This window comes from Pseudomonas sp. HY7a-MNA-CIBAN-0227, assembly GCF_040310325.1.
Lineage (GTDB): Bacteria > Pseudomonadota > Gammaproteobacteria > Pseudomonadales > Pseudomonadaceae > Aquipseudomonas.
Genome location: NZ_JBEOPT010000022.1, coordinates 1 through 57,671 on the forward strand (window position 1 = coordinate 1; position 57,671 = coordinate 57,671).

A 57,671-nucleotide genomic window follows, 5' to 3' on the forward strand; every position below is an offset into this window, starting at 1 on the left:
GGCAGGAGCGCTTTGCTTACTTTCGTCTGGGCCGGCATTCCGGCTTTTCGAAAGTGAGTCGCTGTAAGAGCGAAACCACCAGCAGCCGTTACCGTAACAACGGATATGTACTCAATAGCCCCCCTAGAACCCAGCCATCAGCAACCTCAAGAAATGTGTAGATACCTATTAAAAATTTTGTCCTACAAAAATACCCACACAGCCCACAGGCTCTGGGATCTGGCCTAGACTCATGACCGATGGGTCGCAACCAAAAGAAAAGCCCCCGCAAAAAATCGAAACTTTCTAACTCTGCCGTAGGTCAGGTTTAAGGTAAGGCGAGCGCTGAAGGTTCACGCCGAACGCCCGTCCATCCACTCTATTTACGACTCCAGCGCAACTGGCATAAGGCTTGCCAGTCTGTGTAGCGCTTGTGCGCCTGGCCGCAGGATGCGGTCAATCATCGCCGATGGCTCAAAGCTATCAGCCGACCAACCATGGGAGAGAACTATGATCAGTGCCGATTTAGATACTCAGGGAGAGCGTTTTAGTCAGCCAATTGGCGGGCCTACCTCATTGGTGGACCTTCCCAACACGGTACGGCCGGTCTCGTCTCAAAACCCCAATCGCAAGAAAGTGCTGTTTGTCACCTCGGAGCTCGCCGATCTGGTGAAAACCGGTGGCCTGGGCGACGTCTCCGCCGCCCTGCCCAGGGCCATGGCCCACCTGCACGATGTACGCGTGTTGATTCCCGGCTACCCGCAGGTGCTGGAGAGCGACAACCCCATTCATATCATCGGCGAGCTGGGCGGCCATGCTGCGCTACCGCCTTGCAAGATCGGGCGCATGGACCTCAAGGACGGCCTGGTCATCTATGTGCTGATCTGCCCCGAACTCTATGAGCGTGAAGGCACGCCCTACGGCGCCAACAATGGTCGCGACTGGCCAGACAACCATATCCGCTTCGCCCGCCTGGGCCTGGCCGCCGCCGATATTGCCGCCAACCTGGCGCAAATCCACTGGTGCCCTGACCTGGTGCACGCCCATGACTGGCCAGCAGGCCTGGCTCCGGCTTATATGCACTGGCGTGGTTCACGCACACCCACGCTGTTCACCATCCATAACCTCGCCTACCAGGGGGTGGTCAGCCTGGCCTCGTGCCCGGAGCTGGGGATTCCCGAGCATGCCTTGCAACAGGAGGGGATGGAGTTCTACGGCAAACTGTCGTTTTTAAAAGCTGGCATGGCCTATTCCAGCCACATCACCACGGTCAGCGCCACGTACGCCCAGGAAATCACCACCCCGGAGTTCGGCTGCGGTCTAGATGGCTTCCTTGCAAGCAAGACCCAGCAAGGCCTGCTCAGCGGCATTCCCAATGGCATCGATGAAAGCTGGGAATCGTCCACCGACCCGCACCTGACCCACCCGTTCAATATCGGTGATTGGGAAGGCAAGGCCGTAAACGCGGCCCATGTACGTAACCTGTTCGGCTTGCACGACTCCACCGGCCCGCTGTTTGCCGTAGTTTCTCGGTTGGTCTACCAGAAAGGCCTGGACCTGACCGAAGCAGTGGCCAGTTTTATCGTCGAATCCGGTGGACAGATTGCAATCATCGGTCGCGGCGAACCCGAGGAAGAACAGGCCATGCGTGCCCTCGCCCTGCGCTTTCCCGGTCAGATCGGCGTACGTATCGGCTTCAACGAAACCGACGCGCGACGCATGTTTGCCGGCAGCGACTTTCTGCTGATGCCCTCGCGCTATGAACCCTGCGGCCTGAGCCAGATGTACGCCCAGCGTTTCGGCTCGTTGCCCGTGGCTCGCAACACCGGCGGCCTGGCGGACACCATCGAGGATGGCGTCACTGGTTTCCTGTTCAACGAATCCACTGTGCCAAGCTACGAAGCTGCCTTGAGCCGTGCGTTCAAGGTCTTTGCCTACCCCGGCCTGCTCAACGCCATGCGTTGCCGGGCCATGGCCGCGCCGTTCAACTGGTGCCAGTCAGTGGAGCCCTACGCCGAACTTTACGAACAACTGGTGGCGAAAACCCTGGGAATATCGGGGAAACAGTAAAGAGGTCTTTATAGATGCCGTTACGGACTCTGGAAACATGGCCCCACGGCGCAATCATGCTCGACGCGCAACACACCCGTTTCGCTTTGTGGGCGCCTGATGCGTTTTATGTCAGCGTTGAGTTGGAAGAAGGCACATCTGTTCCCATGCTGCCCCTGGCAGATGGCTGGTTTGTAGTGCAAGTGCAATGTCCGGCGGGAACTCGCTACCGCTACAACATCGACGGTGAGCGGGAGGTCCCTGACCCGGCTTCGCGACTTCAGCACTCGGACGTGCATGGCCACAGTGTCGTGGTCGATCCGCTGGCCTACCGCTGGCGCCACAGCGCCTGGCAGGGCCGGCCCTGGCATGAGGCGGTTATCTACGAGCTGCACGTGGGCGTGCTGGGGGGCTACGCCGAGGTTGAGAAACAACTGCCGCGCCTGGCCGAGTTGGGTGTCACGGCCATTGAACTGATGCCCCTGGCGCAGTTCCCCGGCGAGCGTAATTGGGGCTACGACGGGGTCTTGCCCTACGCCCCGCAATCCTCCTACGGCTCCCCCGACCAGTTGAAACAGCTGATCGACAGCGCCCACCAACATGGGTTGGCGGTGATCCTCGACGTGGTCTACAACCACTTCGGCCCCGACGGTAATTACCTGGGGCAGTACGCCAAGGGTTTTTTTCGCGAAGACACTCACACGCCCTGGGGCGCCGGCATCGACTTTCGCCGCCGTGAAGTGCGCGAGTTCTTTATCGACAACGCCCTGATGTGGTTGCTGGAGTACCGCTTCGACGGCCTGCGCCTGGATGCGGTGCACGCCATCAACGATCCCGAGTTCCTCCAGGAACTGGCCCAGCGGGTCCGTCAGCAAGTGGACTCGGGGCGTTACGTGTGGCTGGTGCTGGAAAATGAATTCAACCAGGCAAGTCTGCTGGAGCAAGGTTTCGATGCCCAGTGGAACGATGACGGGCACAACGCCCTGCACGTGCTGCTGACCGGCGAAACCGATGCCTACTACGCCGACTTTGCCGACGACCCCACCGCCAAACTGGCGCGCTGCCTGAGCGAAGGCTTTATCTACCAGGGCCACGCTACCCGTCACGGCAGTGAACGCGGTGAGCCAAGCAGGCACTTGCCGCCCAGCGCATTTGTGCTGTTTCTACAAAACCATGACCAGATCGGTAACCGTGCCCTGGGCGAACGCCTGCATCAACTCTGTTCCCCCCAAGCATTGAAGGCCGCTACGACATTGCTGCTGATGTCACCGATGATCCCGCTGATGTTCATGGGCGATGAAGTCAACGCTGAAGAGCCGTTCCTGTTTTTTACCGACCACCACGGCGAGCTGGCTGAAGCGGTGCGCGAAGGTCGGCGTAACGAATTTGCCGAATTTGCCGCCTTCACCGACCCCGAGCGGCGCGAACGTATTCCCGATCCCAACGCCCTGCAAACCTTCCGCCGTTCTGCCCCGGCCCTTGCCGATTGCAGCACTTCCCAGCTGTACCGCCAGTTGCTGAGCCTGCGCCACCGACACATCGTGCCGCATCTTCCGGGCAGCGTGGCGCTGGGTGCACACGTGCTGGGGCAAGGCGCGATCTCTGCCCGCTGGCGCCTTGGCGATGGCAGCGTGCTGCAGATCGACCTCAATCTGAGTCCTGCCACCTTCAAGCACCCAACAGGTGTCCACAGCCTGTTTGTGACCCCGGTTTCAACCGTCAATGACACGTTGCTCGCGCCCTTTAGCGCCCGTGTCAGCCTGACCCCGGGCGAATCCTCAACCCTTACTGGAGAGCACCCTTGAGCGAAGCGCAATTGGAAATACTCGCCAGCCGAGCGGGCCTGGCCGTCGACTGGATCGACGCAAACGGCCGCCCGCAACGTGTCAGCCCCGACGCCTTGCGCGCCGTGCTCAAAGGCCTGGGCCACCCCGCCGACAGCGACAAAGCCATTGCGGCCAGCCTGCAAGACCTGGCGCGGGTGCAACAAGACAAACACCTGCCACCGCTGCTGACCGTGGATGTTGGCGCAGGCCTGGACCTGGCGCGCTACTTTGCGCCAGGCACGCCCTGCCAGCTCCACCTGGAAGACGGCAGCGTCCTGGACCTTGAGCTGGACGCCGACGCGACTCTCGTCGGTTCGATGCCGGTGGGTTACCACCAGGCGCACATTGCCGAGCAACACTTCACCCTGGCAGTGGCGCCGACTCATTGCTACAGCGTCGCCGAAGCCGTAGACAGCCAAACCGCCCGCGCCTGGGGCCTCAGCGCCCAACTGTACGCCCTGCGCCGCAGCGGTGACGGTGGGTTTGGCGACACGCAGGCATTGGAGCACCTGGCCCGCGCCGCCGCCGAAAGAGGCGCCGATGCCCTGGCGATCAGCCCGATGCACGCCATGTTCAGCGCCGACACTGAGCGCTACAGCCCCTATTCCCCCTCCAGCCGCCTGTTCCTTAACAGCCTTTATGCTTCGCCGGGTTGCATCCTCGGCGAACGGGCGCTGCGCAGCGCCATCGAGACCAGCGGCCTGGCCGATGAACTGCAGGCGCTTGAACAACAGAGCCTGATCGACTGGCCCGCTGCGGCCAAGGCCAAACAACAGCTATTGCGCACGCTGTACCAGGATTTTCGCCAAGGCAACCACCCGCAACACGCCGACTTCCTGAGTTTTCGCCAGGCCGGTGGCGAGGCCCTGGAAAACCACTGCCGCTTCGAGGCGGTACAGGCCGAGCGCGCCGCCAACGGTGAAAGCCTCGACTGGCGCCATTGGCCGCATGACTGGCGCGACCCCCACAGCCCGGCACTGGTGCAGTTTGCGCAAGACAATGGCGAAGAAATCGGCTTCTTTGCCTTCAGCCAATGGCTGATCGCTCGCGGCCTTGCGCGGGCGCAACAAACCGCCAGGGGCAGCGGCATGGGCATCGGCCTGATCGCAGACCTGGCCGTAGGTGCCGATGGCGCGGGTAGCCAGGCCTGGAGTCGCCAGGACGAACTGCTCGCCGAACTGACTGTGGGCGCGCCGCCGGACATCCTCAACCGCGCCGGTCAGGGCTGGGGCATTTCCGCTTTTTCCCCCGAAGGCCTCAAGCGCAACGGCTTTCGCGCCTTTATCGAAATGCTGCAGGCCAACTTTGCCCATGCCGGAGGTTTGCGCATCGACCATGTGATGGGCCTGCAACGGCTGTGGGTGATCCCCATGGACGCCTCGCCCCAAGAAGGCGCCTACCTGCATTACCCGGTGGATGACCTGCTGCGACTGTTGGCCCTGGAATCGAGTCGGCACCAGGCCATCGTCCTCGGCGAGGACCTCGGCACTGTGCCTGACGGCCTGCGGGAAAAACTGATCGCCCGCTCGATCCTCGGCATGCGCGTGCTGCTGTTCGAACAAGACCATGGCGGCCAATTCAAACCTATCCTCGATTGGCCGGACAATGCCCTGGCGACCACCAGCACCCATGACCTGCCCACTCTCAATGGTTGGTGGCACAGCCGTGATATCGACTGGAATGTGCAACTGGAGCTCATTGATACGCCCACCGTCGAGCAGTGGAGCGAACACCGCCTGCGGGAACGCCAGTCACTGCGCCAGGCCTTGAGCCAGGACCCGCAGAATTTTCGCGATGAAGTGCGCAACGAAACCGACCACATGATCGACGCCAGCGTGCGTTACCTGGGCCACACCCGCGCCCCTCTGGTTTTGCTGCCCCTGGAAGATGCCCTGGGCATTGAAGAACAAGCCAACCTGCCCGGCACCACCGACACCCATCCCAATTGGCGTCGTCGCCTGCCGGGAGCAGCTGCCACCCTGCTCGACAACGAAAACGCCGCGCGCCGCCTTGAACTGCTGGCAGTCGCGCGCAATCAAGCCCACGAGCGTGACCGGTGAAGCCATTGACCCTTCGGGCTACTCAGCGCCTGCAATTTCATAAAGGCTTTACCCTTGATGACGCAGTGCCGTTGGTGCCTTACTTCGCCCGCCTGGGTATCAGCCATCTCTATGCTTCGCCGTTGCTCAGTGCCCGCGCCGGTTCCATGCACGGCTACGATGTAGTCGACCCCACCACCGTCAACCCCGAGCTGGGCGGCGAACCGGCACTGCGCCGGTTGGTGGCGGCCCTGCGTGCACACCAGATGGGCCTGATCCTCGATATCGTCTCCAACCACATGGCCGTCGGTGGTAGCGACAACGCCTGGTGGCTGGACCTGCTGGAATGGGGCCGTTTGAGCCCCTACAGCGAATTTTTCGACATCCAGTGGCATTCGCCTGACCCGCTGCTCAAGGGCCAGTTGCTGATGCCGTTTTTGGGCAGCGACTACGGGGAGGCGCTGCAAACCGGCACTATCCCACTGCGCTTCGATCCACAGCACGGCAGCTTCTTCGTCGAACACTACGAACACCGCTTCCCGATCTGCCCCAGCGATTACGGCGACATACTGCGTGCTTATGAGCCGCTCAAGGCCTTGGCCGACCGCTTCAGCACCCTCGCCTACCAGCCCGATGCCTACCCCCAGGCCGCGATCCTGAAACAGGAATTGGTCGACCTGGCTGGCGACCCAACGATCCTGGACGCCATCGAGCACAGCCTGAGCCTCTTCGACTCGCGAGAGCCGCAAGGCTTTACCCGCCTGCATCATCTGCTGGAACAACAGAGCTATCGCCTGGCCAACTGGCGCACGGCGGCAGACGACATCAACTGGCGGCGCTTCTTCGACGTCAACGAACTGGGCGGCTTGCGGGTGGAGCGCAGCGCCGTGTTCGAGGCCACCCACAGCAAGATCTTCCACCTGATCAGCGAAGGCCTGGTGGATGGCCTGCGCATCGACCATATCGACGGCCTGGCCGACCCACGCGGTTACTGCCGCAAGCTGCGACGCCGGGTGGATGCGCTATCGCCGGACCAGCACTTGCCGATCTACGTCGAAAAAATCCTCGGCGAAGGGGAAACCCTGCATGAGGACTGGCGGGTCGACGGCACTACCGGCTATGAGTTCATGAACCAACTGTCACTGCTGCAACATGACCCCGCAGGCTTTGAACCCTTGGCCGAGCTATGGACCGGCAACACCGAACGTCCATCAGCGTTTATCGAGGAAGCCTGGCTGGCCCGCCAGCAGATCCTCAACGGTTCCCTGGCCGGGGATTTTGAAAGCGTCGCCCAGGCCCTGCTACAGGTGGCCCGTGACGACGTGATGAGCCGCGATCTGACCCTGGGCGCTATTCGCCGCGCCTTGCAGGAGCTGATCGTGCACTTCCCGGTCTATCGCACCTACATCAGCGCCCGTGGCCGCAGTGAGCGCGACGACGTGTTCTTTATGCGAGCCTTGAGCGGTGCCCGCAGCACCTTAAGCGAAGGCGACTGGCCGGTCCTCGACTGCCTGGAAAAATGGCTGGGCGGCCAGCCCTGGCGTGACCGTCCTCTGGGTCGCGAACGCAAGATCCTCAAGCACGCCTGTGTGCGCTTCCAGCAACTGACTTCCCCGGCGGCGGCCAAGGCCGTGGAAGACACCGCGTTCTATCGTTCGGCGGTGCTGCTGTCGCGCAATGACGTAGGCTTCAGCACCGAGCAGTTCAGCGCGCCCCTGGCGCACTTCCACGCGGCCAATCAACAACGCTTGCAGACCTTCCCCGACAACCTGCTGGCCACCGCCACCCATGACCACAAGCGCGGCGAAGACAGCCGCGCCCGCCTGGCAGTGCTCAGCGAGTGTGCCGTTTGGTACACCGAGCAGGTGCAGCATTGGCGCGCGCTTGCCGCGCCGTTGCGCAGCGATCAAGCCACGCCCTCGGCGGGTGACGAGTTGATCCTCTACCAAGTGCTGCTGGGCAGTTGGCCCCTGGACCTCGATAGCGACAATGCCTCGGGCCTTGGCGACTATCATCAGAGGCTCTGGCAGTGGCAACAGAAGGCTTTGCGCGAAGCCAAACTGCACAGCAGCTGGAGCGCGCCCAACGAGCTTTACGAGCAAGGTGTCGAAGCTTTCCTGCGCCGTTTGTTGCTGGACGATTCGGGGTTAGCGCTGCGCACAGCCATTGGTGTCGCCGCCCAGGCCATCGCGCCGGCCGGGGCCCTCAATGGACTGGCGCAATCCTTGCTGCACCTCACCGTGCCGGGCGTGCCGGACCTGTACCAGGGCGATGAGTTCTGGGACTTCAGCCTGGTAGATCCGGACAACCGTCGACCGGTGGATTTCAATGCCCGGCAACAGGCGCTGCAATCGCCCGTCGAAGTGAGGCAACTGCTTCAGCATTGGCGTGACGGGCGTATCAAACAGGCGCTGATTGCCCAGGTGTTGACCTTGCGCAAGGCCCACCCGGCGCTGTTTGCCAAGGGCAGCTACGAACCGTTGGAGGTGGTAGGTGAGCATGCAGATCGAGTCATAGCGTTCTGCCGTGAACATCAAGGAAAACGGCTGTTGGTGGTGGTGCCGCGCTGGACCCACAGCCTGCTTGAAAACAGCGCCAACCCCCACGTTGGCGCGCAAGTTTGGGGCGATACCCGGGTCAAATTACCGTTCACCGTAACAACCAAAAATTGGAAGGGACTTTTTCGAACAGGCGCAGTCACACCCAACAAGGAGTTGAGTATCCGCGCAGCCCTGGGGGATTTTCCGGTGAATATCTTTATCAATCCTAATGGTCAAGAAAGCTGAACTTTTCTGTGAGGAGCATTGCGATGAGTACCGAAGACAAACGCGTTCGCGAATTCGCGTATCAGATCTGGGAGTCCGAAGGCAAACCCCAAGGCCAGGAGGCGCGTCATTGGGAGATGGCGCGCAAACTGGCTGAAGCTGAAGCGCTGACGCCAAGCAAGGCGCCCAAGGCCAAGGCCAAGCCGAAAACTAAGCCGGCGGCACCTGCCAAAGCGGCGAGCGCGGTGGAGAAACCGGCCGTCAAGTCCAAGCCGAAAGCGCCGCGCAAACCGGCGAGCTGATCACAGCCCATGGCTGATGTGCTCTTTGTAGCAATCGGGCTTCTTGTGGCGAGCGGGCAAGCCCGCTCGCCACAAGAAGCCCGATTGCCACGAACGGCCCTGTTCGCCTGAAGAACCCATTTGCAGGAGCATATCAATGAGCAAACCCGACAAAACCCAATCGACGCCTGATACCGAGCCGTCGCGGATTCGTGAAGGTTTGCCCTTCCCCCTCGGCGCTACCTGGGACGGCCTGGGGGTCAACTTCGCTCTGTTCTCCGCCAACGCCACCAAGGTCGAGCTGTGCCTGTTCGACGACACCGGCGAAATTGAGCTGGAACGCATCGAGCTGCCCGAATACACCGACGAGACCTTCCACGGCTATCTGCCCGACGCCCATCCGGGGCTGATCTACGGCTATCGCGTGTATGGTGCTTATGACCCGGCCAACGGCCACCGCTTCAACCACAACAAATTGCTGATCGACCCCTACGCCAAACAACTGGTGGGCGAGCTTAAATGGTCCGAAGCCCTGTTCGGCTACACCATTGGCCACCCCGACGCCGACCTCAGCTTCGACGAACGCGACAGCGCGCCCTTCGTGCCCAAGTGCAAAGTCATCGACCCGGCCCACACCTGGGGCAATGACCAACCCGTGCGCACACCCTGGGATCGCACCATCATTTACGAGACTCACCTGCGCGGCATCAGCATGCGTCACCCCTCGGTACCAGAAGCCGTGCGGGGTACCTGCGCCGGGCTGATGGTCGATGATGTGCTCAAGCACATCCGTCAGTTGGGGGTGTCGTCGGTGGAGTTGCTGCCCATCCATGCCTTCGTCAACGATCAGCACCTGCTGCAAAAAGGCATGACCAATTATTGGGGTTACAACAGCATCGCCTTCTTTGCCCCCGACCCGCGCTACCTGGCCAGCGGCAAGATCGCCGAGTTCAAGGAGATGGTCGCCCATCTGCACGAAGCCAGTCTGGAAGTGATTCTTGATGTGGTCTACAACCACACCGCCGAAGGCAACGAGCAAGGCCCGACCCTGTCGATGCGCGGCATCGACAACGCCTCGTACTACCGGTTGATGCCCGACGACAAGCGCTTCTACATCAACGACTCCGGCACCGGCAACACCCTGGACCTGAGTCACCCGTGCGTGCTGCAAATGGTCACTGACTCCCTGCGCTACTGGGCCACCGAAATGCACGTCGATGGCTTCCGCTTCGACCTGGCGACCATTCTGGGGCGTTACCACGACGGTTTCGAAGAGCGCCACAGCTTCCTTGTTGCTTGCCGCCAGGACCCGGTGCTGCGCCAGGTGAAGATGATCGCCGAACCCTGGGACATTGGCCCTGGCGGCTATCAGGTCGGTAACTTTCCACCAGGCTGGGTGGAATGGAACGACCGCTTCCGCGACACCGTGCGTGCCTTCTGGAAAGGCGACGACGGCCAACTGGCCGATTTTGCCGGGCGCATGACCGCCTCCGGTGAAATGTTCAACCAGCGCGGTCGCCGGCCCTACAGCTCGATGAACTTCATTACCGCCCACGACGGTTTCACCCTGCACGATCTGGTGTCCTACAACGACAAACACAACGAGGACAACGACGAGGACAACCAGGATGGCAGCAACAACAACCTGTCGTGGAACCACGGTGTTGAAGGCCCTACCGACGATCCTGAAATCAATGCCCTACGCCTGCGCCAGATGCGCAATTTTTTCGCCACCCTGCTCCTGGCCCAGGGCACGCCAATGTTGGTGGCCGGTGATGAGTTCGCCCGCACCCAACACGGCAACAACAACGCTTACTGCCAGGACAGTGAAATCGGCTGGGTCAACTGGGAGTTGGATGACGATGGCAAGGCTTTGCTCAAGTTCGTCAAACGCCTGATCAAGCTGCGCCTGACTTATCCGATCCTGCGTCGGGGGCGCTTCCTGGTGGGCGATTACAACGAAGACATCGGCGTCAAGGACGTGACCTGGCTCGCCCCGGACGGCAATGAGATGAGCACCGAACAGTGGCAAGACAGCCAGGGTCGCTGCCTCGGCATGTTGATGGATGGCCGCGCCCAGGAAACCGGAATACGCCGTGCTGGTGCCGATGCGACCTTGCTGCTGGTGGTCAACGCCCACCACGACATGGTCAATTTCCGCCTGCCGCCGGTACCCGATGGCGGCTTCTGGACCTGCATGATCGACACCAACCAACCGGCCGTGCGCGGCCAGGAGAGGTTTGATTTCGACCATGAATATGCTGTGACGGGAAGATCGCTGCTGTTGTTCGAACTGCAACATGAGGACGAGGTGTGAAATAGACCTGCCTGGATTTTTTCACCGACTATGATCAATACTCTTGCCACGGCAATCCAGGGTTGGAACGCCTGCACACCGCAAGAACATTGATTCTCGCGGGACCAAAGAAGAGTCGTCCCGTCAACGGGGTACGGCCAGGACAAGGACGTGACACTCATGAAGCCTGTACCTCTGAGAGAAGGCCGCCGTGGTCCCGCGCAAATCTGGAACAGCGCCCCACAGCTGGCGCAAATCCCCGTCATCAACCCGGTCACGCTCGTGCCCTTTGGCGCACGCGTCGTTGTAATCGCCCCGCACCCCGGCGATGAAGTGCTGGCCTGCGGTGGCCTGCTGCAACTGCTGAGCACACTCGACTATTCCCTGAAGCTGATTTCCGTCACCGACGGCAGTGCCAGCCATCCGGGCTCCAGCCTGTGGCCGGCGCAGCGCCTGAGCGTGTTTCGCCCGCAGGAAAGTGTCGAGGCTTTACGCCGCCTGGGTGTGCCGTTGCACAGCCTGAAATGGATTCGCGGTGGTTTTACCGACAATGCCCTGGCGGCCCGAGAGCAACAGTTGAGCCAGTTTATTGCCCGTTACCTGCAACCCGGCGATGTGGTGTTTACCACTTGGCGCACCGATGGCAACGACGACCACGACGCGGTCGGCCGTGCCACCGCCAAAGCCTGCGCCCTGATGGGCGCGCGTCTTTTGGAACTGCCGATCTGGGCCTGGCATTGGCCTGCCCGTGAAGCTGCGGTCATTCCCTGGCAGCGAGCCCGCAAGGTTCGCCTTAGCACCTGGAGCGTGGCCCGCAAGCTTCACGCGGCCCACGCCTATGAGAGTCAGTTGGTGGGTGATCCTGAGATCGGACTGGCGCCGATGCTCGCGCAGGTGTTGCTGGAGCGAATGCGCGAGCCGTATGAGATTGTGTTTGTGTAGCCAGTCCACTGTTGAGTCTGGTCTGAAAATCAGCCCTCCGGCCGCAGAATCAGCACACCCAAGGGTGGCAGATTCAACGACAGTGATAGCGGCTGGCCATGGCGCGGTTCCTCTTCGGTAAACGCCCCGCCACCATTGCCATAGTTGGAACCGGCATAGGTGTCGGCATCACTGTTGATCACTTCGCCCCAGCGCCCGGCAAACGGCACGCCGACCTTGTACGCCTCACGGGGCACCGGGGTGAAGTTGGCCACCACCAACACCGGCCGGCCATCCTTGCTCCAGCGCAGCCAGGCGTAGACGCTGTTGATCGCATCATCGCCAATCAGCCACTGAAAGCCCTGGGGCGCGTCGTCCTGGTCGTGCAACGCCGGTTCTTCGCGATACAGGCGATTGAGGTCGCCCACCAGTTTTTGCACGCCGCGGTGTTCCGGGTATTGCAGCAAATACCAATCAAGCTGCTGATCGTGGTTCCACTCGCGCCACTGGCCGAATTCACAGCCCATAAACAGCAGCTTCTTGCCCGGATGCGCCCACATAAAACACAGGTAAGCCCGCAGGTTGGCGAATTTCTGCCAGCGGTCGCCAGGCATCTTGTCGATCAGCGAGTGTTTGCCGTGAACCACTTCATCGTGGGAAATCGGCAGGATGAACCGCTCGGACCAGGCATACATCAGGCCGAAACTCAGTTCGTTGTGATGGTGGGCGCGGTATAGCGGGTCCTGCTGGATGTAGTGCAGCGAATCGTGCATCCAGCCCATGTTCCACTTGTAGTTGAAGCCCAGGCCGCCCTGTTGGGTCGGTTGGCTGACGCCTGGCCAGGCAGTGGATTCCTCGGCGATCACCAAGGCACCGGGGGCTTCAAGGGCTACCACGTCGTTCAAGTGACGCAGGAAGTCGATGGCTTCGAGGTTTTCCCGACCGCCATGACGGTTAGGCACCCACTCGCCGGCCTTGCGCGAGTAATCGCGGTAGAGCATCGACGCCACTGCATCCACCCGCAGGCCGTCGATATGGAAATGCTTGAGCCAGTGCAGCGCAGAAGCCAGCATAAAACCATGAACCTCGGTGCGGCCCAGGTTGTAGATCAGCGTGTCCCAGTCCTGGTGAAAGCCTTCCTGTGGGTTGCCGTATTCGTACAGCGCCGTGCCGTCAAATTGCGCCAGGCCGTGGGTGTCGGTGGGGAAATGCGCCGGAACCCAGTCAAGGATGATGCCGATATCGGCCTGATGGCAGGCGTTGACGAAGGCGGCAAAATCGTCCGGCGAGCCAAAGCGGGCACTGGGGGCAAATTGCGACAGCGGCTGATAACCCCAGGAGCCACCAAACGGGTGTTCCATGATCGGCATCAGCTCGACATGGGTGAAACCCAGCTGCTGCACATAGGGAATCAGTCGTTCACCCAACTCGCGCCAGCCGTACTGGCGGGACACTTCGCCCAACTCGTCGAGTTCACATTGCCAGGAGCCGACGTGCAACTCATAGATCGACAGCGGTGCACTCGGTAATTGCTGTTCGCCACGGGCCTGCATCCAGGCGTGGTCCTGCCAGTCAATCTGTAACGGCGAAGCGACCTTGGAAGCGGTGTCCGGCGGCAATTGCGTGGCCAGCGCCATGGGGTCGGCCTTGAGCGGAAGAATCCCGCTGGTGCCCAGGATTTCGTATTTGTAGGCAGCACCGGGTTGCAGGCGCGGGATGAATATCTCCCACACGCCGGCTGGATGGCGCAGGCGCATCGGGTGGCGGCGACCGTCCCAAATATTGAAGTCGCCAACTACGGAAACACGCTTGGCATTGGGCGCCCACACCGCGAAACGCACGCCCTGGATGCCGTCGATGCTCATCACCTGGGCGCCGAGGCAACTGCTCAGGTCGCGGTGATTGCCCTCGGCAAACAGGTAAAGGTCCATCTCGCCCAGCAACTGGCCGAAGCTGTAAGGGTCTTCGGTGATCTGCTCGCCACCCGCCCACTGGATTTTCAGCAAATAGCCCTGGCGGGGCGAGAAATGCCCGACAAACAAGCCAGGCACCGGAGTCGCATCCAGATCGCCGACGTGCTCACCGCTGTCGCGGGCCAGCACCTGAACACTCAAGGCCTCTGGCAGAAATGCGCGGATAAACTGGCCGCCCTCTTCATCATCGTGGGGGCCAAGGATCGAGAATGTATCGTGATGTTCGGCCCGCACCAAGGCTTCGATATCCTGGGTTGCCGGCATTACCGCAAGCTTGGGTTGCAGCGCTTCCTTGTCTGTAAAACTCATGACGTCTCCCCTGCGCGTGCAGTTTTGGATAATGGCTTCAGTCCGCTGAGCAGTCCGTGCAAACCTTGCAACGGTACCGGCAGCCAGGTCGGGCGATTTTCCGCTTCATAGGCCACTTCGTACGCGGCCTTCTCCAGGCTGAACAATGCCAGCGCTGCCTCCTGGCCCTTGGCGTCCTGCCAGTCATGGGCCAGTGTAGTCGTAGCCTCATGATAGGCCTGGATAAATGCCAGCCGCGCTTCATTCAAGTAACGATCGGCCACCCGTTGCCGTGCGGCGTTGGCCTCGGTCGAGTGATCTACCCCTTGCACATTCAGGGCCATGGCGGCGGCATAGTCGAACGACCGTAGCACGCCACTGACATCCTTGTACGGGCTGTGCTTGCCGCGACGCTCATGGAGCGGTCGCGCCGGTTCCCCTTCAAAGTCGATCAGGTAGGCATCGCCCTTGACCACCAGCACCTGGCCCAGGTGCAAGTCACCGTGGACGCGAATGCGCAAGCCGCCCACCGTGGCCTTGGCCAGATCCTGCACGTGGGTGGCGATGGCTTTTTTCTGCACCAGCATTGCACTGACCAGCGCCTGGTCAGCGGTGGCCAGTTTGCTTTGATGCTGTTTGAGCAAGTGCAAGGCGCGGTCGACTTGCGCCCCCACCTGCTTGGCCCAACCCTGGCTGTCTTTGACGGAAGTGACCTCGGGCTTGAAGTCCTTGTTGGCAGTAGGCGCGGCCAATACCAGGTGCATTTCACCCAGGCGCTGGCCGAGTAGGCCTGCGAAGTCGGCCAACTCACCCAAGGCGTTGTAGTGCTGTTCCTGCTCGGAGATGGCCTGGGCCAATTCGTCGCGAATCGCCCGTTCCAGGTTGTTCTGGGTCCAGCCCCAGGCATCGCCCTGGTTACTCAGGTAACCCTGGGCAATCATCAGCAAGTTGTCCTGGCCTTCGGCATCGCGGCGGATCACCGAGCCCAGCAGCGGCGAGATATGTTCGTAGCCGGCGGCTGTCAGGTAAGCGCCCATCTCCAGTTCCGGGTGTACCCCGGCGCTGACTTTACGGATCAGCTTGAGTACCAGGCTGGCGCCCACCACCACTGAACTGTTGGACTGTTCGGTGGCGAGGTAGCGCACCTCTGAGTCGTCGTTGAGTTCCAGCTTGGCCAACTGCTCCGTCGGTTCGAAACGAATGTCGCCGTCAGTTGAGGTGAGCACGGTGTTGGCTTGCAGGCCTTCAATCACCGCGCGGATATAGGTGTCGAGGCTGAAGGCGTCCGTGACCAGGCCAACCTGGCGCACTCGCCGTACACGGGCCAACGCGAGCTGTTGCGGCAAGGCGCTGGTGAACTGGTCTTCGGCCAAAAAGCCCAAGGGCAGTTGATAGCGACTGACCTGCCCAGCTGTGGTGACTTCAATCTCGCTGAGCAGCACCGGATGCTGCGGGTCGCCAAAGCGCACGCCGTAGGCGATGTGCACGCTGTCGATGAGCGAATCCTTGCTGGCAAACCAGCGACGCTTGGGCAACCAGGCTGGCAACGAGTTTTGTTCCAAGGTGGTGCGGCATGGCACTTCGAGCAATTCTTCGAGGCGTTTTTTCAGTACCAGAGTGGTGAAGTCCGGGATGCTTTGCGTAGGTTCCACGTGCCAACTCGGCATCTGGTTTTCCGCCGCCAGCACGAACCAGTAAAAGCCGTAAGGCGCCAGGGTCAGCAGGAAGTTCAGCTGGCCAATGGGCGGGAACGCATTACCACCGAGCATCTCCACCGGGACCATGCCGGCGAATGCGGACAAGTCCAGCTCCGCCGCCTGGGCGCTGCGCGAAACGTTGGCCACGCAGAGGATGATTTCGTGCTTGCCGTCGTCGCCCGTGTATTCGCGGGTGTAGGCCAAGATGCGGCGGTTGGTGGGTGAGAGCATTTTCAAGCTGCCGCGACCGAAGGCCTTGGACTGTTTACGAATCGCCAGCATCCGCCGGGTCCAGTTCAGCAACGAGTGTGGGTCTTGGGCCTGGGTTTCGACGTTGACTGACTGGTAGCCGTAGAGCGCGTCCATGATCGGCGGCAGCACCAGGCTGGCCGGGTCGGCGCGGGAGAAGCCGCCGTTGCGGTCGATGGACCACTGCATGGGTGTGCGTACGCCGTCACGGTCGCCCAGGTAGATGTTGTCGCCCATGCCGATTTCATCGCCGTAATACAGGGTCGGCGTGCCGGGCATCGACAGCAGCAGGCTGTTGAGCAGCTCGATGCGGCGACGGTCGCGCTCCATCAGCGGCGCCAGGCGCCGGCGAATACCGAGGTTGATGCGCGCACGGCGGTCAGCGGCGTAGTAGTTCCAGAGGTAGTCGCGCTCTTTGTCGGTGACCATTTCCAGGGTCAGTTCATCGTGGTTACGCAGGAAAATCGCCCACTGGCAATTGGCTGGAATCTCCGGGGTCTGGCGCAGGATATCGGTGATCGGGAAGCGGTCTTCCTGGGCCAGCGCCATGTACATGCGCGGCATCAGCGGGAAGTGAAAGGCCATATGGCACTCGTCGCCGTCATCGCCTTTTTTGTCCCCGAAGTACAGTTGAGTATCTTCCGGCCATTGGTTGGCCTCGGCCAGCAGCATGCGGTCCGGGTAGTTGGCGTCGATTTCGGCGCGGATCTGCTTGAGGACGTCGTGGGTCTCCGGCAGGTTTTCGTTGTTGGTGCCGTCGCGCTCGATCAGGTACGGGATGGCATCCAGGCGCAGGCCGTCGATGCCCATGTCCAGCCAGTAGCGCATCACCGAGAGCACCGCTTTCATGACTTGCGGGTTGTCGAAGTTAAGGTCCGGCTGGTGGGAGTAGAAACGGTGCCAGAAGTATTGGCCGGCCACTGGGTCCCAGGTCCAGTTGGATTTCTCGGTGTCGAGAAAGATGATGCGGGTGCCGTCGTATTTCTGATCGTCATCGGACCAGACGTAGAAATCCCGGGCCTTGGAACCTGGCTTGGCCTTGCGGGCGCGCTGGAACCACGGGTGCTGGTCGGAGGTGTGGTTGATCACCAGTTCGGTGATGACCCGCAAGCCGCGTTTATGGGCTTCGGCGATAAAACGCTTGGCGTCGGCCATGGTCCCGTAGTCGCTGTGCACACCACGGTATTCGGCGATGTCGTAGCCGTCGTCACGGCGTGGCGAGGGGTAGAACGGCAGCACCCAGATGGTGTTCACACCCAGCTCGGCGATGTAGTCGAGTTTGGCGATCAGCCCTGGAAAATCGCCTATACCATCGTTATTGGAGTCGAAATAGGATTTGACGTGAACCTGATAAATCACCGCATCCTTGTACCAGAGCGGGTCTTTGATAAAGGTGGCAGCCTTGGGTTTCTTCGCCATTGGAAACTCCTGGAAATTCATAAAAAACTAAAAAGTGGCGATGTTTTAACTATCCACAAAAAGCCCTTTAAACAGTGATCCGCCAAATACCAAACGGCTGATGCCACGGCTCTAGTCGCATCCACTGGTGCTTGCCGTGCCAAGTCCAGCGGTGGCCGTTCATCAAGTCTTCGCCCTGGGTCTGGGCGTCGTCCGGTAGGCCCATCTCCCACAGCGGCAATTCGAAATTGGCTTCCTGGGCATTGAGCGGGTCGAGACTCACCGCGATGAGGATGAAATTGCCGGCGTCCTCGCAGCGTTTGCCGAAGTACAAGATGTTGTCGTTCCAGGCGTTGTAGAGCTTCAAGCCCAAGTGAGTTCGCAACGCCGGGTTCTGCCGACGGATGCGGTTGAGCTGGGCGATCTCGGCAATGATGTTGCCCGGCGCGGTGAAATCCCTGGGGCGGATCTCGTACTTCTCCGAGTCCAGGTACTCTTCCTTGCCGGGCACCGCTGCGGCTTCGCACAATTCAAAACCCGAATACATGCCCCACAGGCCTGAGCCCATGGTCGCCAGGGCCGCGCGGATGAGAAAGCCGGCGCGGCCAGACTCATGGAGGAAGCCGGGGTTAATATCTGGCGTATTGACGAAAAAGTTGGGTCGGAAGCATTCGCGCCACGGCGACTCGTTGAGTTCGCTCAGGTATTCACTCAGCTCGGCCTTGGTGTTGCGCCAGGTGAAATAGGTGTAGCTCTGGGAGTAACCGACCTTGCCCAGCCGCGCCATCATGGCCGGGGTGGTGAAGGCTTCGGCGAGGAAGATGACCTGTGGGTGTTTTTCTCGCACGTCCGCAATCACCCATTGCCAGAACGGCAGCGGCTTGGTGTGGGGGTTGTCGACGCGGAAAGTATTGACGCCCTCCTCGACCCAGCCCAGCACAACGTCCCGCAACTCGATCCACAGGCTGGGGATGGCGTCGGCGGCATAGAAGTCGACGTTGACGATGTCCTGGTATTTCTTCGGCGGGTTCTCGGCATATTTGATGGTGCCGTCGGGCCGCCAGTTGAACCAGCCGGGGTGTTGTTTGAGCCACGGGTGGTCTTGGGAACACTGGATAGCGAAGTCCAGGGCGATTTCCAGGCCATGGTCTGCGGCGGCGGCCACCAGGCGGCGGAAATCTTCGCGGGTGCCCAGTTGCGAGTGGATTGCCTCGTGGCCGCCCTCCTCGCTGCCAATGGCATACGGGCTGCCCGGATCATCGGGGCCTGCGGTCAGGGCGTTGTTCTTGCCCTTGCGATAGCTGCGGCCGATAGGATGGATCGGCGGGAAATACAGCACGTCAAAACCCATGTCATGGATCATCGGCAGCCGCGAATGCACGTCGTTAAAAGTGCCGTGGCGCGCTGGATCATCGGTGATCGAGCGGGGAAACAGCTCGTACCAGCTGGCAAACTGCGCGGCCTCGCGCTCCACATCCAGCGGATAGACCGGGCTGATGCTCAAGTAGGCGCGGTGATCGGCCTGAGCCATCAGGTGCGCACTGTCTTCGTGCAGGAAGCGCGCGACTTGCTCGGTTTCCAGCAAGCCCGACAGCTCGTGGTGCAACAGCATCAAGTGCTCGCGTAACTCGCCTTCGCTGCGTTCGGCGGCCTGCAACACCTGGCTGCGGCCTTCCTGCAATTGCAGGCTGACGGGAACGCGGGCTGCATGTTTTTTGCCCAGTTCGTAGCAGAAGCTGGCGAACTGATCGATCCAGGCCTCAATGCAATATTGATGCGGGCCTTGAGCGGTGACCGTAAAGTTCCCTTCCCAACCGTTATTGCCGACATCGGTCATAACCACGCTGTGCCAGCGCTCGTCACTCAGCGGCCGCCAGCGAATCAGCACCGCCAGCTTGTCATGGCCGTCGGCGAAGACCTTGCTGGCTACCTTGATCCGCTGCCCCACGATGGCCTTGACCGCGAACTCGCCGCCGTCGATCACCGGTGTGGTGCTTTCTATGGCAATCCTGGGCAACAACAGTGCCTGGGACAGTGGAAACATGGACGTTTCATCATTTTTCGTGAGTACGTTTTGTTTCGATAGTTCAGCAGTCATCGAGCATCACTCCTTACGCCCCGTGGACGCTCCTGTGCCAGATCCCAAGTGCGGTACGACAAAGCTCTTCCTGAGCCGGGCCGTATAAAGTCCGAGCCCGCTAGCCGGTGAAAAGTTCAGATGGATGTGCCGCTATTGGACGGGAATCAATTGGCCAGGCCGATTGTCCACCGATACAGCAAAGCACAAAGGAGGCCACACCGATGAATATCCCTATCCCGGCTGAAACACCTGATCCCAACATTGATCAACCAACCTTGCCACCCACCGAACCTGAGCCGATCCCGGAGCAGGAACCACCCGGCACAACGCCCCCGGCGAAGGAAGACCCACCCACGACGATGCCGCCAGTGATTGCCTGAAGGATGATTACTCCTTCTCCAGCAGCCGTACAATCCTGGGCATTACGCTGAACACCAGCAGCGCCAACAGGGTGCTCAACACCGCCGTCGACTCCCTGCCCATCCCCGCCGCCACCCCAATGGCGGCGGTCATCCACAGCCCGGCTGCGGTAGTCAGCCCCTTGACGTGTTGGCCTTCCTGATCTTCCTTGCCCTTGAGGATGGTACCGGCACCCAGAAAGCCGATCCCGGCGATTACGCCCTGCACCACGCGGCTCATGGCATCGGCCTGGGAGCCGGACATTTGTGGCACCAACACGAACAACGCAGCGCCCATGGCCACCAGCATGTGGGTGCGCACGCCGGCAGCCTTGCCTTTTTGTTCTCGCTCAAAGCCCAGAATGCCCCCCAGGATCGCGGCGATCAGCAGGCGCACGGTGATTTGTGTCAGTTGCCGGGCATCGCCTATGTCAGCGAATTCCGCTTGCAGGGTTTGCCAGACTTCTTGCCACCAGGCGTCCATGGAGCGGTCCTTGTTTATAGGTCGATAAAGGATGGACAGCAGCGACCGCCAGTCAGTTGCCGGAAACCATTTACCTGTTGTCGAACCCTAATGATCAGTACCTGACGAGAAGGAGAGCATCATGCCAGTACGTATCGAAAACCAGACCTGTTACTTCAAGGTCGACGAGGACGGCGAAGAACGAAGCCTCGCCGCCACGGCTGTCACGGTGATCACCGACAGCGAAAAATCCATGTCCGCCGTTGAAGTCGACGGCCAACGTGTCTACATCACTGAAGCAGAAGCCGACGCCTTGACCGTAGCAGGCGCCAAGGATGGTCGTAAGCACTTGAAGGTGACCGAGGGTGATTCGGTGATTTGATTGATCTGTATCAGCACCGCTTTACGGCTGCCGATACAGGCGCTGCCCCAGGCCGCACGGGGGTGCAGCAGATTGACGCAGGAGCGGGTCGGCAATCCATCTGATCCGCTTTTTATCGCTATACCTGAGTCTGTTATGCAAACAGATCGCCCGGCATAGTTCATCCGCCTGATGGAGGCTGATGAGCGAAAGACCATGAGCGATAGAATCCCCGTCCGATTAGTTGAAACCTTTGAGCCTGCACATCCAAAGAAGATGAAGGCCAAATCCAGTGACAACCTGATTCACACCCGCAGTTTTACCGGTTTGTTCCGCACCTTGCGCTTGAGTGGCGCGGGTTTTCTGTTCCTGGCGTTTTTCGGCACCGTGTGGCTGAACTGGGGCGGACGGCAGGCGGTGTTGTGGGACCTTGCAGAAAGCAAATTTCACATTTTCGGCGCAACCTTCTGGCCCCAGGATTTCATCCTGTTGTCGGCGTTGTTGATCATCGCAGCCTTCGGCCTGTTTGCGATCACGGTATTTGCCGGCCGGGTATGGTGTGGTTATACCTGCCCGCAAAGCTCGTTTACCTGGCTGTTCATGTGGTGCGAAAAGGTCACTGAGGGCGAGCGAAACCAGCGCATCAAGCTGCAGGCCTCCCCCTGGGGCCTGAGCAAGCTGCTGCGGCGTTCAGTCAAACACACGATGTGGCTGGCCATCAGCGTGCTCACCGGCTTGACCTTTGTGGGCTACTTCACGCCTATCCGGCCCCTGGCCGAGGAGCTGCTGACCTGGCAGATGGGCGGTGTCAGCCTGTTCTGGGTGTTGTTTTTCACAGGCGCGACTTACATCAACGCAGGCTGGTTGCGCGAAGCGGTGTGCATGCACATGTGCCCGTATGCACGGTTCCAGAGCGTGATGTTCGACAAGGACACCCTGACCATTTCCTACGATGTGGCCCGTGGCGAGAGCCGTGGCCCACGTAAACGCGAAGTGAAACCTGCGGATGTCGGCCTCGGTGACTGCATCGACTGCCACCTGTGCGTACAGGTCTGCCCCACCGGCATCGACATTCGCGACGGTTTGCAAATGGAGTGTATCGGCTGTGCGGCTTGCATCGACGCCTGTGATTCAATCATGGACAAAATGGGCTATGCCCGTGGCCTGGTGAGCTACACCTGCGAGCATCAGTTGCAAGGCGGCAAGACCCACCTGCTCAGGCCACGGTTGATCGGCTACAGTGCGGTGCTGCTGGTGATGATCGCAGCCTTGGTGATGGCGCTGGTGCAGCGGCCGATGGTGTCGCTGGACGTGACCAAGGACCGAGGGATGTTTCGCGAAAACAGCCAAGGCTTGATCGAGAACATCTACAGCCTCAAGGTCATCAACAAGACCCAGCAGCGTCAGGATTATCGTCTTGAGTTAGTGGACGGTGATGGCTTCCAGCTTCAGGGCAAGACCGAGATCAGTTTGGCACCGGGGGAAATAACCGATGTGCCGGTGTCGGTGGCGATGACCAGCGACAAGCCTGCCAGCAGCTCCCAGACCATCAGCTTCAAGGTCACGGATATTGATGAGCCGGGCGTTTATAGTGTCGCCGACAGCCGGTTTGTGTCGCCGCTTAACCGTTGATGATGTTGTTGTGAGCGGACTCGCCACAGGAGCAGAGTTTGCTCTTAACTTACTTACCCTATTAGGCTCCGATGAAACGCTACGAAAAATTCGCCGACGACATCGCAGAACTGATCCGCTCCGGCGTCCTGGGGCCTGGCCAGCGGGTGCCGTCGGTGCGTTATGCCAGCCGGACCTACGGCGTCAGCCCATCCACGGTGTTCCAGGCCTACTACCTGCTGGAACGTCGTGGCCTGATCCGCGCCCGGCCGCGTTCCGGGTACTTCGTCAACACCCATGCGCCAAGCCCGTTTTCCGAGCCGGTGGTCAGTGCACATGTACACGAATCCACCGAAGTCGACGTCAGCGAGCTGGTGTTTTCGGTGCTCGACTCCATCAAGGACCCGCAGACTGTGCCCTTCGGCTCGGCCTTTCCCAGTCCGACGCTGTTTCCGCTACAGCGCCTGGCCCGTTCCCTGGCCAGTGCCAGTCGGGAGATGGACCCGCGCATGGTGGTCACGGACATGTCACCGGGCAACCCACAATTGCGCCGGCAAATTGCCCTGCGCTACATGGTCGGCGGCTTGATGCTGCCCATGGAGGAGTTGCTGATCACCAACGGTGCCCTGGAAGCGCTGAACCTGTGTCTGCAAGCCGTGACCGAGCCCGGCGACCTGGTGGCCATCGAAGCCCCGGCGTTTTATGCCAGCCTGCAGGTGCTGGAGCGGCTGAAACTCAAGGCCGTGGAAATTCCCGTACACCCGCGCGATGGCATTGACCTCAAAGTGCTGGCCCAAAGTCTTGAACGTTACCCGATCAAGGCTTGCTGGTGCATGACCAGCTTCCAGAACCCCATGGGCGCCACCATGCCCGAAGCCAAGAAACAGGAACTGGTGGAGTTGTTGCGCAGCCATCAGGTGCCACTGATCGAGGACGATGTCTACGCCGAGTTGTACTACGGCCAACAGGCACCTAAACCGGCCAAGGCGTTCGATACCGAAGGTTTGGTGATGCACTGCGGCTCCTTCGCCAAAAGCCTGGCTCCTGGTTATCGCATCGGTTGGGTGGCTGCCGGGCGTTATGCGCAGAAGATCGAACGGCTGAAATTGATGACCTCGTTGTGCGCGTCAATGCCAGCCCAGGCGGCGATTGCCGACTACCTGCAACATGGTGGCTACGACCGGCACCTGCGCAAGTTGCGTTATGCCCTGGAAGAACAGCAAAGCGCCATGCTTGCCGCCATCGCCCGCTATTTTCCGGCACAAACCCGCGTGAGCCAGCCAGCGGGTGGGTATTTCCTGTGGTTGGAATTGCCCGAGCAAACGGACTCGTTGAAGTTGTTCCAGATGGCGTTGGCCCAAGGCATCAGCATTGCGCCGGGGCCGATATTTTCGCCGACCCAGCGGTTCAGGAACTGCATTCGCTTGAACTATGGCAGTCCCTGGGATGAGGCCTCGGAAAAGGCCATGGAGACATTGGGACGGATCGTGCGGTCTTTTTGAGCGATTGAGGCGGGCAATAAATACCTGACTTGAATAGCCCCAGGGACCAACGGGTTGATAGCGACCCGCTCCCGCAGGAGCAGGCAGTTTTTCAGCGGCCACCACCGAGGTCAACAAAGGTCCCGGTAGCGTAGGACGCCTTGTCCGACAGCAGCCAGACAATCGCTTCCGCCACCTCATCCGGACGTCCGCCACGGGCCATCGGGATACCCGACTCCAGCTTGCTGACCCGATCCGGGTCGCCACTCAGGGCGTGGAAATCGGTGTAGATGTAGCCAGGGCGCACTGCGTTGACCCGGATGCCTTCACCCGCCACTTCTTTCGAAAGACCGATGGTGAAGGAGTCCATTGCGCCTTTGGACGCCGCGTAGTCAACATATTCACCGGGCGAGCCGAGACGAGCGGCCACCGATGAGACGTTGACGATACTGCCGCCCTGCCCGCCATGCTTGGGCGACATGCGCAGCACTGCGTGCTTGGCACAGAGGATCGGGCCCAGCACGTTGGTCTTGAGAATTTTCAGGATGCGGAACTCGGACATCTCATCGACCCGCGACTTGTGCCCCACGGTGCCTGCGTTATTGACCAGCGCAGTGACTCGGCCCAGCTCGGCATCGACCCGGTTGAACAGGCTGATCACTTCGTCCTCGATGCTGACATCGGCACGCACCGCAATCGCTTGGGCGCCCAGGGCGCGGACCTGCTCCAGGACACGCAGCGCTGCCTCTTCATCGGACTGGAAGTTGATACAGATTCGGTAACCCTGGCGCGCCGCCAACAAGGCCGTGGCGGCCCCGATCCCACGACTGCCACCGGTGATGATGACGACTTTGTCCATGTGTACGGTCTCCTGAATCAACGTATAACGGTTGGATTCAAGAATACCTGCGCTAGTCGGGTTTTGCATGGACTGAGGTCAATGATCTCAGGGTGTCGCTACTTGAGGCACGCCAGCGAGTTCCTTCGCCACAATGGCGCTCATGAAACCGTCCGCCGGCAACGGATGCCCCAGCAGATAGCCCTGCAATGAATCACAGCCCAGTCGCGTCAGGAAATTTTGCTGCATATCGGTTTCCACCCCTTCAGCGACAATCCGCAGGCCCAGGGCCTGACCCAGCGCAACAATGGCCGAGACAATCGCGGCGTCGTCGCTGTCGTGCTCCAGGTCGCGCACAAAGCCCCGGTCGATCTTCAACTCGTTGGCCGGCAAACGCTTGAGGTACATCAGGCTGGAGTAGCCGGTGCCAAAGTCATCGATGGACAGGTCAACGCCCATTTCCGAGAGTTTCTGCAATACCGTCATGCTCGCATCGGCATCGCTCATGGCGGTGGTTTCGGTGATTTCCAGGGTCAGGCTGTTGGCCGGCAATTGGTGACGCTTCAGGGCGTTGGCGACACTGGTGACCAGCCCGGCATGGCAAAACTGCAAGGCCGAGAGGTTCACCGCAATGCGCCAGTCGCGATATCCCTGGGCAAACCACACCTGCATCTGCCTGCAGGCTTCATTGAGCACCCATTCGCCGATGGGGATGATCAGCCCGGTCTTTTCTGCCAGTTCAATGAACTTGTCCGGCAGTAACAAGCCGTGTTGCGGGTGTTCCCAGCGCAATAGTGCTTCGGCACCCACCGGCCGACCGCTGAGGGCGTCAAACTTGGGTTGGTAGAACAGCCGCAATTGCTGCTGATCCACGGCGTTGCGCAAGTCCTGCAACAACTGCAGCTGCTTGCGGGCGTTGGTGTTCATCGATACGTCGAAAAAGCTGTAGCCGTTTTTGCCCATGCTTTTGGCGTGATACATCGCAGCGTCAGCGTTCATCAGCAATTCCTGGGGCGTGGCGCCGTTGCCGGGGAACAGCGCGATGCCGACACTGGCAGAAATTTTCAGCTCATGCTCCGCCACACGGAAGGCTTGATTGATCAGGCCTACCTGACGTTCCGCCAGGCGCAGCGCATCGTCGGACTGGTTCAATTGCACCAACAGCACGAACTCGTCGCCGCCGATTCGCGCCAACGTGTCCTGGCTGCGCAAGTCTTCGCGCAAGCGCAGGCCGACTTCGCGCAGCAACTGGTCGCCCATGTGATGGCCGAAGGCATCGTTTACGGGCTTGAAGCCATCGAGATCGATAAACATCAGGGCGAAACAGCCGCCCTGCTCCGCTACCAGTTGCGTGGCCTGCTGGATGCGATCGGCGAGCAGGGTGCGATTGGGCAGCCCCGTCAGGGTGTCGTGCAGGGCCAGGTGGGTCAGCTCCTGATTGGCCTGGGTCAGGGAGTCGGCCAGCACGGCGGTGCGGGCTTCAAGGCGGGCGTCCAGCAATGAGGTCAACAGCGCAATGGCCAACACCGCCAGGGTGGTGATCAGCACCAGGCTATCCAGGCCCTTGCCAGTCAAACCATCCAGAGCGGCACCGCAAAAACTGCCGTCGGCAAACCGCGCAGCAGCCATGCCGGTGTAGTGCATGCCGACAATTGCCACGCCCATGACCAGCGCCGCGCCACCTCGTGCCAGGCGCACATAAGGGGTATTGCGCCGCAGGTTGAAGGCGATCCACAAGGCCGCAGCCGAGGCGCCGACGGCAATCAACAGAGAGGCGCCAAACAGCGTTGGGTCATAGTCGATGCCAGGCGTCATGCGCATGGCCGCCATGCCGGTGTAGTGCATGGCGCTGATGCCCGCGCCCATGATCAACGCGCCAAACGCCAGTTGCCAGGCCGGCAAACGTGGCTGGCTCACCAACCAGAGGGCAAAGCCGCTGGAGAGAACCGCGATCAACAGCGATAGCGCTGTGATGCCTATGTCGTAGCCAAGGCTAATGGGCAAGTGAAACGCGAGCATGCCGATAAAGTGCATCGACCAGACGCCAATGCCCATGGCCAGGGCGCCGCCCGCCATCCACAAGTACACAGTGCGACCTTTGGCCGTGGCGATACGCCCGGTCAGATCCAGAGCGGTATAGGAAGCGAGGATCGCCACAAACAGGGAAATCAGGACCAGCGTGGGGGAGTAACTACCGGTGAGCATGGGACGTCTCGTGGCCGACGGGCCGAATGGCATCCGTGCTGGATGGAAAAGTCGGCGATTGTAGCTAGATTAATTCCCGCGCAGGGGGAATATTATCAGAAGGCCACTAGTGACGATTTGGTGCTATTTCCGTGGCAGCTGTCGAGCTTTAGCGAGGCTGCGTCGGGGGCGACTGGTGCCAGTGCCTGGCTTGGTGGCGGTGGTGCGACCGGATGCAGCCTCGCTGGGCTCGACAACTGCTGCAGTTAGTCCCCACCAGGGTGTTTGTTTACTCTTTGTCGCTCACCTGCATCTGCCCATCCCAACCGCCGCCCAATGCCGCGATCAACTGTACGCTGGCCACCAGGCGGGTTTGCAGCAAGGTCAGCACGGTGCGCTCGTTGCTCAAGGCGGTGGCCTGGACGGTGACCACATCGAGGTAGGCAATCAGCCCGGCCTTGTACTGGTTCTGGGTCAGGCGCAAGGATTCGCGAGCGGCTTCCAGCGCTTCGTTGCTCACCCCTGCCTCATCTTCCAGGACCTTGAGCTGGACCATGTAGTTTTCCACCTCACGGAAGCCGTCGAGTACGGTCTGGCGGTACTTGGCCACGGTTTCGTCGTAGGACGCTTCGGCGCGGTCGACTTCCGCCGAGCGTTGGCCGCCGTCGAACAGGGTCATGGCCAGTTTCGGCCCCACCGACCAGAAGCGATTCGGCAGGCTGATCCAGTCGGCGTAGGTGCTGCTGGAATAGCCGCCTGCAAGGTTTAGGGTCAGGTCTGGGTAGTAGGCGGTCTTTGCCACGCCGATATTGGCGTTGGCGGCAATCACTGCGCGCTCCGCCGAGGCGATGTCCGGGCGGCGCTCCAGCAGTTGCGATGGCAGGTTGACCGGAATCTGCGGCAGGGCGGGAATGTCCTTGCTCACTGCCAGCTCAAAGTTGGTGGGTGCAATACCGATCAGCACGGCAATCGCGTTTTCCAGCTGGGCGCGCTGCCAGATCAGGTCGATCATGCTGGCTTGAGTGCTTTTGAGCTGCGTCTGCGCCTGGGCCACGGCGTCCCTGCCGGACACGCCGGCGCGGTACTGGTTTTCAGTCATTTGCAGCGAGCGTTGGTAGGTTTCGACCGTGGCTTGCAACAAGCGGGTCTGCTCATCCATGACCCGCAGTTGCAGATAATTCTGCACCAGTTCCGATTGCTGGCTCAGGCGCATGGCCGCCAAGTCCGCCGAGCTGCCTTCGGCGCTGGCTTCGTTGGCTTCCAGGCCACGGCGCAACTTGCCCCAGATATCGGCTTCCCAGCTGACGCCCAACTGGGTATTGAAGGTATCGCGGATTCCGCTGCTGGAGCTGCTCAGGCTGGCGCTGCTGCTGCCGGTACCCTGGCTGGCACGGGTTTTCCCGGCGCTCAAGTCCACGGTGGGAAAAAACGCGCCCCTTGAGCTGCGCACCAATGCCTGGGCCTGACGGTAGCGGGCCTCGGCCTGGGCGACGGTCTGGTTGGCGTTGTTGAGCTTATCCACCAGATCGTTGAGCTGTTTGTCACCGTACAACTCCCACCAGGCACCACGAGCCAAAGAGTCGCTTGGCGAGGCCTGGCGCCAACCCTTGGCCTCTTTGTACTGGACCGGCTCGCTCAGCTGCGGGCGCTTGTAGTCGGGGCCGATGGCGCAGGCGCTGAGCATCAAGGCGCAGAGCGCCAGAGCCAGCAGGCTGGAGCCGCGAGTCATGGCGCCCTTTGCAAATGTGGAATCAGTCATAGCGCAGTGTCCAGGGCAGCATCGGTACGCACCCCGCGCCAGCCGTTGAAACGGCGGCGAAGGCGGTCGAGATAAAGGTAAACCACCGGGGTGGTGTAAAGGGTCAGGATCTGGCTGAACACCAGGCCGCCGATAATCGTCAGGCCCAGGGGCTGGCGCATTTCCGCGCCTTCGGCGGTGCTCAGCAGCAACGGCAACGCGCCGAGGATCGCCGCCAGGGTGGTCATCAGGATTGGCCGCAGACGCAGCAGGCAGGCGCTGCGAATCGACTCCAGCGGTTCCATGCCGTCCTTGCGCTCCAGTTGCAGCGCCAGGTCGATCATCAGGATGGCGTTTTTCTTCACCACACCAATCAACAGGAACAGCCCGAGCAGGGAGATCAGGCTGAACTCACCGCCCAACACGTAAATCGACAGCAAGGCACCGACACCGGCCGAGGGCAAGGTCGAGAGGATGGTCAACGGGTGGATGTAACTTTCATACAGAATCCCGAGAACCAGATAAACCGCCACCAGGGCGCCGAGGATCATCCACGGCTGGCTTTTTTGGGTGGCAGCGAAGGCGTCGGCGGTACCCGCCATCTTGGCGATGACGTCTTCCGGCAGACCGACCTTGGCAATTGCCCGCTCGATGGCGGCTGTGCCCTGCGCCACCGTGACTCCCGGGGACATGTCGAAAGCAATGTCTTCCGAGGCGAACTGGCCCTCGTGACTGACACGATCGTCCGCCAGGCTGTTTTCATAGTGAGCGATGGTCGACAAGGGAATCCGTGCGCCATCTGCGGTAATCACCTGCACCTGCTTCAGAGTGATCGGGTCCTGGGCATATTTCGGATTGACCTCCATGACCACCTGGTACTGGTTGAGGCTGTCATAGATGGTGGAAATCTGCCGCTGGCTGTAGGCGTTGTTCAGCACTGAGGTGACCATGTCCATGTCCACCCCCAGGCGCTTGGCCTGGTCGCGGTCGACGATCAGCGTGACTTGTTGCGCGCCACGGCCTTCGCGGGCGTCGATGGCGGTCAACTCTGGCAATTCACGCAAGGCGGCGACCACTTTCGGGTACCACAGGCGCAAGGCTGCCAGGTCGCCACTTTGCAGGATGTAGGAGTATTGCGAGGAGGTCTGGTCGCGGCCCCCGCCAAACTGTAGGTCCTGGTCGGCCATCAGCATCAATCGCCCGCCCGGCACCGGTGGCACGGTTTTGCGCATGCGCTCGATGACCTGCTGCGCGGAAATCTTGCGCTCGCTGATGGGCTTGAGCCGCACCAGCATCACGGCATTGTTGGTGCCACTGTTGCCGCCGATAAAACCCGCCACACTTTCCACCGCTGGGTCTTGCAATACGGCCTTGCGGAAGATTTCCATCTTCGGCTGCATGACGCTGAAGGACAGCCCGTCATCCCCGCGGACAAAACCGATCAACTGCCCGGTGTCCTGTTGCGGCATAAAGGTTTTCGGCACCACCACGTACAGTGCGACGTTGACGCCAATGGTCACGAACAGGCTGAGCAGGGTCAGGCGCCGGTGCTTGAGTACCCAGTCCAGGCTACTGGCATAACCGGCGACCATGAGGTCGTTGACCTTGCGGCTCCAGCGCTGCAAGCCGCTCTCCTGGTCTTTGACATGGGGCTTGAGCCAGCGGGCGCAGAGCATCGGGGTCAAGGTCAGGGAGACCACCAGCGAGACAATGATTGCTGCCGCCAATGTGATGGAGAACTCCCGGAACAAACTGGTGACGATTCCGCCCATGAACAGGATCGACAGGAACACCGCCACCAGCGACACATTCATCGACAGCAAGGTAAAGCCGACTTCCTTGGCCCCCAGGTACGCGGCCTTCATGGGTGGGATACCGTCGTCGATGTGCCGGGAAATGTTCTCCAGCACCACGATGGCGTCGTCCACCACCAGGCCAGTGGCCAGGATCAATGCCATCAGCGACAGGTTGTTCAGGGAAAACCCAAACAGATACATCACCGCAAAGGTGCCCACCAGGGACACCGGCACCGCCAATGTCGGGATCAACGACGCACGGAAGTTACCAAGAAACAGGTACACCACCAGGATCACCAGGGCCACGGCGATCAGCAGGGTCATCTCGGCTTCGTGCAAGGTGGCTTTGATCACCGGCGAGCGATCCATGGCCAGGTTCAGCTTGACACTGGACGGCAACACCGCCTGCAGCGCCGGCAACTGCGCCTTGATCTGCGCCACGGTCTCGATGATGTTAGCGCCGGACTGGCGATTGATCACTAGCAGCACCGCCGAATCGTTGTTGAAAAAACCGCTGTTGTAGCGGTCTTCGACACCGTCGCTGATCTTGGCTACGTCGCTCAGGCGCAGTGCCGCGCCGTCCTGGTAGCGAATCACCAGGGGCTCGTAGTCCTTGGCTTTTTCCAGCTGGTCATTAGCCTGGATCTGCCAGTTGCGCTGGCCATCCTCCACCGAACCCTTGGGGCGGCGCACGTTGGCATTGGCGATGGTGTTGCGTACATCGTCCAGGGCCACGCCGTACTGGTCGAGGGCCTTGGGTTCCAGTTCAATGCGCACCGCCGGCAGGGAGCTGCCGCCAATTTGTACTTCACCGACCCCCGGCACCTGGGACAGGCTTTGGGACAGAATGGTCGAGGCCAGGTCGTAGAGCTGGCCCTTGGGCAACACGTCCGAGGTCAGCGACAGCACCATGATGGGCGCCTGGGACGGGTTGATCTTTTTATAGGTGGGCATGCTGCGCATGCCGCTGGGCAGCAAGTTGCGGGAGGCGTTGATCGCCGCCTGTACTTCCCGCGCCGCGCCATTGATGTCGCGGTCGCTGTCGAAGGCGAGGATCACCCGGGTCGACCCCTGGCTCGACGAACTGCTCATGGTAGTGATGCCGGCAATTGCGCCGAAGGAGCGTTCCAATGGCGTTGCCACTGTAGACGCCATCACCTCGGGGCTGGCGCCGGGCAAGCTGGCTTGCACGACAATCACCGGGAAGTCGATCTGCGGCAATGGCGCCACCGCCAGCAGGTTGAAGCTGACGCCGCCCAGCAGCATGATCGCCAGGCTCAGCAGCATGGTGGCTACCGGCCGACGAATGAAAGGTCCGGACAGGTTCATGGCTCAACCGGCTCCAGGCGCTCGGGCTGTTTGCGCCAGCGGCGGCCAAGGCGGTCAAAGTACAGGTAGATCACCGGCGTCGTGAACAGCGTCAACACCTGGCTCAACAGCAACCCGCCGACCATCACCAGGCCCAGCGGCTGGCGCAATTCGGCGCCGGAACCCGTGGCCAACATCAACGGCACCGCACCGAACAAGGCCGCCAGGGTGGTCATCAGGATCGGCCGGAACCTCAGCAGCGCCGCCTGATAAATCGCCGTTTGCGGGTCAAGCCCCTGGTTGCGCTCGGCGTCGAGGGCGAAGTCGATCATCATGATCGCGTTCTTCTTGACGATACCGATCAGCAGAATGATGCCGATGATGGCGATCATCCCCAGGTCGTTGCCACTGAGCAGCAAGGCCAACAAGGCCCCCACCGCCGCCGATGGTAAGGTCGAGAGAATGGTGATCGGGTGGATATAGCTCTCGTAGAGCACCCCCAGCACGATGTACATGGTCACCACCGCCGCCAGGATCAGCAGCAAGGTGCTCGACAGCGAAGCCTCGAACGCCTGGGCGGCGCCCTGGAACTGGGTTTGCACGCCCACCGGCATGCTGATGTCCTTCTGCATCTGGTTGATCAGTTCCACACCCTTGCCCAACGCCACGCCGGGCGCGAGGTTGAACGACATCATCACCGCCGGGAACTGACCGATATGGGTAATCGCCAGTTGTGCCTGGCGCTGTTCGACATGGGCCAGGCTCGACAACCGTACCTGGCCGCCGTCGGTGGTCTTCACATGGATCTGGTTCAGAGCGTCCGGCCCCAGGCTTTCCCCGGACTGGGCTTGCAATACCACGCGGTACTGGCTGGCCTGGGTGTAGATGGTAGAAATCTGTCGCTGGCCGAAGGCGTCGTACAGCGCATCGGTGATGGTCGCCACCGATACGCCCAGGCGCGAGGCTGCATCACGGTCAATCACCAAATACACCTGCAAGCCCTTGTCCTGCAGGTCGCTGGCGACATCGGTGAGTTCCGGCAACTCGCTCAGTGCGTGCACCAGCTTGCCGCTCCACAGCGCCAACAAGTCGGCATCCGGCGAGGACATGCTGAACTGGTACTGGGTGCGACTGACACGGTCTTCGATGGTCAGGTCCTGCACCGGCTGCATAAACAGGCGAATGCCTACCAGTTTGTCCAGTTGCGGTTGCAGGCGAGTGATGATCTGCGTGGCACTCAGGTCTCTTTCGCGGTGAGGCTTGAGGTTGATCAGCAGGCGGCCGCTGTTGAGGGTCGCGTTATCACCGTCGACCCCGATGTAAGACGACAGGCTTTCGACTGACGGATCTTCCAGGATGATTTTCGCCAGTTCCTGCTGGCGCTGGCTCATGGCGGCAAAGGAGATAGATTGCGGCGCTTCGGAAATGCCCTGGATCACCCCAGTGTCCTGCACCGGGAAAAAGCCCTTTGGCACCACCAGGTACAGCACCACCGTCAGGCCCAGGGTAGCGATAGCCACCAGCAGGGTCAGCGGCTGGTGCTTGAGCACCCACTGCAACTTGCGCCCGTAGGCGGCGACCAGCCAGTCGATCCAGGCGCCGCTGGCCTTGTAGAAGCGGCTCTGTTCCTCTTCCTTTGGTTCGCGTTTGAGCAGGCGCGCGCACATCATCGGCGTCAGAGTCAGAGACACCACCAGGGAGATCAGGATTGCCACCGCCAGGGTGATGGCAAATTCGCGGAACAGGCGCCCCACTACATCAGCCATGAACAGCAACGGAATCAGTACGGCGATCAGCGACAGCGTCAGGGAAATCAGGGTGAAGCCAATCTGCTTGGCACCCTTGAGCGCCGCGGCCATGGGTGTTTCGCCTTCCTCGATATAGCGGGAAATGTTCTCCAGCATGACGATGGCGTCGTCCACCACAAAGCCAGTGGCGATGGTCAGGGCCATCAGCGTCAGGTTATTGATGGAGAAACCGGCCAGGTACATCACGCCAAAGGTGCCCACCAGGGACAGCGGTACCGCAATCGACGGAATAATGGTGGCGCTGAATCGGCGCAGGAACAGGAACGTCACCATTACCACCAGGGCGATGGCGATCAGCAATTCGTGTTGTACGTCGGTAACAGAAGCACGGATGGTTTGGGTGCGGTCGGTGAGCACCGTTACCTCCAGGCCGGCCGGCAGGTTGTCGGTGATGCTGGGCAGCAGCGCCTTGATCCGGTCCACCACCTCGATAACGTTGGCACCCGGTTGGCGCTGGATGTTCAGCAGCACGGCCTGGTTTTCATTGGCCCAGGCAGCGAGGCGTTCGTTTTCGGCGCCGTCGACGATTTGCGCGACGTCCTTGAGGCGCAACGGCGCGCCATTGCTGTAGGCAAGGATCAGTTCAGCGTATTGCTCGGGCGAGACCAACTGGTCGTTGGCGTCGAGCATCGAGACGCGGGTCGGGCCGTCGAAGTTGCCCTTGGGCTGGTTGACGTTGGAGGCGGTAATCAAGGTGCGCACGTCCGACAGGTTTAAGCCATTGGCGGCAAGAGCCTCTGGGTTGACCTTGATGCGGACCGCCTGGCGCTGGCCGCCAGCGATGCTGACCATGCCGACGCCGCTGATCTGGGCGATTTTCTGCGCCATGCGGGTGTCGACCAAGTCATTGAGCTTGGGCAGCAGCATGGTTTTTGAGGTGATGGCCAGGGTTAGCACTGGCGTGTCTGCGGGGTTGACCTTGTTGTACACCGGGGGCGCCGGCAAGTCCTTGGGCAGCAGGTTTGTGGCAGCGTTGATCGCGGCCTGGACCTGTTGCTCGGCGACGTCCATGTTGACGTCGAGGTTGAAGCGCAGGGTCAGCACCGAGGCGCCGCCGGAGCTGGTGGACGCCATCTGGGTCAGCCCGGGCATTTGCCCGAACTGACGCTCCAGGGGCGCGGTGACCGCGCTGGTCATCACGTCCGGGCTGGCGCCGGGGTACAGGGTCATGACGCGAATGGTCGGGTAATCCACCTGCGGCAAGGCCGACACCGGCAGCAGGTGGTAGGCAATCAGGCCTGCCAGGACGATGGCCAGCATGCTCAGGGTGGTGGCGACGGGCCTGAGGATGAACAGCCGTGAGAGGTTCATGCGCCGGCCTTTTGCGCCTTGCCGGCATTAGCCGGGCTGCCTTCGCCTTTCGCCGCCGGCTTGCCCTGCAAGTGTTCGGTAGGGCTGGTCGGGACATCGGCGCTGTCGTTGACCACTTCGATGTCGCTGCCGTCCTTCAAGCGGTCGGTGCCTTCCAGGACCACGCGGTCGCCGGCGGCCAGGCCTTCCTTGATCACAGTATTTTCGCCGTCGGTGTCGCCGATCACCAGTGGGCGGATCTTGGCCTTCTTGTCGCCATCGAGGGCATAGACGAAGGTGCCATTGTTGCCGAACTGGATCGCCGCCGACGGCGCCAACACCACATTCTTGAGGGTGTCAGCCAGCAGTCGCACGTTGACGAACTGGTTGGGGAACAGCTCCTGGTCCTGGTTATCGAAGCGCGCCTTGAATTTCAGGGTGCCGGTGGTGACGTCGATCTGGTTGTCCAGGCTCTGCAACACGCCGGTGGCTTGCAGCTTCACGTCGCCACGGTCCCAGGCTTGCACTGGCAGCTTGTTGCCGGTGCGATAACGGGCGAGCACGGTTTGCAGGGAGTTTTCCGGCAAGGTGAAGGCGACGTTGATGGGTTGGGTCTGGGTGATCACGGCCAGGGCGGTAGTGTCATTGGCGGCGACCAGGTTGCCGACGTCCAGTTGACGCAGGCCTACGCGCCCGGCGATGGGAGCGCGGATCTTGGTGAATTCGAGGTTGAGTTTCGCGTCGTCGACCGCGCCCTGGTTGGTCTTGACCGTTCCCTGATACTGCATAACCAGCGCGGCTGCGGTGTCCAGGGTTTGCTTGGCGATGCTGTCCTGCTCATAGAGACCGCGATAACGCTCAAGATCGACCTGGGCGTTTTTCAACTGGGCCTGATTCTGCAAGAGCGTGCCCTGGGCCTGGAGCAAGGCATTCTGGTAACTGCGCGGGTCTATTTCCGCCAACAGGTCGCCTGCCTTGACCATTTGCCCTTCTTCAAAGGCAATCTTGACCAACTCTCCCCCGACCCGGCTACGCACATTAATGGTGTTCAACGCCGTTACCGTGCCCAAGGCTTTGTAGTACACAGGGAATTCCCCCTGCACCACCGGCGCCACGCGGACTGGTATCGGGGCGGTGGAACCGCCGAAGCCGGGGCGCATCATCCCGGTTTTGCTGGTGCGACCAGCCGGTGCTTCATTTTGGGCAGCCCCCGTTGGCCAGAATTTCCAGCACAGGCCGGCGATAACCAACAGGACGAACAAGCCGAACAGCCAGCGGCGGGAGTTGCGGGGGGAGGATTGCATGGAGTGATCAACCATTGGGCGCGAGAGCTTCTTCTTGGGGAGGCTGAAAGATAAGCACTGTCGGGCTTTAAGAAAAGCGCCTTTACCGGCTATTTACCTTCGAGCCTACAAACATCTACGTTTTGACTTACAACATCCGGTATCAGGGCTAAGCCGCTGAACCGCAAATAAAAACGGCCTGGACTAGGCCAGGCCGCAATCATGCATCAAGCGTGTTACTGCAAAGCGACAGTCATTTGCCGTAACAGTTACTTCAAAACAGCCAGGGCTGCTTCATAGTTAGGCTCTTGGCCAATTTCAGATACCAGTTCGCTGTGCAGCACGTTGTCGTTTTCATCCAGCACCACGACGGCGCGAGCGGTCAAGCCTTTGAGTGGGCCTTCGGCGATTGCCACACCGTAGTCAACGGCGAAGGCAGCGTCGCGGAAGTCCGACAGGTTCTTCACGTTTTCCAGGCCTTCGGAGCCGCAGAAGCGCGCCTGGGCGAAGGGCAGGTCGGTGGAGATACACAGTACTACTGCGTTGTTCAGTTCGTTGGCCTGGGCGTTGAACTTGCGAACCGAAGTGGCGCAGGTGGGGGTATCAACGCTTGGGAAGATGTTCAGCACTTTGCGCTTGCCGGCGAAAGTGGCCAGGGTTGCTTCCGACAGATCGCCGGCGGTCAGAGTAAAGGCTGGAGCTTTGGAGCCGGTTTGCGGCAATTCGCCTTCAACCTGGACAGGGTTACCACGAAGGGTGACTTGAGCCATGAACAGAATCCTTATGCTGAGTTTTGGTTAAACGAATTCGAGAGGCCGAAGTTAACCACAAAGTGCCGTGGCTACCTACCGCAAGACACAAATTGTCACGCCACGCGGTTGTGGTTTAATTGCGCGCTTTTCGCCCGCCCTTCAAGGAAACCGCCGTCAATGAATCAGCCCGCCACCAAAGTCCTGGTCATTGGTTATGTCTGGCCGGAACCTCGCTCGTCGGCCGCAGGCGGGCACATGATGCAGATTCTGCACAGTTTCCTTGATCAAGGCTGGGACATTACCTTCAGCAGCCCGGCAACGATTGGCGAACACAAGGCCGACTTGCTGGCGCTGGGTATTGGCGAATGCGCCATCGAGCTCAATAACAGCAGTTTCGACGATTTTATTTGTGAACTAGCCCCGGATGTCGTGCTGTTCGATCGTTTCATGATGGAGGAACAGTTTGGCTGGCGCGTCGAAAAGCATTGCCCGGATGCGCTGCGGGTGCTGGAAACCTCAGACTTGCAAAGCCTGCGGGACGCCCGTCATCAGCGCCTTAAGGACCACCTCAAGGCCGATCCGGACGGCGACGATTTCGGCGCACTGTTCGCCCCCGCGCTGGAGGAAGAATTCCAGTTGATGGCCGACACCGACCTGGCCAAGCGCGAGATCGCAGCAATTTACCGCTGCGATATCAGCCTGATGATCTCCGACGTTGAAATCCGCCTGCTCACCGAGCAGTTCAAGGTGCCGGCCGCCCTGCTCCACTGGTGCCCGTTGATGCTGGAGCCGCCGACTGAAGCCTTCACGCCTTTTGAAGACCGCGCGCACTTTCTCAGCATCGGCAACTTCCGCCACGCGCCCAACTGGGATGCGGTGCTCTGGATGAAGAACAGCCTGTGGCCGTTGATCCGCCAGCAACTGCCCGGCGTCCAGTTGCATATATACGGTGCCTACACCCCGCCCAAGGCCACCGCGCTGCACAATCCGGCCCAGGGCTTTCATGTGATGAACTGGGCCGAGGATGCGCTGGCGGTGATGTCGGCCACGCGTATCTGCCTGGCGCCGCTGCGCTTTGGCGCAGGAATCAAGGGCAAACTGGCGGATGCGATGCTCTGTGGCACGCCGAATATCACCACTCCTATGGGTGCTGAAGGCATGAACGATGAGCAAGCCTGGCCCGGCGTTATTGAAGAAAGCGCCAGCGCCTTGGCCGCCGCAGCGGTTGCCCTGTATCAGGACCGCGACCGCTGGACCCTGGCTCAGGAAGACGGCCGGCAGTTGCTTGCCCGCCGTTACTCGCAAGACGTACACGGCCCGGCGCTGGTCGAGCGGCTGGATCAGTGCCGTGGCGAGTTGGCCCAGCACCGGCGCATCAACTTCACCGGCAGTATGCTGCGCCACCACCTGCATAAAAGTACCCAGTACATGGCACAGTGGATCGAGGCAAAAAACCGCACACTTTAAACACAGGCGCTGGCGAGGTTGCGCCCATGGGGGCATTATCCTGTGGGCAACCACAATAAAAGCGACTGCAGCATGACCCGAGCAGCGAGAATCACCGATCCTTCCTACGAGTTAATGGACGACCACAACGGCCTGTCCATCATCTATCGCCAGCACGGTTTCCCGTGTCCGCTGGTGCGCTGGCATTTCCACAAGGAATACGAACTGCACTTGATCGTCGCCAGCTCCGGCAAGGTGTTCATCGGCGATTACATCGGCAACTTCTATCCGCAAAGCCTGTTCCTCACTGGCCCCAACCTGCCCCACAACTGGATCAGCCAGGTGGCGGAAGACGAAGTGGTGCCCAAGCGCGACATGCTGGTGAACTTTACCGATGAGCTGTTTGACGGCGCCAGCCATATCTTCACCGAACTCAAGGCCCTTGCCCCGCTGCTGGACCGGGCGCAGTACGGCATCGAGTTCCGCTGCAGGCACACCATCGCCCAGGCCATGACGCTGATGCAGCGCATCGAAGACGCCCGAGGCATAGCGCGCCTCGGGCATTTCTTTATCCTGCTGGAGGTGCTCAGCGCCTGCGAGGATTATCAGCTGCTCTCCGGCGTGACCACGCCGCAATTGGCCGATGAACACAGCATCGACCGCACCAACCGCGCGGTGGACTACATTTTTGCCCACTACGCGCGGGAGCTGCCTCTGGAAGAAGTGGCCGACTACCTGGGAATGAAGCCCACCTATTTTTCCCGGGTATTCAAACAGGCCACTGGGCGCACTTTTATCGAGTTCGTCAATCGGCTGCGCATCAGCAAATCCTGTGAACTGCTGGCCGATGGCGACAAGGCAGTGACGGATGTGTGCTTTGAATCTGGCTTCAACAATATTTCCAACTTCAATCGGCGCTTCCAGCAGCTCAAGGGTATGACGCCATCCCATTATCGGCGCTTGGCGGTGCAGCGGTTGACCGAGCAGAACCTGGCCTGAGACGCAGACGGTCAAGCGTTGAGGGGCTCGACAACGCTACGGATAATCGGGGAAATCGTTTCAGCTGATTTCGGGCTCAGTGCAAAAAAGTATCAGTCCCTGTGTTCCCAAGGATTTGTCAGCACGCCATTAGAAGGCTGTAATCAACGCACACTCTTCCAGCAGCCTTGGAAGACACAACAACAAAAACTGTCCTTCCGTTGCCCTTGGGTGCGGAAATGGAGTGCGCGATGAAGTTCACAGCTAAAGCACTGCTTGCCTCTACTTGCATGACCCTCAGCGCCGTCAGTCTTGGCGCGCAACCCCTGACCATTGCCACCGTCAACAACAGCGATATGATCCGCATGCAAAAGCTCTCGAAAACTTTCGAAGCCGAACATCCGGACATCAAGCTCAATTGGGTGGTGCTCGAAGAAAACGTCCTGCGCCAACGCCTGACCACGGACATCGCCACCCAGGGCGGACAGTTTGATGTGTTGACCATCGGCATGTACGAAGCCGCACTCTGGGGAGCCAAGGGCTGGCTGGAACCTATGAAGGATCTGCCGGCGACCTACGACCTGGACGACGTTTTCCCTTCAGTGCGCGACGGTCTTTCCGTCAAGGGTTCGCTGTACGCCCTGCCGTTCTACGCCGAAAGCTCCATCACCTATTACCGCACCGACCTGTTCAAGGACGCTGGGCTGACCATGCCTGAGCATCCCACCTGGACGCAGATCGGCGAGTTTGCCGAAAAGCTCACCCATAAGGACAAGGAACAATACGGCCTGTGCCTGCGGGGCAAGGCCGGTTGGGGCGAGAACATGGCGCTGATCACCACCCTGGCCAATGGCTACGGTGCACGCTGGTTCGATGAGAAATGGCAGCCGGAATTTAACGGCCCCGAGTGGAAGGACGCGCTGAACTTCTATGTCGATAACATGAAAAAATCCGGTCCGCCGGGTGCCTCCAGCAACGGTTTCAATGAAAACCTGGCGCTGTTCAACAGCGGCAAGTGTGCGATCTGGGTCGACGCCAGCGTTGCCGGCTCGTTTGTCACCGACAAGACCCAAAGCAAGGTCTCCGATCATGTCGGTTTCACCTTCGCGCCCCATCAGGTCACGGACAAAGGCACGTCGTGGATGTATTCCTGGTCCCTCGCAATCCCGACCAGCTCCAAGGCCAAGGACGCCGCCAAGGTGTTCAGTGCCTGGGCCACTTCCAAGGAATACAGTGCACTGGTGGCCAAGACCGACGGCATCGCCAACGTTCCGCCAGGCACGCGTACCTCGACCTACAGCGAGCAATACATGAAGGCCGCGCCATTTGCCAAGGTGACCCTGGAGTCGCTGAAAGTGGCCGATCCGACCAAGCCGACCCTCAAGCCTGTGCCGTACATCGGCATCCAATTGGTGACCATTCCTGAATTCCAGGCCATTGGCACCCAGGTTGGCAAGTTCTTCTCGGGTGCGCTGACCGGGCAGATGACCGTCGACGATGCGCTCAAGCAGGCGCAGACCACCACCGAGCGCGAAATGAAGCGTGCCGGCTACCCCAAGTAACTTGTGGCGAGGGCGTTTTTGTGGCGAGCGGGCAAGCCCGCTCGCCACAACACAACAATAAGCCGGAGCGCCTAGGGTAACTTCGCCCTGACACTACTCAGCATGTGATCACCATGAATACCACCACTGCCCAAGTGCAAACTGCTCAGCCAGAAAAGGCGCGTAAAAGCCGCCTGATCAACCCCGGCTGGTTCCTCGTCAGCCCCTCGGTGGCCTTGTTGCTGCTGTGGATGATCGTGCCGCTGGGCATGACCCTGTACTTTTCGTTGATCCGCTACAACCTGCTCTATCCCGGCGAAAACCAATTCGTGGGCCTTGAGAACTTCACCTACTTCATTACCGATTCAGGCTTCCTGCCTGGTGCGACCAATACTCTGTTGCTGGTGGGCAGCGTGTTGTTGATCAGCGTGGTGCTGGGCGTGCTGATCAGTGCCCTGCTTGAGGCCAGCGAGTTCTTCGGCCGAGGACTGGTGCGGGTCTTGCTGATTTCACCGTTCTTCATCATGCCCACCGTCGGTGCGCTGATCTGGAAGAACCTGATTTTCCACCCGGTGTCTGGCGTTTTGGCGGCGGTGTGGAAGCTGTTTGGCGCCCAGCCGGTGGACTGGCTGGCCCATTACCCGCTGCTGTCGATCATCATCATTGTGTCCTGGCAATGGCTGCCCTTCGCCATCCTGATCCTGATGACCGCCATGCAGTCCCTCGACCAGGAGCAAAAGGAAGCCGCCCGCCTGGACGGTGCTGGCGCCATTGCGATTTTCTGGCACCTGACCCTGCCCCACCTGGCGCGTCCCATCGCCGTGGTGGTGATGATTGAAACCATCTTCCTGCTCTCGGTGTTCGCTGAAATCTTCACCACCACCAACGGTGGCCCCGGCTACGCCTCGACCAACCTCGCCTACCTGATCTACAACCAGGCGCTGGTGCAGTTCGACGTGGGCATGGCGTCGGCCGGCGGCTTGATTGCCGTGGTTATTGCCAATATCGCGGCGATCATCCTGGTGCGGATGCTCGGCAAAAACCTGACTGACAAGCCTTGAGGGCCGCGCCATGACGCTTCAACAATCCCGCCGCCTGCAAAGCCTGCTGCTCGGCACATTGGCCTGGGCCATCGCGATCCTGATTTTCTTCCCGATCTTCTGGATGGTACTAACCAGCTTCAAGACCGAAATCGACGCCTTTGCCACGCCGCCGCAGTTCATTTTCACGCCCACGCTTGAGAACTACCTGCACATCAACGAGCGCAGCAACTACTTCAGCTTCGCCTGGAACTCGGTGGTGATTTCCTTCAGCGCCACCGCCTTGTGCCTGCTGATTGCGGTGCCGGCGGCCTACTCCATGGCCTTCTACGAGACCCAGCGCACCAAGGGTACGCTGCTGTGGATGTTGTCCACCAAAATGCTGCCGCCAGTGGGCGTGCTGATGCCGATCTACCTGCTGGCCAAGAGCCTTGGCCTGCTGGATACGCGGGTCGCGCTGATCATCATCTACACCCTGATCAACCTGCCGATCGTGGTCTGGATGGTTTACACCTACTTCAAGGACATTCCCAAGGACATCCTCGAAGCCGCGCGCCTGGACGGCGCCACGCTGTGGCAGGAAATGGTCCGGGTGCTGCTGCCGATTGCCAAGGGTGGCCTGGCCTCCACGGTGTTGCTGTCGCTGATCCTGTGCTGGAACGAGGCGTTCTGGTCGCTGAACCTGACCTCGTCCAACGCCGCGCCATTGACCGCATTGATCGCCTCCTACTCCAGCCCCGAAGGCTTGTTCTGGGCCAAGTTGTCTGCGGTGTCGACCCTGGCCTGCGCGCCGATCCTGATTTTTGGCTGGATCAGCCAGAAACAGCTGGTCCGCGGCTTGTCTTTCGGCGCCGTGAAATAACGGCCCTTTCAACACCAATAATTAGAAGTGGAGGCCCATCATGGCCAACCTGAAAATCAAGAATTTGCAAAAAGGTTTCGAAGGCTTTTCCATCATCAAGGGCATCGACCTGGAAGTGAATGACAAGGAATTCGTAGTCTTCGTCGGCCCGTCAGGCTGCGGTAAATCCACCCTTCTGCGCCTGATTGCGGGCCTTGAAGAAGTCAGCGAAGGCACCATCGAACTGGATGGCCGCGACATCACCGAAGTGACCCCGGCCAAGCGCGACCTGGCGATGGTGTTTCAGACCTATGCGTTGTACCCGCATATGAGCGTGCGCAAGAACATGTCGTTTGCCCTGGACCTGGCGGGTGTCGACAAGAAAATCGTCGAAAGCAAGGTCAATGAAGCGGCGCGCATTCTCGAACTCGGCCCGTTGCTGGAACGCAAGCCCAAGCAGCTCTCTGGTGGTCAGCGTCAACGGGTCGCCATCGGCCGCGCCATTGTGCGCAATCCGAAAATCTTCCTGTTCGACGAACCGCTGTCCAACCTTGACGCCGCGTTGCGGGTGCAGATGCGCCTGGAGCTGGCGCGCCTGCATAAAGAACTGCAAGCGACCATGATCTACGTGACCCACGACCAAGTGGAAGCCATGACCCTCGCTGACAAGGTAGTGGTGCTCAACAGCGGCCGTATTGAACAGGTCGGCTCGCCGCTGGACTTGTACCACCAACCGGCCAATCTGTTTGTCGCGGGCTTTTTGGGCACGCCAAAAATGGGTTTTCTCAAAGGCAAGGTCACGCGGCTTGAAAGCCAGGGCTGCGAAGTCGAGCTGGATGCTGGCACGCGCATCAGTCTGCCCTTGAGCAGCCCAACCCTGAGCATCGGCAGCCAGGTGACCCTGGGTATTCGTCCGGAACACCTGGAACTCGCCTCGCCCGGCGATACCACGCTGACCGTCACCGCCGATGTCGGCGAGCGCCTGGGCAGCGACACCTTTTGCCACGTCATTACATCAAACGGCGAACCGCTGACCCTGCGCATCCGTGGCGACATGGCCAGCCAGTATGGCGAAACGTTGAAGCTGCACCTGGACCCGGTGCACTGCCATCTTTTCGACACCGATGGCGTGGCTGTGGCCCGTCCACTGCGCGCTGCCGCCTGATTTCGCGAGAACCCTTGATGAAACTGAACAAGCAAAACCTCACGCAACTGGCCCCCGAAGTGAAATTGCCAGCCTACGCCATTGCCGATACCAAACAGGGCATTGCCCATATCGGCGTCGGCGGTTTCCATCGGGCTCATCAGGCGTATTACACCGATGCCTTGATGAACACCGGTGTGGACCTGGACTGGAGCATCTGCGGCGTTGGCCTACGGGCAGAAGACCGCAAGGCGCGGGATGACCTGGCGAGTCAGGACTATCTGTTTACTCTGTATGAACTGGGTGATACCGATGACACCGAAGTGCGGGTTATCGGTGCTATCAGCCACATGCTGCTGGCGCAAGACAGTGCCCAGGTGCTGATCGACAAACTGGCCAGCCCAGAGATTCGCATCGTCTCGCTGACCATCACCGAAGGCGGCTACTGCATCGACGACAGCAGCGGCGAATTCATGGCCCACCTGCCGCAGATCCAGCATGACCTGGCCCATCCGGGCGCGCCGAAAACCGTGTTCGGTTTTATCTGCGCCGCCCTGAGCAAGCGCCGTGCCGCCGGCATTCCTGCGTTCACCGTGATGTCCTGCGATAACCTGCCACACAATGGCGCCGTCACCCGCAAGGCGTTGCTGGCCTTCGCTGCGCTGCACAATGCCGACCTGTATGACTGGATCAAGGCCAATGTCAGTTTCCCCAATGCCATGGTCGATCGCATCACACCGATGACCAGTTCGGCCCATCGCCTGCAATTGCATGACGAACACGGCATCGACGACGCCTGGCCGGTGGTCTGCGAGCCGTTTGTGCAGTGGGTGCTGGAAGACAAGTTCGTCAACGGCCGCCCGGCCTGGGAAAAGGTCGGTGTGCAGTTCACCGATGACGTTACGCCTTATGAAGAGATGAAAATTGGCCTACTCAACGGCAGTCACCTGGCGCTGACGTACCTGGGTTTTCTCAAGGGCTATCGTTTTGTCCACGAAACCATGAACGATCCGCTGTTCGTGGCTTATATGCGTGCTTATATGGACCTGGATGTGACGCCGCAACTGGCGCCCGTGCCGGGCATCGACCTGACAGACTATAAGCAGACCCTAGTGGATCGCTTCTCTAACCAGGCGATTGCCGATCAGTTGGAGCGAGTGTGTTCCGATGGTTCGTCGAAATTTCCCAAGTTCACTGTGCCAACCATCAATCGGCTGATTGCCGACGGTCGCGAGACCGAGCGTGCGGCGCTGGTCGTAGCAGCCTGGGCGCTGTATTTGAAGGGTGTGGATGAAAACGGTGTGAGCTACAAGATCCCCGATCCCCGTGCCGAATTTTGCCAGGGCCTGGTGACTGACGATGCATTGATCAGTCAACGCTTGCTGGGGGTGGAAGAGATTTTTGGCACCTCCATTCCCAACTCGCCAGCGTTTGTGGCAGCGTTTGAACGGTGCTTTACCAGTTTGCACGATGTGGGTGTGAGCAAGACGCTGGAGCGGTTGCTGGCCAATATCAGTTGAAGGAACCCGTAATGACCCAGCAAAACCTTTTCCTAGGTATCGATTGCGGTACCCAGGGCACCAAGGCCATCGTCATCGACGCCACCAGCGGCAAGGTTCTTGGCCTAGGCGCGGCCAGCCATACGCTGATCAGCGGCGCCAATGGCCGCCGCGAACAGGACACCCGCCAGTGGCTGGACGCCTTCACCGAAGCCACTCACCGTGCGCTTCAGCAGGCAGGGGTCGACGGCCAGGACATCCTCGGCATTGGCGTCTCCGGCCAGCAACATGGCCTGGTGTTGCTTGATGACCAAGGCCAGGTATTGCGTCCGGCCAAGCTGTGGTGCGACACCGAAACCGCCCCGCAAAACGATCGACTGCTGCAACATCTGGGCGGCGAACAGGGTTCCCTGGAGCGCCTGGGCGTGGCCATCGCGCCAGGCTATACGGTCTCGAAACTGCTCTGGACCCGCGAGCAACACCCGGACGTTTTCGCCCGCATCGCCCATATCCTGCTGCCCCACGACTACCTCAACTATTGGCTCACCGGCCGCGCATGCGCCGAATACGGTGACGCGTCGGGCACCGGCTACTTCAACGTGCGAACCCGTGAGTGGGATCTGCCACTGCTGCGTCATATCGACCCCGACGGACGCCTGGAAGCGGCACTGCCGCAGTTGATTGAGGCCAATCAGGCAGTGGGCAGCATTCTCCCGGCCATCGCCGAACGCCTGGGCATCAACCCCAATGCCGTGGTGTCCAGCGGCGGCGGCGACAACATGATGGGCGCTATCGGCACCGGCAACATCGCCCCTGGCGTGATCACCATGAGCCTCGGCTCATCCGGCACGGTCTACGCCTTCAGTGATCAACCCAGCGTCAGCCCCCAGGCATCGGTGGCAACCTTCTGTTCGTCCAGCAGCGGCTGGCTGCCGTTGATCTGCACCATGAACCTGACCAACGCCACCGGCGTCATCCGCGAGCTGCTGGACCTGGACCTGGCCAGCTTCAACGCCCAGGTCGCCCAGGCCCCGATTGGTGCCGATGGCGTCAGCATGTTGCCGTTCCTCAACGGCGAGCGAGTGCCCGCCCTGCCCCACGCCACCGGCAGCCTACATGGCTTGACCATGACCAACCTGACCCGACCCAATCTGTGTCGCGCGGTGGTCGAAGGCACCACCTTCGGTTTGCGCTACGGTCTGGACCTGTTGCGCCAGGCCGGCCTGCAAAGCCAAAGTATCCGCCTGATCGGTGGCGGCTCGAAAAGCCCGGTGTGGCGGCAGATGGTCGCGGATATCATGAACACCGAAGTCATCTGTACCGAACAAAGTGAAGCGGCGGCCCTGGGCGCGGCGATCCAGGCGGCCTGGTGCCAGTCTGGTGAAAGCCTGGCGGCCCTTTGCGCTCGTTGCGTCAGTGTCGATCCGGCCAGCCTGAGCAAGCCTGTGGCAACCAGCGTCAGCGCCTATCAACACGCCTATGAGCGTTATCAACAGCACGTAGCATCCCTTTGAGAGCGAACGAATATGTATTTGGTATGTGGCGAAGCGCTGTTTGATTTTTTCAGCGAAGACGATGCCAGCGGCCAGGCATCGAAGGTCAATTTCAAGGCCATTGCTGGCGGCTCGCCGTTCAACGTTGCGGTGGGGCTGCGCCGCCTGGGCATCGACGCCGGGCTGTTCGCTGGTTTATCCAGTGATTACCTGGGGCAGCGTTTGCTGCAGGTGCTCAAGCTGGAAGGCGTACGCGAGGATTACCTGCTGGAGTTTGCCGCACCGACCACCTTGGCGATGGTTGCCGTGGGCGCCAACGGTTCACCGCAATACAGCTTTCGCGGTGAAGGCTGCGCTGACCGGCAATTACAGGTGCAGCATTTACCAGCGCTGGGGCCAGAAGTTCGCGGCTTGCACATAGGCTCCTTCTCCCTGGTGGTGCAGCCGATTGCCGACACGTTGTTGGCATTGGTCCGTAGGGAAAGTGGCAAACGCCTGATCAGCCTCGACCCCAACGTTCGCCTGAATCCCGAGCCGAACATCGAACTATGGCGCCAGCGCGTGGCCGAGTTGGTCAAGCATGCCGACCTAATCAAGGTTAGTGATGAGGACTTGCACCTGCTCTACCCCGGCCAAACCCCGGAAAGCGTGTTGCAAGGCTGGTTGCAGCACCGTTGCCAACTGATCTTCCTGACCCGTGGCGGCGATGGCGCCACGGTGTTTAGCCGTCAGCACGGCAGTTGGTCGGCGACTGCGGTCAAGGTGGTGATGGCCGATACCGTCGGCGCTGGTGATACCTTCCAGGCGGCGTTGATCGCCTGGTTGACCGAGCAGCAACTGGACTCGGTCGATGGGCTGCAACAGCTGACGCGTGAACAGCTCGACAGCATGCTCAAGTTTGCCATTCGCGCCGCCGCCTTGACCTGCGCCAAGACCGGTCCGGACTTGCCGTATCGTCACCAGTTGGACTGACTTGGACAAACCGCGCGCCGACCGTGTCGGTGCGCGCCTACAGCGTTATTTCTCCCTGACCGCCCGGGCAACCAGCGCTCCCGCCACACCTCCCACTATTGGAGCAGCCCAGAACACCCAGAGTTGTGTCAGATACGCACCACCGGCAAACAACGCCGGCCCTGTGCTGCGGGCCGGGTTCACTGATGTATTAGTGACTGGAATCAGCACCAGATGGATCAACGTCAGCGTCAAGCCAATGGCGATGGGGGCAAACCCCACCGGCGCACCGGGTGAGGTGACTCGCATGATGATGAATACAAAAAAGAACGTTGCCACCACTTCTGCCACTATCGCGGCCAGCAGGCTGTATTGCCCCGGACTCAGCTCGCCAAACCCATTTGCGGCAAACCCGCCCAACTCAAAATCCGGACGACCGCTGGCAATCAGTGCCAGAACCGCAGCCGCCACAATAGCTCCGGCAACCTGGGCAATGATGTAAGGCAACACATCGCCCCCCGGCATTCGACGCCCGACCCACAGGCCGATGGTCACTGCCGGGTTGAAATGCGCTCCAGAAATACTGCCCACCGCATAGGCCATGGTCAGCACCGTCAGGCCAAACGCCAGGGAAACGCCGGCAAAGCCGATACCCAACTCTGGAAACTCCGCCGCTAGGATTGCACTGCCACAACCGCCGAACGTCAGCCAGAACGTCCCGAGAAACTCTGCTGCGATTTTTTGTTGCAAGGTTAATTCCGCCTGTTGTTCATGTCCGCCTACCTGTTTTCCATCACGTGGATGGCTCCGACAGAGACGTTAGCAACAGCGCGCAACCTCGCCGTATCAGACTTTTCTGGTTAGAGGAAAAGGCATGGGACTTTCGATGCGTGTACTTTGCAGAATTGATGGCGCGGGACGGTAAGCACTCGGGACAAGCGCCTCATCACCCGGTATGCTTTTGCCCTTCTGAAACGGCCGAAAGGATTCGCCATGCAGCTCAGCTTCCGTACCGTCGCCACCTTCACCGCCCTGCTGTGTTTCGCCCTGGCGATCATCTGGGGGCTGCGGCCCGACCTGCTGCTGTGGCTGTGGAGTGTCGAGTATTCGAGCGCCACGGGATTGGTCTCCCGACGCAACGCCGCATTGTTCCTGGGCATCGGCATTATGTTTTATCGAGTCCGGCATGCCCTGCCATCGGCCACACGGCGAGCCATGACCACAGGCTTTGTGACCGGCTGTTTTGCGCTGGCGGTGCTGGGAGTCGGCGAATGGCTCAACGGCCACGCGGGGCCCGGAATTTTGCTGGCGGTGATCACAGAAGCGGCGTTGGGCCTGGCATTTATCCAGGCCCAGAAGTCAGCGCTTACACAGCCGCAGCCCTCCCTTTAATAATAGTAGGGACGCGCACCGACTCTTGTAAGAGGAGGGATGTGTTGCTGCTTGAGGTCTTCGCGCAACCCGGTGATCAGATTGCAGATGGCTCGACTGCTATCGAGTTTATCCGCCCGAATGCCCGTCACTAGCAGATTCACTCGCTCATGGTCTTTGTCGTCGTAGATTTTGACCGTCAGCGAAGCATCCTCGGCCTTGATGCATTCGCAACGTTTAGGCAGGAAACTTCCTTCAATAATGCTGCGTAACTCTAGATCCGAAAGCATGGCCAACCTCTCCTTTTTTGAGACTGCCAATAGGTTTTTATGGATGTACGTATCGTTGGCAGCCGCACGGTTGCGCCTGCCTGTTGCGCCTTGCCAACCATGGAAGACGGTTTCAACCACCAAGCCTACTCGGCTGAGTCTTGAAGCGTTGGACCCTTTTCTCATAAGCGGCAGCGATACTTACATAAGTTGTGTGGCAGACCGCTAGCACTCACCCGTTTGAAGTGGTTCATTGCTACGCCGACAACTCAATCGCGCGGTAACAAAATATATTCGTAGCATTAAACATGCCGTGTGCGAGTACGAGTCCGCGCGCACCAGGATCAATGATTTGCCAATTACTCACGTTTGACGGCTCGTGCATTCTGCAATTAAGCCTGCGTGCAATCATGCAATTTGCAGCAAGGCGCGCAGGCTGGCATCGTGGACACGTTCGTTTTGCCCAGTGACGCTTTCAAAGCGACCCATCCAAATGAATGCTCTATCCGTATATTTTCCCAAGGACGCCTCATGATTCCCTCTCTGCGCATCTCACTCGCCCTCCTTGGCATGGCAGGTCTTTGCACCCAGGCCAATGCCGCAAAACTCGAAGATATTGCACCCTACCCCAAGGCGGACGCGGGTTTCGTTCGTCAGGTCATCCATCTTCCGGCGCACCCTCAGGAAGATAACTTCAAGGTAGAAATCCTTGCCGCAAAGACCTTGCCTGTCGATTGCAATCGCCAACGATTGGGCGGCGTGCTGGAAGAAAAGAACCTTGAGGGCTGGGGCTATTCCTATTACCGCCTAGATAAAGTCAGCGGCCCGATGAGTACGCTATTGGCGTGTCCGGATGGCAAGACCCGTACCGACTTTGTACCGGTGGTAGGCGATGGATTCGTCCTGCGCTACAACAGCAAGTTGCCCATAGTTATATATGTTCCAAAAGATGTCGAAGTTCGCTATCGAGTCTGGTCAGCGTCGGCCACGGTCAATAAAGCCGTCGCCGAATAGTTTCGCTTAAACGTTTAATCCATGGTTATATCGGCTCTTGAGCGGCCACCCTCTCGGCAACATGGCGCAAGCTGCCGAAGTTGATATTGGCTCCGGAGTTTATTGCTACCCATGTCTGCCCCTGGACGCCGGTTTTCGCAACATGGTTGCGGATACCGGCAACGGCCAAGGCGCCCGAAGTCTCGGTGATGGAGCGGGTGTCGTCGTAGTTGACCGACGCCGCGAGACTCTTTTTTACATAGTGCTCAAGCAGTCCCCGCTCAACGGTCTGGGTCACGGGACGTGGCTGGCTGGTGCTCATCGATGTCTCCTGGCTTTTGGTTCAAGGCTCTGGAGACGGAAAAACAAAACCCGCCTCTAGGGCGGGTTTGGGTGCAGCCGTGCGCTATCCCGCCAAATGAGAAATGGCGGTAATAATGTTTGGCTGTGAACGTAAAGCTTGAAATGTCATGAATCAAAATTAACCGGCGGCTTATGACAAGTCAATGGCAAACGGCCATTGAGTTGTGGAGTCGTTCCGCTAATCTGAGCAGCTCTTTGCTGCCTGTCCAAGGAAGGAACGTCTATGAAAAAGCTTGTATTGCCCCTGGTCGCCCTCATCGCCCTCATCGCCTTCGTCGGCTACACCGTCTCGGTGATGCTGCAAGCTGAGCAGTCCTTGCTCGATTTCGGCATCAGCCTGATGTCTCGCCCCGACACAGCGCAGGTGGTGATTGATTTGTACCTGCTGGCAACACTCGCCGGCATCTGGATGTACAAGGATGCTCGCAGCCGTGGTCGGTCAGCACTGTCGGTGCTGCCGTACCTGTTGCTCACGGCAATTTTCGTGTCCGTTGGGCCACTGCTGTACCTGGTGGTTCGCGGGTTGCAGGACCGTCAATCGGCCAAGGCATCGCAAGCTGCCGCGTAACCCTGACTTTACTATTGATATACGCAACGTATACGCTTCGTATATCAACCTGCACAGTGAAGCTCATGGGCATCGTCAAGATCACCGATCAACTGCATGAACAAATCCGTCTGGCCAGCGCCACCATGGACCGCTCCATCAACGCCCAGGCGGAGTTCTGGATCAAGATCGGCCTGCTGGCCGAACTCAATCCGCACCTGGCCTACAACGACCTGATCAACAAGCTGCTGTTGGACAAGCCTGACCTGATCCGGGGCCGTGGCTGATGATCAAGAATGCCGAACAGATCGCACTGATGCGTGAGTCGGGCCGCCTGCTGGCTCAGGTCTTCAGCATGCTCGACGGTTTTGTGAGCGCAGGTCAGACGACCCTGGAGTTGGACCGTGCCGTCGAAGCCTTTATCCGACGGGATTTGCAGTCCCGGCCGGCAAGCCTTGGGCAATACGACTACCCCTTTTCCATCAATACCTCGATCAATGAAGTGGTGTGCCATGGCATGCCGGATGCCAAGGCTGTGCTCAAGGATGGCGATATCGTCAACATCGATATCACCCTGGAGAAAGACGGCTTTATCGCCGACTCCAGCAAGATGTACATGATCGGCACGGTGACGCCCAAGGCCCGGCGCCTGGTGGAAATGACCTTTGAGGCGATGTGGGCCGGGATTCGTCAGGTCAAGCCCGGTGCGCGCCTGGGGGATATTGGTCATGCCATCCAGCACCACGCCCAAGCTAATGGCTACAGCGTGGTGCGTGAGTATTGCGGGCATGGCATCGGCCGGGAAATGCACGAAGAGCCGCAGATCCTCCACTTCGGGCTTCCCGGCACGGGGATGGAGTTGCGTGAAGGCATGGTGTTCACCATTGAGCCAATGCTGAACCAGGGCAGCGCCAAAGTGCGCAGCTTGAAAGATGGCTGGACGGTAGTAACCCGTGACAACAGCTTGTCCGCGCAGTGGGAACATACCGTGGTGGTGACGGCGGACGGGTTTGAGGTGTTGACTTTACAGCCAACATAAAGCCCATACAGGGGAGTATCTACACAAAAACCACCGTAGCAGTTGTCGAGCTCCAGCGAGGCTACGTCGGCGCCACACCGCCACCATCAGATCAGCCCCCAACGCAGCCTCGCTAAAGCTTGACCGCGAACAGGGTCTCTACGGGTGGGCGCCTCCTGCAATGCGCTTTAGCCCCAGCACCATCAACCCCGCCGCCAATCCCATCGCAGTCAGGAACAAGGGGTACGACACCCACCACGGCGTGCCCGTCGTCATCATGCTGAACTCGGACATGCCGCCAATACTGGCAATCAGGTTCAATGGCAGGAACACCACGTTGATCAACGTCAGCTTGCGCAGCAGGTTGTTGGTGCTGTTGTTCATCAGGTTGCCCCGGGCCTCGATCAACCCGGAGAACACGTTGGAATAAATCTCCGCCTGTTTGTAGCACTGGTTGTTCTCGATGATCAGGTCGTCGATCAACCCCAGGGTCTGGGCGCTGAAATGTTCCTTTTCGCCGTGGTTGCGCAAGCGGGCCAGCACCGCGCCGTTGCTGTGCAAGGCGTTGATGTAATAGATCAGGCTTTCGCTGAGGTTGAACATCTGCATCAGATGGCGATTGTGCATGGAGGCGTTGAATTGCTGCTGCAACTCACGGGCAACCATCTTGATCACCTTGAGGTGGCCGAGGTAGTGATGGACGTTGTTGAGCAGCAAGTCCAGCAGCACATCCAACGGCGTATACAGGGGTCTGCGGGCGCCCAGGCCTGAAAGCTGGCTGTCGCCGGTGGCAATCACCAGCAGGCGGTTTTGGGAAAACAGCAGGCCGCAGGACGATACTTCGAACACCAGGTTGCCGGCACCGGAGTAGTTTTCCGGGCGTTTCCAGATCAGGAACAGGTTGTCAGGGTGAAACTCGATGCGAGACACCTCGTCCGGGTCCAGCGCCGAGGCCAGGGCGTGCTCGTCAAGCTTGTAGTGATCGCGCAGCAGTTCCCGCTCGTGGGCATCGGGGTTGTTGAACAGCATGATGTCGGCGGCCTCGCGCTGACTGCTGCGCAGCGCGCCATCGGTCAATTCAAAGCACTGAATCATCGTGCATTACCACCCCTGGCCTTGGCGTTTGAGTTCCAGGCGGCGGACAAATTCTTCCAGCACCAGGGAATACAAGTCGTCCTGCAGGTAGGCATCTTCGATACCGGCGTCCATGTTCGGGTTGTCGTTGACCTCGATCACCACCACTTTGTCGCCGGACTGCTTGAGGTCCACTCCGTACAGCCCGTCGCCGATCAGGTTGGCGGTCTTCACCGCCAGGTCCACCACCGCTTTGGGCGCTTCGTGGACCGCCATGGTGCGGCACTCGCCGTTGATGTCCTGGCCGATGGCCTTGTGGTTGTAGATTTGCCAATGGCCCTTGGACATGAAGTACTGGCAGGCAAAGATCGGCTTACGGTTGAGCACGCCGATGCGCCAGTCGTACTCGGTGTAGAAAAACTCCTGGGCCAGCAACAGCACAGAATGTTCGAACAATTCGGCGGTGGCCGTCAGCAGCTCTTGCTGGCTTTCCACCTTGATCACCCCTCGGGAGAAACAACCGTCGGGTATTTTCAACACCAGGGGGAAGCCCAGGCGCTCGCCGACCCGTTCGAAATCTTCCGGTCGCTCCTTGTAGAGGATCTCGGTGGCGGGCATGCCCAGTTGATGGCTTTTCAGCATATCGGTGAGGTAGACCTTGTTGGTACAACGCAGGATCGAGGCGGGGTCATCCATCACCACCAGCCCTTCACTCTCAGCCTTCTTGGCGAAGCGGTAGGTGTGGTTGTCGACGCTGGTGGTCTCGCGGATCAGCAGGGCGTCGTATTCGGCCAGGCGGGAGTAATCCTTGCGTTCAATCAGCTCGACATCGATGCCCAAGCCCTTGCCCACTCGCACGAAGTTCTCCAGCGCCTTGGCGTTGGACGGCGGCAACTGTTCCTGGGGATCATGAAGGATCGCTAGGTCATAACGGGCCAGGCGGCGGGAGCGTGGTTGTCGCCAGATCTTGCGACTGAAGTTGTCCAGGGCGTTGGCGAATTGATCTTCCTGATCGTCACGCAACTTATGCAACACGCCAGATTTTATGCCTTCGATATGCCAGCCGTTATTCTTGCGAAACTCAACTAGCAAGATCGGACACGGAAACGCTTCAAACAACTGGCGAGCCAAGTCCTGCAGTGGCTCGATATTCGTTCGGCCAAAATAAAGTGTCAGGGTAAAACCTTCGGTATTACTATAAAGATGATGGCTCAGGGCTTTATCAAGGGTTTTATCCAGGTCATCCAGGGCCAGGCCGTAGAGGGATTTTTTCGTCAGCTCGCTGATGGTGCGCACCGACGGAATAACCTTGTGGCCACGCGCCTCGGCCAGCAGCGAGCAGTAGTAGCCGTGTCCCAGGTACTTGTAGCTGCGACACAGGTTGATCACCTGGACCCGCTTGCCGGTTTCGCTTTCCCGGGTTTGCTCAAGGTATTCCTGGGCGGTAACAATGTCTTCACTGGGGAAGTAGGAGGCCCAGTCCTCCTTGCGCTCAACAATAATCACGACTTGACTTGACGGCTTGGGAGGTGTGGGAAAATAACCGGCGGAAGTTATTGTCGCCGCCACTGTTTGCTCGGATACTTCACGCCAATGACCTTGTACCGCTGACATATTGATTGATCCGCTTTAGAGAACTAGACCTTTTCTATTAAGCACGATATTTCAGAGAAGTCCCGTTTCGTTACGCAACTTTTACGGCGGTCATATGGCTCTTTCCTTTCGCGTTGCAACCCTTGATGACTTACCGGCCTTAGTGGTACTGGAAGAGCATTGCTTCACCACTGACCGGCTCTCGCCCCGCAGCTTTCAGTGGATGATCAGCCGTGCCAACGGGCGCCTGCTAGTGGCCGAAAACGAAGAGCAGCTACTCGGCTACGCGCTGGTGCTGTTCCATCGTGGTACTTCGCTGGCACGCCTGTATTCAATCGCCATTGCCGCTCCTGCCCGTGGCATGGGGCTGGGCAAGCAACTGCTGGCGCGTATTGAAGACTGCGCCGTGGAACATGACTGTGCCTACCTGCGCCTGGAGGTGCGCACCGACAATCCCGGCGCCATCGCCCTGTACGAGCGCAATGGCTACCGGCGCTTTGCCCTGATCAATGACTATTACGAAGATCACACCGACGCTCTGCGCCTGGAGAAGCGCATTCTCCAGCATCAGGAAGCCAGGGCCCTGAGCGTGCCGTATTACCAGCAGACCACCGACTTCACCTGCGGCGCGGCGAGCTTGCTGATGGCCATGGGCGCCCTGCAACCTGAGCGTGTGGCTCAGCGGCGCGAAGAACTGCAAATCTGGCGCGAGGCGACCACCGTGTTCATGACCGCCGGCCATGGCGGCTGCAGCCCTCAAGGGTTGGCGCTGTCAGCCTGGCGTCGAGGCTTTCGGGTGCACATGCAGGTCAATGTCAGCGGGCCGTTGTTTCTGGACGGGGTGCGTGATCAGCACAAAAAAGACGTCATGCGCCTGGTGCATGACGCCTTCGAGGAAGAACTGGCCAGCAGCGATGTCGAGCAGGTGCTCGGCGGGCCGCTGGATTTGCCGCAGGTACTGCGTGATGGCGGGCAACCGCTGGTCTTGATCAGCAGCTACCGCCTGACCCGCTCCAAGTCACCCCACTGGGTGATCGTCACCGATTGCGACGAAGACTTTGTCTACCTGCATGACCCGGACGTGGACCACAGCCAGCACCGCCAGCCCCTGGACTGCCAGCACCTGCCTGTCAGCCGCGGGGAGTTCGAACGGATGTGCCGGTTTGGCAATAACAAGTTGCGCGCGGCGGTCGTGGTGTATGCCAGGTGAGCGATCAGGCTACCTGCTTGATCCCGGCCTTGGCCTCCAGCTCGCGTACCAGCGGCAATACCCGTTTGCCGAAGTACTCCACTTCCTCCTGGAAGTGCAGGAACCCCGCCAGTACCAGGTCCACGCCCACCGCTTTGAGCGCGACGATACGCTCGGCAATCTGCTGCGGGGTACCGATCAGGTTGGTCTTGAAGCCGTCGTTGTACTGCACCAAGTCTTCGAAGCTGGACTTGGCCCAGTTGCCCTCGCCTTCCGGTGATGCCTTGCCAGCTTGTTTTGCCGCGTCGCCAAAGGCATTGACCGCTTCGGGGTCGGCCTTGTCGATGATTTCAGCGAGCACCGCGCGGGCTTCCTCTTCGGTGTCGCGGGCGATGACAAAGGCGTTGACCCCGACTTTTACCGAGTGGTTGTTGGCGGCGGCCTTGGCGCGAATGTCATCGACCTGGGCCTTGATACCTTGCGGGGTGTTGCCGTTGGTGAAGTACCAGTCCGAGACACGTGCGGCCATATCTCGTGCTGCGCGGGAGCTGCCACCCTGAAAAATCTCCGGATGGGGTTCGCCCAGAGGCTTGGGTTTGAGGCTGTAGTTGTTGAATCGGTAGAAATCACCCTTGAAGGTGAAGTTGTCCTGGGTCCAGATGCCTTTGAGGGCGCGGATGAATTCTTCGGAGCGGCGATAGCGCTCGTCGTGCTCCAGCCAATGTTCACCGATGGCCTGGAACTCGCCCTTGAACCAGCCGCTGACGATGTTGACGGCGACGCGGCCGTTGGTCAGTTGATCGATGGTCGCCAGTTGCTTGGCCGCCAGGGCCGGTTGCCACGGGCCGGGCAAGATCGCCGCGATGACTTTCAACGTGGTGGTCGCCGCCAGCAACGCGTGGCTGAAGGCTACGGATTCATGCTGGTACTCGGCGCCATAGCCGGCGGTGAAACGGATTTGGGTCAGGGCGTATTCGAACCCGGCTTCCTCGGCCAGTTGCGCCAGTTTGCGGTTGTAGTCGATGCCCCAACTGGTGCGCTGCTCGATCTTGCTCACCACCAGCCCGCCGCTGACGTTGGGCACCCAATAGGCAAATTTGACTGCTTGCTGACTCATTGAACGGTACCTCACACAAGGGGATATGCAGGGCATGGAGCAGCAAGCGTGC

Annotated in this window: 42 protein-coding genes and 1 pseudogene; 26 read left to right on the plus strand and 17 right to left on the minus strand. The window is 60.1% G+C overall.

Going from position 1 to position 57,671, the window contains the following annotated elements; genetic code table 11:
- The first annotated feature begins 489 nt into the window (after positions 1–489).
- The 7 genes from glgA (at position 490) to AAEZ06_RS25040 (ending at position 12,177) form a co-directional block, all read left to right on the plus strand.
- Positions 490–2,049, plus strand: a complete 1,560-nt coding sequence (gene glgA, locus AAEZ06_RS25010; RefSeq protein WP_149413315.1) for a glycogen synthase GlgA — start codon at positions 490–492, stop codon at positions 2,047–2,049.
- 14 nt (positions 2,050–2,063) lie between these two features.
- A complete protein-coding gene (gene treZ / locus AAEZ06_RS25015) occupies positions 2,064–3,833 on the plus strand; it encodes a malto-oligosyltrehalose trehalohydrolase (RefSeq protein ID WP_149413316.1) in 1,770 nt (589 codons plus the stop codon).
- On the plus strand, positions 3,830–5,914 hold the full coding sequence (gene malQ, locus AAEZ06_RS25020) for a 4-alpha-glucanotransferase (protein WP_149413317.1): 2,085 nt from the start codon (positions 3,830–3,832) through the stop codon (positions 5,912–5,914). The genes treZ and malQ overlap by 4 nt, the downstream gene beginning before the upstream one ends.
- Positions 5,911–8,679 (plus strand): malto-oligosyltrehalose synthase, encoded by a 2,769-nt coding sequence (locus tag AAEZ06_RS25025; protein ID WP_350616757.1) that lies wholly within the window; start codon positions 5,911–5,913, stop codon positions 8,677–8,679. The genes malQ and AAEZ06_RS25025 overlap by 4 nt, the downstream gene beginning before the upstream one ends.
- A gap of 23 nt (positions 8,680–8,702) precedes the next feature.
- Positions 8,703–8,960, plus strand: a complete 258-nt coding sequence (locus AAEZ06_RS25030) for a DUF2934 domain-containing protein (protein ID WP_149413319.1) — start codon at positions 8,703–8,705, stop codon at positions 8,958–8,960.
- A gap of 136 nt (positions 8,961–9,096) precedes the next feature.
- The gene (gene glgX, locus AAEZ06_RS25035) at positions 9,097–11,256 is read left to right on the plus strand and encodes a glycogen debranching protein GlgX (protein WP_149413320.1); all 2,160 of its coding nucleotides are present in this window, start codon (positions 9,097–9,099) and stop codon (positions 11,254–11,256) included.
- 159 nt (positions 11,257–11,415) lie between these two features.
- On the plus strand, positions 11,416–12,177 hold the full coding sequence (locus AAEZ06_RS25040) for a PIG-L deacetylase family protein (RefSeq protein ID WP_149413321.1): 762 nt from the start codon (positions 11,416–11,418) through the stop codon (positions 12,175–12,177).
- A 29-nt stretch (positions 12,178–12,206) separates the two neighbouring features.
- Here the strand turns inward: AAEZ06_RS25040 and glgB are convergent, their stop codons facing one another.
- From glgB to AAEZ06_RS25055, 3 genes are all read right to left on the minus strand, one after another.
- Positions 12,207–14,438, minus strand: a complete 2,232-nt coding sequence (glgB, locus tag AAEZ06_RS25045; protein WP_149413322.1) for a 1,4-alpha-glucan branching protein GlgB — start codon at positions 14,436–14,438, stop codon at positions 12,207–12,209.
- Positions 14,435–17,782, minus strand: a complete 3,348-nt coding sequence (gene treS / locus AAEZ06_RS25050) for a maltose alpha-D-glucosyltransferase (RefSeq protein WP_149413323.1) — start codon at positions 17,780–17,782, stop codon at positions 14,435–14,437. The genes glgB and treS overlap by 4 nt, the downstream gene beginning before the upstream one ends.
- Positions 17,783–17,849: 67 nt before the next feature.
- The gene (locus tag AAEZ06_RS25055; protein ID WP_502948050.1) at positions 17,850–19,805 is read right to left on the minus strand and encodes an alpha-1,4-glucan--maltose-1-phosphate maltosyltransferase; all 1,956 of its coding nucleotides are present in this window, start codon (positions 19,803–19,805) and stop codon (positions 17,850–17,852) included.
- 257 nt (positions 19,806–20,062) lie between these two features.
- Here AAEZ06_RS25055 and AAEZ06_RS25060 point away from each other — a divergent pair, with 257 nt between their 5' ends.
- On the plus strand, positions 20,063–20,221 hold the full coding sequence (locus tag AAEZ06_RS25060; protein WP_178114460.1) for a hypothetical protein: 159 nt from the start codon (positions 20,063–20,065) through the stop codon (positions 20,219–20,221).
- Between the two features lie 7 nt (positions 20,222–20,228).
- Here the strand turns inward: AAEZ06_RS25060 and AAEZ06_RS25065 are convergent, their stop codons facing one another.
- Positions 20,229–20,723, minus strand: a complete 495-nt coding sequence (locus AAEZ06_RS25065; RefSeq protein WP_149413325.1) for an MgtC/SapB family protein — start codon at positions 20,721–20,723, stop codon at positions 20,229–20,231.
- A gap of 121 nt (positions 20,724–20,844) precedes the next feature.
- On the opposite strand from AAEZ06_RS25065, the gene AAEZ06_RS25070 reads away from it, so the two are divergent.
- The 3 genes from AAEZ06_RS25070 (at position 20,845) to mapR (ending at position 24,176) form a co-directional block, all read left to right on the plus strand.
- A complete protein-coding gene (locus tag AAEZ06_RS25070; RefSeq protein ID WP_149413326.1) occupies positions 20,845–21,084 on the plus strand; it encodes a DUF3203 family protein in 240 nt (79 codons plus the stop codon).
- Between the two features lie 195 nt (positions 21,085–21,279).
- Complete coding sequence (gene ccoG, locus AAEZ06_RS25075) at positions 21,280–22,695, plus strand: cytochrome c oxidase accessory protein CcoG (protein WP_149413327.1); 1,416 nt, start codon at positions 21,280–21,282, stop codon at positions 22,693–22,695.
- Positions 22,696–22,766: 71 nt separating this feature from the next.
- Positions 22,767–24,176 carry a GntR family transcriptional regulator MpaR gene (gene mapR, locus AAEZ06_RS25080; protein WP_149413328.1) on the plus strand — a complete coding sequence of 470 codons (1,410 nt, stop codon included), beginning with the start codon at positions 22,767–22,769 and terminating at the stop codon, positions 24,174–24,176.
- A 91-nt stretch (positions 24,177–24,267) separates the two neighbouring features.
- Here mapR and AAEZ06_RS25085 read toward each other — a convergent pair whose 3' ends face one another.
- The 7 genes from AAEZ06_RS25085 to tpx form a co-directional block, all read right to left on the minus strand.
- The gene (locus AAEZ06_RS25085; protein ID WP_149413329.1) at positions 24,268–25,014 is read right to left on the minus strand and encodes an SDR family oxidoreductase; all 747 of its coding nucleotides are present in this window, start codon (positions 25,012–25,014) and stop codon (positions 24,268–24,270) included.
- A gap of 87 nt (positions 25,015–25,101) precedes the next feature.
- Complete coding sequence (locus AAEZ06_RS25090) at positions 25,102–27,198, minus strand: putative bifunctional diguanylate cyclase/phosphodiesterase (protein ID WP_350616762.1); 2,097 nt, start codon at positions 27,196–27,198, stop codon at positions 25,102–25,104.
- Positions 27,199–27,466: 268 nt separating this feature from the next.
- Positions 27,467–28,936 (minus strand): efflux transporter outer membrane subunit, encoded by a 1,470-nt coding sequence (locus AAEZ06_RS25095; RefSeq protein WP_149413331.1) that lies wholly within the window; start codon positions 28,934–28,936, stop codon positions 27,467–27,469.
- Positions 28,933–32,040, minus strand: a complete 3,108-nt coding sequence (locus AAEZ06_RS25100; protein WP_149413332.1) for an efflux RND transporter permease subunit — start codon at positions 32,038–32,040, stop codon at positions 28,933–28,935. Before AAEZ06_RS25100 ends, AAEZ06_RS25095 begins: the two co-directional genes overlap by 4 nt.
- Positions 32,037–35,138 carry an MdtB/MuxB family multidrug efflux RND transporter permease subunit gene (locus AAEZ06_RS25105; protein ID WP_149413333.1) on the minus strand — a complete coding sequence of 1,034 codons (3,102 nt, stop codon included), beginning with the start codon at positions 35,136–35,138 and terminating at the stop codon, positions 32,037–32,039. Before AAEZ06_RS25105 ends, AAEZ06_RS25100 begins: the two co-directional genes overlap by 4 nt.
- Positions 35,135–36,436 carry an MdtA/MuxA family multidrug efflux RND transporter periplasmic adaptor subunit gene (locus AAEZ06_RS25110; RefSeq protein WP_350616765.1) on the minus strand — a complete coding sequence of 434 codons (1,302 nt, stop codon included), beginning with the start codon at positions 36,434–36,436 and terminating at the stop codon, positions 35,135–35,137. The genes AAEZ06_RS25105 and AAEZ06_RS25110 overlap by 4 nt, the downstream gene beginning before the upstream one ends.
- A 233-nt stretch (positions 36,437–36,669) precedes the next feature.
- Positions 36,670–37,170 (minus strand): thiol peroxidase, encoded by a 501-nt coding sequence (tpx, locus tag AAEZ06_RS25115; RefSeq protein WP_149413335.1) that lies wholly within the window; start codon positions 37,168–37,170, stop codon positions 36,670–36,672.
- 159 nt (positions 37,171–37,329) lie between these two features.
- Between tpx and AAEZ06_RS25120 the strand changes: the two genes are divergently transcribed.
- The 9 genes from AAEZ06_RS25120 to AAEZ06_RS25160 all read left to right on the plus strand — a co-directional run bounded on the left by AAEZ06_RS25120 (position 37,330) and on the right by AAEZ06_RS25160 (position 48,106).
- Positions 37,330–38,619 (plus strand): glycosyltransferase, encoded by a 1,290-nt coding sequence (locus AAEZ06_RS25120; RefSeq protein WP_149413336.1) that lies wholly within the window; start codon positions 37,330–37,332, stop codon positions 38,617–38,619.
- A gap of 72 nt (positions 38,620–38,691) precedes the next feature.
- A complete protein-coding gene (locus AAEZ06_RS25125) occupies positions 38,692–39,597 on the plus strand; it encodes a helix-turn-helix domain-containing protein (protein WP_350616767.1) in 906 nt (301 codons plus the stop codon).
- Between the two features lie 230 nt (positions 39,598–39,827).
- The gene (locus tag AAEZ06_RS25130; protein WP_149413338.1) at positions 39,828–41,138 is read left to right on the plus strand and encodes an ABC transporter substrate-binding protein; all 1,311 of its coding nucleotides are present in this window, start codon (positions 39,828–39,830) and stop codon (positions 41,136–41,138) included.
- A 113-nt stretch (positions 41,139–41,251) separates the two neighbouring features.
- Complete coding sequence (locus AAEZ06_RS25135) at positions 41,252–42,178, plus strand: carbohydrate ABC transporter permease (protein ID WP_149413339.1); 927 nt, start codon at positions 41,252–41,254, stop codon at positions 42,176–42,178.
- A gap of 10 nt (positions 42,179–42,188) precedes the next feature.
- Positions 42,189–43,019, plus strand: a complete 831-nt coding sequence (locus AAEZ06_RS25140) for a carbohydrate ABC transporter permease (RefSeq protein WP_149413340.1) — start codon at positions 42,189–42,191, stop codon at positions 43,017–43,019.
- Positions 43,020–43,059: 40 nt separating this feature from the next.
- Entirely contained in the window at positions 43,060–44,163 is a 1,104-nt protein-coding gene (locus AAEZ06_RS25145) for an ABC transporter ATP-binding protein (RefSeq protein ID WP_350616770.1), read from the plus strand.
- A 17-nt stretch (positions 44,164–44,180) separates the two neighbouring features.
- On the plus strand, positions 44,181–45,662 hold the full coding sequence (locus tag AAEZ06_RS25150) for a mannitol dehydrogenase family protein (RefSeq protein WP_350616772.1): 1,482 nt from the start codon (positions 44,181–44,183) through the stop codon (positions 45,660–45,662).
- 11 nt (positions 45,663–45,673) lie between these two features.
- A complete protein-coding gene (gene xylB / locus AAEZ06_RS25155) occupies positions 45,674–47,155 on the plus strand; it encodes a xylulokinase (protein ID WP_350616774.1) in 1,482 nt (493 codons plus the stop codon).
- 12 nt (positions 47,156–47,167) lie between these two features.
- Positions 47,168–48,106 (plus strand): carbohydrate kinase family protein, encoded by a 939-nt coding sequence (locus AAEZ06_RS25160; RefSeq protein WP_149413344.1) that lies wholly within the window; start codon positions 47,168–47,170, stop codon positions 48,104–48,106.
- A 45-nt stretch (positions 48,107–48,151) separates the two neighbouring features.
- On the opposite strand, the gene aqpZ is transcribed toward AAEZ06_RS25160, so the two are convergent.
- Positions 48,152–48,835, minus strand: coding sequence for an aquaporin Z (gene aqpZ, locus AAEZ06_RS25165; protein ID WP_149413345.1), 684 nt, complete (start codon positions 48,833–48,835; stop codon positions 48,152–48,154).
- 243 nt (positions 48,836–49,078) lie between these two features.
- On the opposite strand from aqpZ, the gene AAEZ06_RS25170 reads away from it, so the two are divergent.
- Complete coding sequence (locus AAEZ06_RS25170; protein WP_149413346.1) at positions 49,079–49,477, plus strand: hypothetical protein; 399 nt, start codon at positions 49,079–49,081, stop codon at positions 49,475–49,477.
- Here the strand turns inward: AAEZ06_RS25170 and AAEZ06_RS25175 are convergent.
- Entirely contained in the window at positions 49,474–49,746 is a 273-nt protein-coding gene (locus AAEZ06_RS25175; protein WP_149413395.1) for a DUF1652 domain-containing protein, read from the minus strand. The genes AAEZ06_RS25170 and AAEZ06_RS25175 overlap by 4 nt on opposite strands.
- Positions 49,747–50,256: 510 nt before the next feature.
- Between AAEZ06_RS25175 and eco the strand changes: the two genes are divergently transcribed.
- Complete coding sequence (eco, locus tag AAEZ06_RS25180; RefSeq protein ID WP_350616777.1) at positions 50,257–50,739, plus strand: serine protease inhibitor ecotin; 483 nt, start codon at positions 50,257–50,259, stop codon at positions 50,737–50,739.
- A 25-nt stretch (positions 50,740–50,764) separates the two neighbouring features.
- Here eco and AAEZ06_RS25185 read toward each other — a convergent pair.
- Positions 50,765–50,962, minus strand: a pseudogene (locus tag AAEZ06_RS25185) (threonine ammonia-lyase, biosynthetic); the annotation flags it as partial.
- A 342-nt stretch (positions 50,963–51,304) separates the two neighbouring features.
- Here AAEZ06_RS25185 and AAEZ06_RS25190 point away from each other — a divergent pair.
- The 3 genes from AAEZ06_RS25190 (at position 51,305) to map (ending at position 52,667) form a co-directional block, all read left to right on the plus strand.
- Positions 51,305–51,649 carry a DUF2834 domain-containing protein gene (locus AAEZ06_RS25190; protein ID WP_350616779.1) on the plus strand — a complete coding sequence of 115 codons (345 nt, stop codon included), beginning with the start codon at positions 51,305–51,307 and terminating at the stop codon, positions 51,647–51,649.
- Positions 51,650–51,714: 65 nt separating this feature from the next.
- Positions 51,715–51,915, plus strand: a complete 201-nt coding sequence (locus AAEZ06_RS25195) for a ParD-like family protein (protein WP_133102580.1) — start codon at positions 51,715–51,717, stop codon at positions 51,913–51,915.
- Positions 51,915–52,667, plus strand: a complete 753-nt coding sequence (gene map, locus AAEZ06_RS25200; protein ID WP_350616781.1) for a type I methionyl aminopeptidase — start codon at positions 51,915–51,917, stop codon at positions 52,665–52,667. The genes AAEZ06_RS25195 and map overlap by 1 nt, the downstream gene beginning before the upstream one ends.
- 138 nt (positions 52,668–52,805) lie before the next feature.
- On the opposite strand, the gene AAEZ06_RS25205 is transcribed toward map, so the two are convergent.
- On the minus strand, positions 52,806–53,741 hold the full coding sequence (locus tag AAEZ06_RS25205; protein ID WP_149413349.1) for a magnesium transporter CorA family protein: 936 nt from the start codon (positions 53,739–53,741) through the stop codon (positions 52,806–52,808).
- A gap of 6 nt (positions 53,742–53,747) precedes the next feature.
- Positions 53,748–55,334, minus strand: a complete 1,587-nt coding sequence (locus AAEZ06_RS25210) for a RimK family ATP-grasp domain-containing protein (protein WP_149413350.1) — start codon at positions 55,332–55,334, stop codon at positions 53,748–53,750.
- A 94-nt stretch (positions 55,335–55,428) separates the two neighbouring features.
- Between AAEZ06_RS25210 and AAEZ06_RS25215 the strand changes: the two genes are divergently transcribed.
- On the plus strand, positions 55,429–56,523 hold the full coding sequence (locus AAEZ06_RS25215; protein ID WP_149413351.1) for a GNAT family N-acetyltransferase/peptidase C39 family protein: 1,095 nt from the start codon (positions 55,429–55,431) through the stop codon (positions 56,521–56,523).
- A 4-nt stretch (positions 56,524–56,527) separates the two neighbouring features.
- On the opposite strand, the gene sfnG is transcribed toward AAEZ06_RS25215, so the two are convergent.
- Entirely contained in the window at positions 56,528–57,619 is a 1,092-nt protein-coding gene (sfnG, locus tag AAEZ06_RS25220; protein ID WP_149413352.1) for a dimethylsulfone monooxygenase SfnG, read from the minus strand.
- Positions 57,620–57,671 lie beyond the last annotated feature (52 nt).

Bases quoted from the DNA above. Each gene is read 5' to 3' on its own strand.
- glgB (WP_149413322.1), bottom strand. From the start codon at position 14,438: ATGAGTTTTACAGACAAGGAAGCGCTGCAACCCAAGCTTGCGGTAATG.
- AAEZ06_RS25175 (WP_149413395.1), bottom strand. From the start codon at position 49,746: ATGCTTTCGGATCTAGAGTTACGCAGCATTATTGAAGGAAGTTTCCTG.
- tpx (WP_149413335.1), bottom strand. From the start codon at position 37,170: ATGGCTCAAGTCACCCTTCGTGGTAACCCTGTCCAGGTTGAAGGCGAA.
- AAEZ06_RS25095 (WP_149413331.1), bottom strand. From the start codon at position 28,936: ATGACTGATTCCACATTTGCAAAGGGCGCCATGACTCGCGGCTCCAGC.
- AAEZ06_RS25160 (WP_149413344.1), top strand. From the start codon at position 47,168: ATGTATTTGGTATGTGGCGAAGCGCTGTTTGATTTTTTCAGCGAAGAC.
- eco (WP_350616777.1), top strand. From the start codon at position 50,257: ATGATTCCCTCTCTGCGCATCTCACTCGCCCTCCTTGGCATGGCAGGT.
- AAEZ06_RS25210 (WP_149413350.1), bottom strand. From the start codon at position 55,334: ATGTCAGCGGTACAAGGTCATTGGCGTGAAGTATCCGAGCAAACAGTG.
- AAEZ06_RS25135 (WP_149413339.1), top strand. From the start codon at position 41,252: ATGAATACCACCACTGCCCAAGTGCAAACTGCTCAGCCAGAAAAGGCG.
- AAEZ06_RS25100 (WP_149413332.1), bottom strand. From the start codon at position 32,040: ATGAACCTGTCCGGACCTTTCATTCGTCGGCCGGTAGCCACCATGCTG.
- AAEZ06_RS25110 (WP_350616765.1), bottom strand. From the start codon at position 36,436: ATGGTTGATCACTCCATGCAATCCTCCCCCCGCAACTCCCGCCGCTGG.
- AAEZ06_RS25085 (WP_149413329.1), bottom strand. From the start codon at position 25,014: ATGGACAAAGTCGTCATCATCACCGGTGGCAGTCGTGGGATCGGGGCC.
- AAEZ06_RS25090 (WP_350616762.1), bottom strand. From the start codon at position 27,198: ATGCTCACCGGTAGTTACTCCCCCACGCTGGTCCTGATTTCCCTGTTT.
- AAEZ06_RS25030 (WP_149413319.1), top strand. From the start codon at position 8,703: ATGAGTACCGAAGACAAACGCGTTCGCGAATTCGCGTATCAGATCTGG.
- AAEZ06_RS25105 (WP_149413333.1), bottom strand. From the start codon at position 35,138: ATGAACCTCTCACGGCTGTTCATCCTCAGGCCCGTCGCCACCACCCTG.
- AAEZ06_RS25040 (WP_149413321.1), top strand. From the start codon at position 11,416: ATGAAGCCTGTACCTCTGAGAGAAGGCCGCCGTGGTCCCGCGCAAATC.
- AAEZ06_RS25070 (WP_149413326.1), top strand. From the start codon at position 20,845: ATGCCAGTACGTATCGAAAACCAGACCTGTTACTTCAAGGTCGACGAG.
- AAEZ06_RS25055 (WP_502948050.1), bottom strand. From the start codon at position 19,805: ATGTTTCCACTGTCCCAGGCACTGTTGTTGCCCAGGATTGCCATAGAA.
- AAEZ06_RS25195 (WP_133102580.1), top strand. From the start codon at position 51,715: ATGGGCATCGTCAAGATCACCGATCAACTGCATGAACAAATCCGTCTG.
- AAEZ06_RS25205 (WP_149413349.1), bottom strand. From the start codon at position 53,741: ATGATTCAGTGCTTTGAATTGACCGATGGCGCGCTGCGCAGCAGTCAG.
- ccoG (WP_149413327.1), top strand. From the start codon at position 21,280: ATGAGCGATAGAATCCCCGTCCGATTAGTTGAAACCTTTGAGCCTGCA.
- AAEZ06_RS25065 (WP_149413325.1), bottom strand. From the start codon at position 20,723: ATGGACGCCTGGTGGCAAGAAGTCTGGCAAACCCTGCAAGCGGAATTC.
- glgX (WP_149413320.1), top strand. From the start codon at position 9,097: ATGAGCAAACCCGACAAAACCCAATCGACGCCTGATACCGAGCCGTCG.
- AAEZ06_RS25170 (WP_149413346.1), top strand. From the start codon at position 49,079: ATGCAGCTCAGCTTCCGTACCGTCGCCACCTTCACCGCCCTGCTGTGT.
- AAEZ06_RS25140 (WP_149413340.1), top strand. From the start codon at position 42,189: ATGACGCTTCAACAATCCCGCCGCCTGCAAAGCCTGCTGCTCGGCACA.
- glgA (WP_149413315.1), top strand. From the start codon at position 490: ATGATCAGTGCCGATTTAGATACTCAGGGAGAGCGTTTTAGTCAGCCA.
- treS (WP_149413323.1), bottom strand. From the start codon at position 17,782: ATGGCGAAGAAACCCAAGGCTGCCACCTTTATCAAAGACCCGCTCTGG.
- AAEZ06_RS25130 (WP_149413338.1), top strand. From the start codon at position 39,828: ATGAAGTTCACAGCTAAAGCACTGCTTGCCTCTACTTGCATGACCCTC.
- AAEZ06_RS25145 (WP_350616770.1), top strand. From the start codon at position 43,060: ATGGCCAACCTGAAAATCAAGAATTTGCAAAAAGGTTTCGAAGGCTTT.
- AAEZ06_RS25215 (WP_149413351.1), top strand. From the start codon at position 55,429: ATGGCTCTTTCCTTTCGCGTTGCAACCCTTGATGACTTACCGGCCTTA.
- treZ (WP_149413316.1), top strand. From the start codon at position 2,064: ATGCCGTTACGGACTCTGGAAACATGGCCCCACGGCGCAATCATGCTC.
- AAEZ06_RS25150 (WP_350616772.1), top strand. From the start codon at position 44,181: ATGAAACTGAACAAGCAAAACCTCACGCAACTGGCCCCCGAAGTGAAA.
- map (WP_350616781.1), top strand. From the start codon at position 51,915: ATGATCAAGAATGCCGAACAGATCGCACTGATGCGTGAGTCGGGCCGC.
- mapR (WP_149413328.1), top strand. From the start codon at position 22,767: ATGAAACGCTACGAAAAATTCGCCGACGACATCGCAGAACTGATCCGC.
- AAEZ06_RS25125 (WP_350616767.1), top strand. From the start codon at position 38,692: ATGACCCGAGCAGCGAGAATCACCGATCCTTCCTACGAGTTAATGGAC.
- AAEZ06_RS25120 (WP_149413336.1), top strand. From the start codon at position 37,330: ATGAATCAGCCCGCCACCAAAGTCCTGGTCATTGGTTATGTCTGGCCG.
- sfnG (WP_149413352.1), bottom strand. From the start codon at position 57,619: ATGAGTCAGCAAGCAGTCAAATTTGCCTATTGGGTGCCCAACGTCAGC.
- AAEZ06_RS25060 (WP_178114460.1), top strand. From the start codon at position 20,063: ATGAATATCCCTATCCCGGCTGAAACACCTGATCCCAACATTGATCAA.
- xylB (WP_350616774.1), top strand. From the start codon at position 45,674: ATGACCCAGCAAAACCTTTTCCTAGGTATCGATTGCGGTACCCAGGGC.
- AAEZ06_RS25190 (WP_350616779.1), top strand. From the start codon at position 51,305: ATGAAAAAGCTTGTATTGCCCCTGGTCGCCCTCATCGCCCTCATCGCC.